The organism is Actinoplanes subglobosus (assembly GCF_042650585.1).
GTDB classification, from domain to species: domain Bacteria; phylum Actinomycetota; class Actinomycetes; order Mycobacteriales; family Micromonosporaceae; genus Actinoplanes; species Actinoplanes subglobosus.
The window spans coordinates 1-41,598 of sequence record NZ_JBHSBL010000021.1 but is presented as its reverse complement, the minus strand read 5'-3'; the positions used below and the strand labels follow the sequence as shown (position 1 = coordinate 41,598).

13 protein-coding genes and 1 pseudogene are annotated in these 41,598 nt (G+C 72.3%); 8 read left to right on the top strand and 6 right to left on the bottom strand.

The annotated features are described in order from the left end of the window. The 5 genes and pseudogenes from ACFO0C_RS32245 to ACFO0C_RS32225 form a co-directional block, all read left to right on the top strand. Window positions 1–11,406: SDR family NAD(P)-dependent oxidoreductase (locus ACFO0C_RS32245; protein ID WP_378070516.1), on the top strand; the 11,406-nt coding region annotated here is incomplete at its 5' end. Window positions 11,407–11,410: 4 nt separating this feature from the next. After that, a pseudogene (locus ACFO0C_RS32240) lies at window positions 11,411–12,757 on the top strand (type I polyketide synthase); the annotation flags it as partial. 130 nt (window positions 12,758–12,887) lie between these two features. Continuing rightward, window positions 12,888–13,736, top strand: coding sequence for a mycofactocin-coupled SDR family oxidoreductase (locus ACFO0C_RS32235; RefSeq protein ID WP_378070515.1), 849 nt, complete (start codon window positions 12,888–12,890; stop codon window positions 13,734–13,736). A gap of 48 nt (window positions 13,737–13,784) precedes the next feature. Beyond that, window positions 13,785–15,044: an LLM class flavin-dependent oxidoreductase gene (locus ACFO0C_RS32230; protein ID WP_378070514.1), complete on the top strand. Its 1,260-nt coding sequence runs from the start codon at window positions 13,785–13,787 to the stop codon at window positions 15,042–15,044. Window positions 15,045–15,066: 22 nt separating this feature from the next. Beyond that, window positions 15,067–15,576 (top strand): flavin reductase family protein, encoded by a 510-nt coding sequence (locus ACFO0C_RS32225; protein ID WP_378070513.1) that lies wholly within the window; start codon window positions 15,067–15,069, stop codon window positions 15,574–15,576. Here the strand turns inward: ACFO0C_RS32225 and ACFO0C_RS32220 are convergent. The 6 genes from ACFO0C_RS32220 to ACFO0C_RS32195 form a co-directional block, all read right to left on the bottom strand. Next, window positions 15,477–17,171 (bottom strand): glycosyltransferase, encoded by a 1,695-nt coding sequence (locus ACFO0C_RS32220; RefSeq protein WP_378070512.1) that lies wholly within the window; start codon window positions 17,169–17,171, stop codon window positions 15,477–15,479. The genes ACFO0C_RS32225 and ACFO0C_RS32220 overlap by 100 nt on opposite strands. Then, complete coding sequence (mftC, locus tag ACFO0C_RS32215) at window positions 17,168–18,496, bottom strand: mycofactocin radical SAM maturase (protein WP_378070511.1); 1,329 nt, start codon at window positions 18,494–18,496, stop codon at window positions 17,168–17,170. The genes ACFO0C_RS32220 and mftC overlap by 4 nt, the downstream gene beginning before the upstream one ends. Beyond that, window positions 18,493–18,798 (bottom strand): mycofactocin biosynthesis chaperone MftB, encoded by a 306-nt coding sequence (mftB, locus tag ACFO0C_RS32210; protein ID WP_378070510.1) that lies wholly within the window; start codon window positions 18,796–18,798, stop codon window positions 18,493–18,495. Before mftB ends, mftC begins: the two co-directional genes overlap by 4 nt. Beyond that, window positions 18,798–18,923 carry a mycofactocin precursor MftA gene (gene mftA, locus ACFO0C_RS32205; RefSeq protein ID WP_378070509.1) on the bottom strand — a complete coding sequence of 42 codons (126 nt, stop codon included), beginning with the start codon at window positions 18,921–18,923 and terminating at the stop codon, window positions 18,798–18,800. Before mftA ends, mftB begins: the two co-directional genes overlap by 1 nt. Window positions 18,924–19,010: 87 nt before the next feature. Next, the gene (locus ACFO0C_RS32200; protein WP_378070508.1) at window positions 19,011–21,818 is read right to left on the bottom strand and encodes a helix-turn-helix transcriptional regulator; all 2,808 of its coding nucleotides are present in this window, start codon (window positions 21,816–21,818) and stop codon (window positions 19,011–19,013) included. Between the two features lie 492 nt (window positions 21,819–22,310). Beyond that, window positions 22,311–23,072, bottom strand: coding sequence for a thioesterase II family protein (locus ACFO0C_RS32195; protein WP_378070507.1), 762 nt, complete (start codon window positions 23,070–23,072; stop codon window positions 22,311–22,313). A 216-nt stretch (window positions 23,073–23,288) separates the two neighbouring features. Here ACFO0C_RS32195 and ACFO0C_RS32190 point away from each other — a divergent pair, with 216 nt between their 5' ends. From ACFO0C_RS32190 to ACFO0C_RS32180, 3 genes are all read left to right on the top strand, one after another. After that, on the top strand, window positions 23,289–31,019 hold the full coding sequence (locus tag ACFO0C_RS32190) for an SDR family NAD(P)-dependent oxidoreductase (protein WP_378070506.1): 7,731 nt from the start codon (window positions 23,289–23,291) through the stop codon (window positions 31,017–31,019). A gap of 36 nt (window positions 31,020–31,055) precedes the next feature. Continuing rightward, window positions 31,056–35,810, top strand: coding sequence for a type I polyketide synthase (locus ACFO0C_RS32185; protein WP_449191434.1), 4,755 nt, complete (start codon window positions 31,056–31,058; stop codon window positions 35,808–35,810). A gap of 48 nt (window positions 35,811–35,858) precedes the next feature. Next, window positions 35,859–41,598: type I polyketide synthase (locus tag ACFO0C_RS32180; protein ID WP_378070505.1), on the top strand; the 5,740-nt coding region annotated here is incomplete at its 3' end.

Here is a 41,598-nt window from a genome sequence, read left to right as displayed (position 1 = left end):
CTGGTGGAGTCGCTGACCCCGGACCGTCTGCGCCGGGTGCTGGCGCCGAAGGTCGACGGGGCGTGGCACCTGCACGAGTTCACCCGCGACCTCGGGCTCTCCGCGTTCGTGCTGTTCTCGTCGACCGCCGCGTTCCTCGACAACGCGGGCCAGGCCAACTACGCGGCCGCCAACGCCTTCCTCGACGCGCTCGCCGTGCACCGCCACGAGCAGGGCCTGCCGGCCACATCCCTGGCCTGGGGTCTGTGGACCGGTGACCGTGGCATGGGCGCCGGGCTCGACCGTCTGGCGATCGAACGGATCGCCGGCCTCGGGCTGGTCCCGCTCACCGCCGGGGAGAGCCTGGCGCTGCTCGACGCCGCCGTCGCGGGCGGGCGGCCGGCCGTCGTCCCCGTTCGCGTGGACACCGTGGCCCTGGGCAGGCGCGCGGACGGCGTACCGCCGGTGCTGTCCGAGCTGGTCCCACCGGCCCGGCGCCGGGCCGCGACGGCCGCCGCGCCCGCGACCGTGGACGACTCGCTCGCCGCCCGGCTGGGACGGCTGTCGCCGGAGGAACGCGACGAGACACTGCTTGATCTGGTACGGGCCGAGGTGGCCGGCGTTCTCCGGCACGACAGTGGCGGGGCGATCGACCCGGACCGGGCGTTCAGTGAGATCGGCTTCGACTCGCTCTCCGCCGTCGAACTGCGCAACCGGCTGAACACCGTGGCCGGGCTGCGCCTGCCCGCGACCCTGGTCTTCGACTATCCGACGGCCCGGGCGCTGGCCGCGCACATCGGCGGCAGACTGGTGGTCGCCTCCGCACCGGCAGTCGCGGTTCCGGTGGTCCGTACCGTGTCCGACGACGGTGATCCGATCGCGATCGTCTCGATGGCCTGCCGCTATCCGGGCGGGGTGACCACCCCCGAGGAGTTGTGGCGGCTCGTCGCCGACGGCGTCGACGCGGTCAGTGCCTTCCCCGCCGACCGTGGCTGGGACGTCGCGGCCCTCTACGACCCCGAACCCGGCGTGCCCGGCAAGACCTCCACCCGGGAGGGCGGCTTCCTGCACGACGCCGCCGAGTTCGACGCCGACTTCTTCGGGATCAGCCCGCGCGAGGCCCAGGCCATGGACCCGCAGCAACGCCTGCTGCTGGAGACGTCGTGGGAGGCGATCGAACGGGCCGGCATCGACCCGCAGTCGCTGCGTGGCACCGCCACCGGCGTCTTCGCCGGCATCATGTACCACGACTGGGGCACCCGGCTCGGCGAGGTGTCCGACGACATCGCCGGCTACCTCGGCAACGGCAGCCTCGCCAGTGTCGCGTCCGGCCGGGTGGCGTACACGCTCGGCCTGGAGGGCCCGGCCGTCACCGTCGACACCGCCTGCTCCTCGTCGCTGGTGGCCCTGCACTGGGCGATCCAGGCGCTGCGCACCGGCGAATGCTCGATGGCGCTGGTCGGCGGCGCGACGGTGATGTCCACCCCGGACACCTTCGTCGACATGAACCGTCAGCGTGGGCTTGCCGGCGACGGCCGCTGCAAGTCCTTCGGGGCCGGAGCGGACGGCACCGGCTGGGGTGAGGGCGCCGGCATGCTGCTGCTCGAACGGCTCTCCGACGCCCGGCGGCACGGCCATCCGGTCCTCGGCGTGGTCCGCGGGTCGGCGGTCAACCAGGACGGCGCCAGCAACGGGCTGACCGCGCCGAACGGCCCGGCCCAGGAGAGGGTCATCCGGCAGGCGCTTGCGGGCGCCGGGCTCACGCCCGCCGAGATCGACGTGGTCGAGGGGCACGGCACCGGGACGACTCTCGGTGATCCGATCGAGGCGCAGGCCCTTCTTTCGGCGTACGGCCAAAGCCGTCCCGCCGATCGTCCGCTCTGGTTGGGGTCGATCAAGTCGAACATCGGTCACGCGCAGGCCGCCGCCGGTGTCGCCGGCGTCATCAAGATGGTGATGGCGATGCGTCACGGTGTGCTGCCGCCCACCCTGCACGCCGATGAGCCGTCGCCCGAGGTGGACTGGTCGGCGGGGGCCGTGCGCCTGCTGGCCGACGCGGTCGCCTGGCCGGAGGACGGCCGCCCGCGCCGTGCCGGTGTCTCCTCCTTCGGTATCAGCGGCACGAACGCGCACGTCATCCTCGAACAAGCGCCGCCGGTGGAGGCCGAGCCGGCCGTGACCGCGCCGACCGTAGCCGCGCCGGCAGTAGCCGCGCCGGCCGTGACCGGGCCGGCCGTGACCGGGCCGGCCGTGACCGGGTCGGGCCTGGTGCCGTGGGTGCTGCATGCGAAGTCGCCGGCGGCGCTGGCCGGGCAGGCACGGTCGCTGCTGGAGCGCCTCGGGTCGTGGTCGGATGACGAACTTCCCGCCGTCGGGCGCGCGCTGCTGACCTCGCGGTCGGTCTTCCCCGCACGTGCCGTGGTGGTGGCCGGGGATCGCGAGGCGCTCGCCGCGCGTCTTCGGGCGGTCATCGAGTCGGACGCCCCGGTCGCCACGGCCGGTCGTGTCGGCTGGTTGTTCTCCGGTCAGGGCGTGCAGCGTCTCGGTATGGGTCGTGGTCTCTACGAGGCCTTCCCGGTCTTCGCCGCCGCCTTCGACGAGGTCGCCTCTCTGGTCCCGGGTGACCCGAAGGGCATCTGGTGGGGCGAGGACCGGGCGACTTTGGATTCGACCGACAACGCGCAGATCGGGATCTTCGCTTTCCAGGTCGCTTTGGTCGCACTACTTAAGTCGTGGGGGATTAAGCCCGACGTTTTGGCTGGTCATTCGGTTGGCGAGTTCGCCGTCGCTCATGTGGCGGGGATGATCTCGCTGCCTGATGCGGTGCGTCTGGTGGTCGCGCGCGGCAAGTTGATGGCCGCACTGCCTGCTGGTGGGTCGATGGCTGCGGTGCAAGCGACGGCCGCGGAGGTTGAGCCGTTCGGTATCGCGGTCGCTGCGGTCAACGGTCCGGATTCGGTGGTGATCTCCGGCAGTGCTGAGGACGTCGACCGGGTCGTCGAGGCGCTGGGTCGCCGTAACACTCGGCTGCGGGTGTCGCATGCGTTCCATTCGTCGTTGATGGATCCGATGCTGGCTGCTTTCGAGCAGGAACTTTCGACGGTCACCTTTAGTCCGGCGCAGATTCCGGTCGTCTCGACGGTGACGGGTAAGGCGGCGACTCCGGACGACCTGGCGACTGTCGACTACTGGCTGAGGCACACCCGCGGGACAGTGCTTTTCGCTGACGCCGTGGCCGCGATGGACGCCGGTGTCTTGTTGGAGATCGGGTCGGATGCGGCGTTGACCCCGATGGCCGACGGAACGATCGCACTCCAGCGCCGTGACCGCGACGAGGTCACCGAACTGTTGACCGGTCTGGGACAGGCCTATGTGCAGGGCGTCTCGGTCGACTGGGCCGGGCTCCTCAGCGCGGCCGGGCCGACTCCCGCCGGTGCGCCCCGGGTCGACCTGCCGACCTACGCCTTCCAGCGGCAGCGGTACTGGCTGGACGCGGCGGTGGGTGCGGGCGATCTGCGATCGGTGGGTCTGCAGAAGGCGGAGCATCCGATGTTCGGGGCGATGGTGCGCCTGCCGGACGACGGTGGCGCGATCGCCACCGGGCTGCTGTCGGCGCAGGCCCAGCCGTGGCTCGCCGACCACCGGGTCAACGGCCGGATCCTGGTGCCCGGCACCGGCCTGCTGGAGATGGTGATCCGCGCCGGTGACGAGGTCGGCTGTGGAACCGTCGACGAACTGACGCTCCAGGCGCCGCTGATCCTGCCGGAACAGGGCGGCCTGCAGGTGCAGGTGGTCGTCGGCGCCGGGACCGACGGGCTACGGCCGGTCAGTGTGCACAGCCGCGCCGACGGTGTCGAGGGCTGGACCCGGCACGCGACCGGAACCGTGCGCGGCGCCACCACGACCGCCGACTTCGACTTCTCGGTGTGGCCGCCGGCCGGTGCCGAGCCGATCGACATCAGCGGGGCTTACGACCTTCTGCGCCTTCGGGGGTACGGCTACGGCCCGGCCTTCCAGGCGATGACCGCGGCCTGGCGCCGTGGCGACGAGGTGTTCGCCGAGGTCACCGCGCCGGAGGCACTGCAGGGCCGGGCGGTTGATTTCGGCCTGCACCCGGCGCTGCTGGACGCCGCCATGCACGCCGACCTGCTCGCCGGCGACGACGCGTCGACCCTGCTGCCGTTCGTCTGGGGTGACGTGACGCTGCACGCCGCCGGTGCCGGATCGCTGAGGGTCCGGCTCCTCCGGGTGCGCGGCGATGAACTCTCCGCCCTCTGGGTGGCCGACGCGGCGGGCCGCCCGGTCGCGACCGTCGGCAGCCTGGTGTCCCGCCCGGTCACCGAGCAGCAGCTCGCCCGGGCCGGCAACCACTCCCTGCTGCACCTCGGCTGGCGGTCGCGTCCGCTGGGCGAGCCCGCCGAGGCCGGTTCGTGGGCCGCGGTGACCACGCTCGACGAGCTGACCACGGTGCCCGACGTGGTCGCCGTCAGTCTGACCGCCGTGGGTGACGACGTCCCGGCCGCGGTCGCCGACGTCACCGCCTCGACCCTGAACCTGATTCAGCACTGGCTCGGCGACGACCGTTTCGCCGGCTCCCGCCTGGCGGTGATGACGCGCGGAGCCGTCACCACGACCAACGCCGATGCGACCAAGGGCGATGCGACCAACGCCGATGCGACCAAGGGCGATGCGACCAGCGCCGATGCGACCAAGGGTGATGCGGCCAAGGGTGATGCGGCCAAGGGTGATGCGGCCAAGGGTGATGCGGCATCCGGTGATGTGGTCGACGTGCGGGTGGCTCCGGTGTGGGGCCTGGTCCGTGCGGCGCAGGCCGAGCACCCGGGCCGGATCTTCCTGATCGACGTGGACGTGGACGTGGACGGTACCGACCCGCGGCCGGTGGTCGCCACCGGTGAGCCGGAGGCGGCCATCCGCGCCGGCCGGCTGCTCGTGCCGCGCCTGGAGCCGGTGACCGACACCGACCCGGAGACCACCGGCTTCAGCGCCGGTGCCGGATCGGAGCCGGCCGGCGGTGGCGCTGGATCGGGGACGTCTGGCTCCGGTGGTAGTGCCGGATCGGAGGCGTCTGGCTCCGGTGGTGGTGCTGGATCGGAGGCGTCTGGCTTCGGTGGTGGGACGGTCCTGGTAACGGGTGGTACCGGTGGGCTCGGCGCCCTGGTGGCCCGTCACCTGGTAACCGCCCACGGCGTCCGCGACCTGGTCCTGACCAGCCGCCGTGGCAACGCGGCGCCCGGCGCCGCGGAACTGTCGGCCGAGCTGACCGGGCTCGGCGCCCGGATCCGCGTGCTCGCCTGTGACATCGCGGACCGGGCCGCGGCCGAGCGCCTGATCGGCGAGATCGGCCCGGAGCTGTCGGCCGTCGTGCACGCCGCCGGTGTGATCGACGACGGGCTCATCGCGTCGCTGGACGCCGCCCGCCTGCGGCGGGTGCTGGCACCGAAGGTCGACGGGGCGTGGCACCTGCACGAACTAACCAGCGGCCTGGTGCTCAGCGCGTTCGTCCTCTTCTCGTCGGCCGGCGGCACCGTCCTCGCGGCGGGCCAGGCCAACTATGCGGCGGCCAACACGTTCCTCGACGCGCTCGCCGTGCACCGGCACGAGCAGGGTCTGCCGGCGACGGCACTGGCCTACGGCATGTGGGAGGTCGACACCGGGCTCGGCGGACCGCTGACCGAAAGTGATCTGGCGCGTATGCGACGGCTCGGTCTGCCGGCGCTCACCGTGGCCGAAGGACTGGCGCTCCTGGACGCCTCTTTCGCGCGGGCTGAGCCGGTGGTCGTACCCCTGCATATCGATCATGTCGCGCTGCGTAACCGGACCGGAGACGTCCCCGCTCACCTGCGTGGTTTTCTTCCCGCGCCGGCCCGGCGGGCCGCCGCCGCCCGGACCCTCGACGGCCCGGGCCCGTTCGACCGCCTCGCCGCGCTGCCCGCACCGGAACGTTCCCGCGCCCTGCTGGAGATCGTCCGCACGCAGGTGGCCGCCGTCCTCGGGCATGCCGGGCCGGAGGTGATCGAGCCGGACCGGGCGTTCAAGGAGATGGGCTTCGACTCGCTCGCCGCGGTGGAGCTGCGTAACGCCCTCACCGGCCAGGTCGGCCTGAAACTGACCCCGACCCTGGTGTTCGACTACCCGAGTCCGCGGACGATGGCCGACCACCTGATGACCAGGTTCGCCGACAGCGTCACCGCCGCGCCGCCCACCGATCAGACCTTGGTCGTACGGGCCGACGAGCCGATCGCCATCGTCGGTATCAGCTGCCGGTTCCCCGGTGGGGTCCGGTCGGCCGAGGACCTGTGGCGGCTCGTCATGTCGGAGACCGACGCGGTCACCGGGTTCCCCGTCGACCGGGGCTGGGACACCGACGGCATCTACCACGCCGAGCCGGGCCGACCGGGTAAGACCTACGTCCGTACCGGTGGTTTCCTGCACGACGCAGCCGACTTCGACCCGGACTTCTTCGGCATCATGCCGCGGGAGGCGCTCGCGATGGACCCGCAGCAGCGGCTCCTGCTGGAGGGCGCCTGGGAGGTGTTCGAGGACGCCGGCATCGCGCCGACCTCGATGCGCGGCAGCCGGACCGGCGTCTACGTCGGCGTGATGTACCACGAGTACGGTGCCCGGGCCGGGCAGGCTCCCGACGACCTGTCGGCCTACCTCGGCAACGGCAGCGCCGGGTCGATCGCCTCCGGCCGGGTCGCCTACGCCCTCGGTCTGGAGGGGCCGGCCGTCACCGTCGACACCGCCTGCTCGTCGTCGCTGGTCGCGCTGCACACCGCCTGTCAGGCGCTGCGCTCCGGCGAGATCACCATGGCCGTCGCCGGCGGTGTGACGGTGATGCCGAACCCGGACATCTTCGTCGACTTCAGTCAGCAGCGCGGACTCGCCGCGGACGGTCGTTGCAAGGCCTTCTCCGACGCGGCCGACGGCACCGGCTGGGCCGAGGGGATCGGCCTGCTGCTGATCGAGCGGCTGTCCGACGCCCGCCGCAACGGGCACGAGGTGCTGGCGGTGCTCCGCGGCAGCGCCATCAACCAGGACGGTGCCAGCAACGGCCTGACCGCGCCGAACGGACCCTCCCAGCAGCGGGTCATCCGGCAGGCGCTGGCGGCCTCCGGTTTGTCGGTCGCCGACGTCGACCTCGTCGAAGGACACGGCACGGGTACGACTCTCGGCGATCCGATCGAGGCACAGGCCCTCCTTGCGACGTACGGCCAGAGTCGTCCGGCCGACCGTCCGCTCTGGCTGGGGTCGATCAAATCGAACATCGGTCACGCCCAGGCCGCCTCGGGTGTCAGCGGCGTGATCAAGGCGGTGATGGCCGTCCGCCACGGGATCATGCCGAAGTCGCTGCACGCCGAGCAGGCGTCCAGCAACGTCGACTGGAGTGCCGGGGCGGTCCAGTTGCTGACCGGCGCCCGGCCGTGGCCGGAGACGGCGGGCCCGCGCCGGGCCGGTGTCTCCTCGTTCGGCCTGAGCGGCACGAACGCGCATGTGATCGTCGAGCAGGCGCCCGCGGTCACGGAGCCGGCTTCCGGGCCGGTGTGGCCTTCGGGTGTTCCGGTGCCGTTGGTGGTGTCGGGTCGTGGTGAGTCGGCGTTGCGTGCTCAGGCTGCGCGGTTGGCTGATCTGGATCATTCGCCGGATGTGGCGTATTCGCTGGCGAGTGGGCGGGCTGCTTTGGAGAACCGTGCTGTCGCTTTCGATCCTGCTGCGTTGGCTGCCCTCGTCAGGGGTGACGAGGCTCCGGGTCTGGTGACGGGTGTGGCTCGTTCGGCGGGCCAGGTGGGTTGGTTGTTCTCCGGTCAGGGCGTGCAGCGCCTGGGCATGGGTCGTCGTCTCTACGAGGCGTTCCCGGTGTTCGCCGCCGCGTTCGACGAGGTCGCCTCTCTGGTCCCGGGTGATCCCAAGAGCATCTGGTGGGGTGACGACCGTGCGACTTTGGATTCGACCGACAACGCGCAGATCGGGATCTTTGCTTTCCAGGTCGCTTTGGTCGCGCTACTGAAGTCGTGGGGTGTTAAGCCCGACGTTTTGGCTGGTCACTCCGTCGGAGAGTTCGCCGTCGCTCATGTGGCGGGGATGATCTCGCTGCCTGATGCGGTGCGCCTGGTGGTCGCGCGCGGCAAGTTGATGGCGGCGCTCCCGGCCGGCGGCGCGATGGCCGCGGTGCAGGCGACCCCGGAAGAGGTCGAGCCGCTGGGCGTGGCGATCGCCGCCGTGAACGGCCCGAACGCGGTGGTGATCTCCGGCAACGCTGAGGACGTCGATCAGGCGCTGGAGACGTTGGGCCGCCGCAATACCAGGCTGAAGGTGTCGCATGCGTTCCATTCGCCGCTGATGGAACCGATGCTGGCCGCTTTCCAGCAGGAACTCTCGACTGTCACCTTCAGTCCGGCGCAGATCCCGATCGTCTCCACGGTGACCGGCAAGGCTGCGACTCCGGACGACCTGGCCACGGTCGACTACTGGCTACGCCACACCCGCGGGACGGTGCTGTTCGCCGACGCGGTGGCGGCGATGGATGCCACCACGTTCCTGGAGATCGGTTCGGACGCGGCACTCACGCCGATGGCCGACGGAGCGATCGCACTCCAGCGCCGCGATCGGGATGAGGCCGTCGAACTGCTGACCGGCCTGGCGCGCGCTTTCGTGCAGGGTGTGCCGGTCGACTGGACCGCACTGTTCCCCGGCGCCCGCCGGGTCGACCTCCCGACCTACGCCTTCCAGCGCGAGCGGTACTGGCTGGACGCGGCCCCGGAAGCCGAGCAGGCCCTGCTCGGGGCGATCGTGGTGTTGCCGGACGGTGACGGGGTCGTCGCGACGGGCCGGTTGTCGGTGCAGGCTCAGCCGTGGCTGGCCGATCACCGGGTCAACGACACGGTCCTCGTGCCCGGTACCGGCCTGCTGGAGATGGTGATCCGGGCCGGTGACGAGGTCGGTTGCGCGACGGTCGAGGAGCTGATGCTCCAGGCGCCGCTGGTGCTGCCGGCTCAGGTGCAGGTCGTGGTGGGTGCGGCCGACGACGAAGGCCGCCGGCCGGTGACCGTGCATTCGCGGGACGGCGACGAGTGGACCCGGCACGCCGAGGGCACCCTGACCACCACCGGCACCACCGCGGACTTCGACCTGACGGCCTGGCCGCCGGCCGGTGCCGAACCGGTCGACGTCACCGGCCTCTACGAGTCCCTCGACCAGCGCGGCTACGGCTACGGCCCGGCGTTCCAGGGCCTGACCGCGGCCTGGCGCGACGGCGACGATGTGTACGCCGAGGTCTCCCCGCCCGGAGCACTGGGCCGGCCGGCCGGTTTCGGCCCGCACCCGGCGCTGCTGGACGCGGCCCTGCACGCCGATCTGCTGGTCGGCGGCGACGAGCGGACCCTGCTGCCGTTCCTGTGGCGCGGTGTCACCCTGCACGCGACCGGCGGCTCCGGCCTGCGGGTCCGGCTCTCCCGGGTCCGCGGTGACGAGGAGTCCGCACTCCGGGTCGCCGACGAGAACGGCCGTCCGCTCGCGACGATCGAAGGCCTGGTGTCCCGGGCGATCGACCCGGCCCGGCTCGGCACCGGTGGCCCGCTGCTGCGGGTGACCTGGGAGACGCGGCCGGCCACCGGGGTACCCGTGGCCACGGACGGCTGGGCGGTGCTCGGCCGGGACCTGTGCGGCCTGCCGGCCTTCGGCAGTGTCGCCGACGTGCCCGCCGGCACTACCGTGCTGGTGCACGCGGTGCCCGCCGACGGGACCACGGGGGTGCTGTCGGCCGTACAACAGTTGCTCGCCGACTCCCGGCTTGCCGGCGCCCGTCTGGTCCTGGTGACCCGCGGCGCCGTGGCGGTCCGGCCCGGCGACGACGCGGACGTGACCCAGGCGCCGGTGTGGGGTCTGATCCGGGCTGCCCAGTCCGAGCACCCCGGCCGGTTCCTGCTGGTCGACATCGACGCGGACGGCCCGGAGGCGATCCGGTTGGCGCTGGCCGCCGCGGTCGCCGCCGATGCTCCCGAGACCGCCGTCCGAGGCGGCGTCCTCGCGGTGCCGCGGCTCGCACCGGTGCCGGCCACCACCCCCGGCATCGCCTCGTGGGGCGACGGAACGGTCCTGATCACCGGCGGTACGGGCGGACTCGGCGCCGCCGTCGCGCGGCACCTGGTGGCCGGGCACGGGGTCCGGGACCTGGTCCTGACCAGCCGCCGGGGCCTGGACGCGCCCGGCGCGGCCGAGCTGCGGGACGAGCTGGCCGCCGCCGGTGCGCGGGTCGACGTCGCCGCCTGTGACGTCAGTGACCGGGAGGCCCTCGCCGCCCTGATCGAGCGGATCCGCGGGGCCGGGTCGCTGACCGGGATCGTCCACGCCGCCGGTGTGCTCGACGACGTCCCCGTGCACGTCCTGACCCCGGAACGGCTGGCGACGGTGCTGGCACCCAAGGCTGACGCGGCCCGGCACCTGCACGAGCTGACCCGGGACGCGGATCTGGCCGCCTTCGTGATGTTCTCGTCGACGGCGAGTTTCCTGGACAACGCGGGGCAGGCCAACTACGCCGCCGCCAACGCCTACCTCGACGCGCTCGCCGAGCACCGCCGCCACCTCGGGCTGCCGGCCGTCTCGCTGGCCTGGCACCTGTGGGAGGGCGCCGGCATGGGCGCCACCCTCGACCCCGAGGTGATCGAGGGGCAGCGCCGGGCCGGCACCCCGGCACTGAGCGTGGAGCGGGGGCTGAGCCTGTTCGACGAGGCGCTCACCCGCGACGAACCGGTGCTGGTCCCGCTGCACGTCGATCCGGCCGGGCTACGGTCCCGGCCCGGCCTGCCGGACCGCCTGCGGTCGCTGATCCCGGCCGCGCCGCAGCGCGTCACCCGGGCGGTGGTCACCGAACCGCCGCTCTCCAGCGAGGAGGAGCTCAACCGGCGGCTGGCCGGGCGCTCCGCCGAGGACCAGCTGCGGATCGTCCTGGACCTGGTCCGGGACCATGTGGCGGCGGTACGGCACAGCGACCCGTCGTCGGTCGACGTCGACAAGGGCTTCACCGAACTGGGCCTCGACTCGCTGGCCGCCATCGAGTTGCGCAACCGGCTCGCGACAGCGACCGGCCAGCGCCTGCCGGCCACCCTGATGTTCGACTACCCCAACCCCGAGACGCTGGCGAAATACCTGATCAGCGAGATCGCCCCGGCCTCCACCGGACCCGACGACGAGTCGGTACGGCGGATGCTCGGCACCATCCCGATCGACCGGATGCGCGACGCCGGGCTGCTCGACGCCCTGCTGAAGCTGGCCGCCGCCGAGGAGCCGGGAACCACCGCCGACTCCGTGGTCCCGCAGGCCGAACCCCGGGCCGACATCAAGAGCATGGCGGTCGACGACCTGATCCGCAGGGCGCTCAAGGCCTCGTCGAACCCGTCGGAAAGCTGAGGTGACAGTGGAACCGTCCGTCGACCGGCTCGTCGAGGCACTGCGCAGCGCACTGCTGGAGAACGAGCGGCTGCAGGAGACCAACGACGAGCTCGCCGCCCGGGCCGGCGAACCCGTGGCCATCATCGGCATGGCCTGCCGCTACCCCGGGGACATCGGCACACCGGAGCAGCTGTGGCGCTTCGTCGAGGAGGGCCGCGACGCGGTGACCCTCTTCCCCGCCGACCGTGGCTGGGACACCGACGGGATCTACGACCCGGAGCCGGGGGTGCCGGGCCGGAGCATCACCCGGGAGGGCGCCTTCCTGCACGACGTGGCCGACTTCGACGCCGAGCTGTTCGGCATCTCGCCCCGGGAGGCCGAGGAGATCGATCCGCAGCAGCGGGTGCTCCTGGAGACGGCCTGGGAGGCGATCGAACGGGCCCGCATCGACCCGCTGAGCCTCAAGGGGACCCGTACCGGTGTCTTCACCGGCGTGATGTACCACGATTACGACGGTGCCGACGGCGGTGGCAGCCTGGTCAGCGGCCGGGTGGCGTTCACCCTCGGGCTGGAGGGCCCGGCCGTCTCGATCGACACCGCCTGCTCGTCGTCGCTGGTGTCGCTGCACCTGGCGGCACAGGCACTGCGGGCGGGGGAGTGCTCACTGGCCCTGGCCGGCGGCGTCACCGTGATGTCGACGCCGGAGACGTTCCTCTACTTCAGCAAACAGCGCGGACTCGCCCCCGACGGCCGCTGCAAGTCGTTCGCGGCGGCGGCCGACGGCACCGGCTGGGGCGAGGGGTGCGGCATGCTGCTGCTGGAGCGGCTCTCCGACGCCCGCCGCAACGGGCACCGGGTGCTCGCCGTGATCCGCGGTTCGGCGATCAACCAGGACGGGGCGTCGAGCGGCATCACCGCGCCCAACGGTCCCGCGCAGCAGCGGGTGATCCGGCAGGCGCTGGCCGGTGCCGGTCTCGCCGCGTCCGACGTGGACGTGGTCGAGGCGCACGGTACGGGTACCCGGCTGGGCGACCCGATCGAGGCACAGGCGCTCCTGGTCACCTACGGCCGGGACCGCCCCGCCGACCGGCCGCTGTGGCTCGGCTCGATCAAGTCGAACCTGGGCCACACCCAGGCCGCGGCGGGTGTCGCCGGCGTCATCAAGCTGGTGATGGCGATGCGGCACGGGCAGTTGCCGCGCACCCTGCACGTCGACGAGCCCACCCCGCAGGTCGACTGGAACGCCGGCGCGGTGCGGCTGCTGACCGGCGCCCGGGAGTGGCCGGACACCGGCCGGGCCCGCCGTGCCGGGGTCTCCTCGTTCGGCATCAGCGGCACGAATGCGCACGTGATCATCGAGCAGGCGCCCACGGAAACGGTGCACCCCTAGATTGCCCGGGCACCCCTTGATAGGGGTCCGGAAAAGGGTCGCGCCGGTATCGGAAAGCGGTAGAAATTGCGGCAGGAATTGAGCCGCAGAAATCTGATGGGAGGCCGTGATGGGCCGGGTTGACGGTAGGGTCGCATTGATCACCGGTGCCGCGCGAGGCCAGGGGCGCAGCCATGCGGTCCGGCTGGCCGAAGAGGGCGCGGACATCATCGCCATCGACGTCTGCCGGGATCTGGAGGTGACCGAGTACCCGCTCGCCGACGCCGCCGACCTGGAGGAGACCGGCCGCCTGGTGGAGAAGACCGGGCGCCGGGTGGTGCTCCGGCAGGCCGACGTCCGTGACGCGGCGGCCCTGAAGGAGGCGGTCGCCTCCGGGGTGGCCGAGTTGGGCCGGCTCGACGCCGTGGTGGCCAACGCGGGCATCCTGCCGATCGGCGCCGGCCGCCCGGTGACGGCGTTCACCGACACCGTCGACGTGAACCTCCTCGGTGCGGTGAACACCGTGCACGCTGCACTTCCGCACCTCGGCGAGGGTGGGTCGGTCATCCTGATCGGCTCGGTCACCGGCCAGATCCCGGGGTTCGGCGACACCACCCCGGCCGGGCCCGGATTCGCCGGATACCGGTTCGCCAAGCAGGTCCTCGCCAGCTATGTCAGCACCCTGGCGGTGCAGCTCGCGCCGTCCGGCACCCGGGTCAACGCGATCCACCCGACCAACGTCGACACCGCGATGCTGCGCAACGACCCGATGTACCGCACCTTCCGCCCCGACCTCGAACAGCCCGGCTGGGACGACGCCGAGGCGGGCTTCACCGGGATCCAGGCCATGCCGATCGCCTATGTGGAAGCGATCGACGTCTCGCACGCCGTGGTCTATCTCGCCTCCCCGGAATCCCGTTACGTGACCGGCCTGCAAATGCGCATCGACGGCGGCGCGCTCGTCAAGCAGAGCCTGTAGAGAAAAGCCCTCTCCCCTTTCCGTGTCAGTGCGAAAGGAATACCGCACATGCGTTTCGGACTCATCTACCACCACCAGCTCCCGCGGCCGTGGCAGGCCGACAGCGAGGAGCGGATGTTCCGCGAGTCGCTGGAGCAGATCGAGATCGCGGACAAGCTCGGGTTCGACTACGCCTGGGCGACCGAGCACCACTTCCTGGAGGAGTACTCGCACTCCGCCGCCCCCGAGGTGTTCCTGGCCGCGGCCGCCGCCCGGACGAAGAACATCCGCCTCGCCCACGGCATCGTCACGCTCGCGCCGTCGGTCAACCACCCGACCCGGGTCGCCGAGCGCCTGGCCACCCTCGATCTGATCTCCGGCGGCCGCGTCGACTTCGGCACCGGCCAGGGCAGCTCCCAGCTGGAGCTCGACGGGTTCGGCGTGTCCCGGGAGACCAAGCGCGACCAGTGGGCCGAGGCCCTCGGCGTGATCACCCGGATGCTCTCCGAGACGCCGTTCACCGGTCACGACGGCGAGTACGTCAAGGTCCCGCCGCGCAACGTGGTGCCGAAGCCGAAGCAGGGCCCGCACCCGCCGCTGTGGGTGGCGTGCAGCGCCCGGCAGACGATCGAGTCGGCGGCGAAGGCGGGCCTCGGCGCGCTGTCGTTCTCCTTCGTGTCACCGGAGGAGGCCAAGGAATGGGTGGACCTCTACTACCGCACGCTCGCCTCCGAGGAGTGCGTGCCGCTGGGCAAGACCGTCAACCCCAACTTCGCCGTCGTGCTCCCCTTCATGTGCCACCCCGACGAGGAGACCGCCCTGGACCGGGGTCTGTCCGGCGCCCACTTCTTCTCCTACTCGCTGATGCACTACTACATCACCGGGCAGCACCGGCCGGGCACCACCGACGTGTGGAACGAGTTCGAGAAGAACCGCGAGCAGTACGGCCTGGTCCGTGACCCGGCACCGGCCGGCGACACCGAGCAGAGCCCCGAGGCCCAGGCGATGCTGGCGCAGATCACCTCGCTGCGCCGCGGCATCGGCACCCCGGACCAGATCCGGGACCTGATCCGCCGGTACGAGGCGGTCGGTGTCGACCAGGTCATCTTCTCGGTGCAGATCGGCAAGAACCAGCACGAGCACATCGTCGAGTCGCTGGAGACGTTCGCGGCCGAGGTGCTGCCGGAGTTCGCCGAGGGCCGGGAGGCCGCCGACGCCGCCAAGAACGCGCGCCTCGAAGTCGCGATCAAGGAGGCGCTCAGCCGGATCGTCCCGAACACCACCGACATCGGTGACTACACCGTCGCCCCGGAACTCGGCGGCAAGTGATGCCGGGCCGCGGGACGCGACGATGACGGCCACGGCGGCCGGTCTGGGTACGGGGCGGCAGTTCCGCCTCGCCGCGGGCCGGTTCCCCAGCGGCGTGACCGTGGTGACCACCGTGGCGGACGGCGAACCCCACGGGACCACGGTGAACGCGTTCACGACGGTCTCCCTGTCACCGCTGATGATCCTGGTGGTGCTGGGCGCGACCTCGCGGCTCCACGACAAGATCCACCGGAGCGGCACGTTCACCGCGACCGTCCTCGGCGGTCACCAGGAGGACGACGCACGATGGTTCGCCGACTCCGCGCGCCCGTCCGGGCTCACCGGTTTCGCCGGTCGGGCCTGGCGCCCGGCCACCTTCTCCGGCGCTCCGGTGCTGACCGAGGGCATCGCGTACTTCGACTGTGCCGTGGCGGCCGCCTACCCGGCCGGCGATCACACGGTCTTCATCGGCGCGGTCGAGGACTTCGAACGGATCTCGGACCGGCCGGCCCTGCTCTTCGCGGACAGCCGGCTCACCGCGGCGACACCCTGACGCCACCCCAGACGCCGCCCTGCCTCCGGCCGGCCGTCGAGCACGACCGGAGGCACCGGCCCGGACACCGAATCCCCCTCGGTGTCCGGGCCGGCGTTTCCCGCCGGACGGGTCAGGACCGGCAGCAGCGCTCCGGCGTCACCGTCACGGAGGGCGGCGAACCAGACGCCGGCGCCGTAAGCCAGGTCGTCGGCGAGTCGCAGGGCCATCCAGCGGACCGGGTCGATGCCGGGTCTCTCGCGGTGCCACTGGTGGGCGTACCGGGCGAGGCAGGCGGCCAGCAGGATCCGGCCGGACCGGCGGGTGAGCAGTATCGGGACCGCCACCGGCCACCAGGAGCGGGTCACCGCGTCGCCCAGCAGCCGGGCGCTGTCGGCCCAGGCCCGGGCGGCCAGCGCGGTGGAGGCGGAGACCGGCACACCCCGGGCGTGCAACCGGCGGACCATCCCGGCCGCCCCGGCGGCGGCGGTCACCGCACCGGGCACCGGAAGACCGGCGGCCATCAGGGTCCAGGACGCTGCGAGCGTGACAGGCATCCGGACCGGAGTGACGGTACGGCCGTGGCGCCGGGCCAGAGCACTGGTGGACGTGCCGTAGCCGAACCGTTGCCGGGCCCAGTCCCGCCACCGTTCGCGGGGCAGGTGGCGCACCACCGCGGACGGCTCGTAGCGGATCTCCGCCCCCGAGGCGGCCAGTCGCCAGATCAGATCGACGTCCTCACCGAACCGCAGGTCCTCGTCGAAGCCCCCATGCGCACGCAGTGCCGACACCCGGACCACGAGCGCGGCCGTCGGGACGTAGGAGACTCGCCCACCCGGGGTGACCCGTGCCGGCGCAGCCCCGAGATCGAGCGGAGACCGCACCTCTTCATAGCGGCCCAGCAGCGAGGAGCGGCCCAGCAGCGAGGAGCGGCCCGGCAGCGAGGAGCGGCCCGGCAGCGGGGAGCGGCCCAGCAACGAGGAGCGGCCCAGCAACGAGGAGCGGCCCAGCAGCGAGGAGCGGTGCGGCGTCGGCGAGGGGTGCGGCGGCGAGTAGTCGGCCGCGCCTCGGATCCGGGGCGCCACCGCGGCCACCGCCGGATCGTCGAAGTGCGGTAGCAGCGAATCCAGCCAGCCTTCTTCCGGGACCGTATCCGCGTCGAGAAAGGCCACGAATGGTGTGGTCACGGTCCGCCAGCCGGTGTTGCGGGCCGCGGCCGGGCCTCGGGACCGCTCGTGCCGGAGTGTCGCCGCGGACAACGGCATGGCGGAGCCGTCGTCGACGATGACCACCGCCGCCAGCCCGCCGAGGTGGGGGAGTAGCTGCGCGAGCGGCCGGGCATGATCGCGGACCGGGACCACCGCGGTCACGTCGAGGGCATCCGACTGCCCGCCCACGTACCGCGGATGCACGAGACCGGCGTGCACGAGCCGCCGGGTGAGCCGCTGGTGCGCCGCTGAACCCGTCACCGGCCGCCCGGCGAGCCATCCGGCGACCAGCGCGGCTGCCCTTTCGGGCAGCCGCACCACACGGGTGGGCGTGCCACCGGTGAGGACCCGGCCGCCGGCGTGGGACCGAAGCCCTGTGTCGGCGGTCAGCCACCGCAGTCCGGTCACATCCCCGCGGACGGGCCGCCAGGAAGGCCGCCGGGCAGGTCGCCCGGAAGGCCGGCGGGATGGCCGGCGGGCGGTGAGGCGGGGTGGCGGGCGAATGGGGAGGCGGAATGGCCTTCGGGCGGGGATGTGGGCAGGCCGGCCAGGGGACTGGCGTCACAGGCGCGGCCGGAGGTCGCCGGAACACTGCCGGCCACGCCGATCCGCACCGGCACCGGGCCGGTGGAGCGCCGCGGCGCCCGACGGTGCGAGTGGTCGCCGAGCGGCCGCGGCGCCGTGCCGGACCCGACGGTGGCCAGCAGTTTCTCCCCATGGCCCTGCACGCATTCCGGGTCGGGCCCGTCCAGCGGCAGCCCGGTGAAGAACTTCGCGGCCATACAGCCACCACGGCACGAGTCGTACGCCGAGCACCCGGAACAGGCGCCGCCACCGGACGGTTCGCGTAGTTCCGCGAAGAGCGGCGCGTCCCGCCACACCGCGGCGAAGCCACCGGGGGTACGCACGTTGCCGGCCCGGAAGCGGTCGTGGATCGCGAAGGGGCAGGCGTACACGTCGCCGATCGGGTCGATGAGGCAGACGACCCGGCCCGCGCCGCAGAGGTTGAGCCCCGGCAGCGGTTGCGAGCCGAGGGCGTTGAGGTGGAAGAACGAGTCGCCGGTCAGCACCTGTTCCCCGTGGTCGAGCAGCCAGTGGTACAGGTCGCGCTGCTGCTCGGCGGTGGGGTGCAGGCTGTCCCACACGTCCGCGCCACGGCCGGCCGGGCGCAGCCGGGTGAGCCGGAGCTGGGCGCCGTACCGTGCCGCGATGGCGGCGAAGTCGTCGAGTTGACCGGCGTTGTGCCGGGTGACCACGACGCTCAGTTTGAACCCGCGCATCCCGGCGTCGGCCAGGTTCTCCATCGCCCGCATCGCCGTCGTCCAGGAGCCGGGGCCGCGTACCGCGTCGTTGATCGCCGCTGTGGCCCCGTCGAGGGAGATCTGGACGTCCAGGTAGTCGGTGGCGGCCAGCCGGCGGGCCCGGTCCGGGGTGATCCGGACCCCGTTGGTGGAGAATTTCACGCCCACCCGGGAGTCGGTGGCGTATTCGACCAGCTCCCAGAAGTCCGGCCGCACTGTCGGCTCGCCGCCACCGATGTTCACGTAGAACACCTGCATGCGGCGGAGTTCGTCGATCACGCCGCGGGCCTCGGCGGTGGTCAGTTCGTCCGGGTCACGCCGGCCGGACGACGACAGGCAGTGCACGCAGGCGAGGTTGCAGGCGTAGGTGAGTTCCCAGGTCAGGCAGATGGGCGCGGCCAGACCGGTCTGGAAGTGGTCGACGAGTCTCACGCCGCCACCCCGTCCGGCCCAGTGGGCACCGGCTCGATGGTCCCGGCGCCGGCCAGTTCGGTCAGGGCCGCCAGGTAGGCGGCCCGTTGTCCGGCCGGCACCCGGGCCCGGTCGAGCGCGGCGTGCACGTCCACACTGTCCTCGAGCGCCTCCACCGTGGCGACGAGCATCGGCGTCTTCAGGAACGAGAGCCTGCGCGTGCCGAAGTGGTAGGCGAGCGCGCCGAACGGTTCCGGCCGCAGCGCGACCTGCGGCGACCGGCGGAACCGCCGCCCGGGCGGGAACGGGGTGCCGGCGCTCATCAGTAGACGCCGCACATGCCGTCGATGGAGATCTCCTCGATCAGCATGTCCTCCTCGATGTCGAACAGGTCCTCGTCGAGGTCGGTGATCTCCTCGACCTCCGGCTCGGTCACGGTGACGGTCATGATGTGCTCCTTCGGATCGTGACGTGCCAGTCCATTGGAATGGCTCGATCGCTGTCGCGGCCATGACCCGAACCCCCTAAGCGACCCCTAACAGGCCTGGAAGCTCTCGTTGCGGTCGACGGCCGGACGGAGGTACGGATCGGGCTGCCGGGTCAGTTCCGGAGGCAGTGCCGAGCGGCCGCGCACGTTGAGCTTCCGGTACACCCGGGTGAGGTGCTGCTCGACGGTGCTGACGGTGATGTAGAGCTGCCGGCTGATCTCCCGGTTGGTGTGCCCGAGGGCGGCGAGCGTGGCGACCCGGCGTTCCGCGTCACTGATCGAGGGGGTGGTGTCGAGTTCGGCGTCGGTCTCCTGGATGCCCTCCGCTGCACCCGGCGACAACCGCCCGAGGAATCGCTCGGCGCCGCTGACGCCGGCTTCCCGGATCGAGCGCCGCAGTACGAGACTCGCGGTGTCGCTGTCACCGAGTTCCTGGTAGGTGTGGCTGAGGTCGGCCAGGGAACGGGCCAGTTCGAACTGGTCGCCGGTGTTCTCCAGGGTGTCGACCGAGCCGTGCAGCAGCTCGGACCGCTGTGCCAGGTCGCTCGCCGCGGCCAGCACGCGCAGGCACACGCCGCGGACCCGGTCGTCGTCCGGCCGGAGGCGTTCCAGCTGGGCGGCCACGAGCTCGCGGGCCACGCCGGGCCGGCCGAGCCGCAGCTGCGCCTGGGCGAGGTCACTGCGCCACGGGACGATGCTGGGCAGGTCGAGGTTGCGCTTCTTCATCAGCTCGCTGCAGTGTTCGAAGTCGTGCGCGGCGACCAGCGGATGGTCGGCCGCCAGATAGTAGTGACCGCGCGCCTGCAGGTAGCGGAGCCCGAAGACGGTCTGGAACATGGCCTCCGGTACGACGTGCTTCTCCGGGGCGTTGACCCAGGAGGTGTGTCCCATCGCGGCCTGGGCCTGCAGCAGCGTCGCCAGGGGCATGCCGATGAGGACGCCCCAGCCGTTGGCGGGCAGCATGTCGAGGGCTTTCTGGGCCCCGGCGGCCGCGGTGGCGAGCTCACCCTGGCGCAGCGCGATCTCGGCCCGGATGCCGCAGAACAGCGCCTCCCAGGTGTTGGAGCGGCGCAGGGACGCCTCGTCGGCGAGGGTGTCGCACCAGGTCGCGGCCCGTGCCGTCCGGCCCGCGTAGAGCAGGGCCAGCAGTCCGGACGCGGCGACCTCCAGGGTGTCGTCGCGCAGCCGGCAGCTCTGCAGCATGTGCTCGGCGCTGCTCGCGACCCGCTCCGCCTCGCCTGAGCTGAGGGCGGCGGCCAGGGTGGCGGCGGCCTCGGCCCAGAGGTTGTCGGTGACCAGCCGCAGCCGGGTGCCGCCGCTGGGCTCACCCTCGGAGGGGCGGCGGAAGCTGCCGTAGATGAAGTTGTAGGCCAGCTGGAGCTCGGCGGTGACCCGGGAGGCCGCGGAGCCGGAGGCCTGCTCGATGACCTGGTCCATCAGGTCCACGGCGTCGGGGCTGCCCTGCCACAGCAGCTGGCGGACAACCGTCACGGCGTCGTCGTCGGTGAGTGTCCCGTCCCGGACGGCGGCCTGGAGCTGCGGCAGGTGGTGGGCGGCGACCGAGGGGCTGTCGCGCCACTCGGCGCGGGCCAGCATCATCCGGATCGCCGTCTGGACCTGGTCGTCGGCGCCGGCGCTCAGGGCGAGCTGGAGCAGGGTGACGGCCCGGTCGGACTGGTCCTCGGCGATCGCGTGGCGGGCCGCGTCGCGCAGCACCTCGGCCGCCCACGTGCCGCTCACCTGACCGGCGGCGACCAGGTGCCCGGCGACCTCGGTGCTGGGCACCCCGCAGGTGTCGAGCAGTGCCGCCACCTGCAGATTCAGCTCGCACCGGTGCTCGGGGGTCATCGAGTCCAGGACGGCGGTGCGTGCGGTGGCGGAGCGGAACCGGTGCCCGTCGAGCAGCCCGGCCGCGTCCAGCACCTGCATCGCCTTGATCGCCTCCTCGGTGTTGACGCCGAGGAGCCGGTTGAGCATGACGGGCGAGGACCGGTCATGGAGTACGGCCACCCCTTCCGCGATCGTCTGCAGCCCCGGCTCCCAGCGGTGCAGGCATCCGAGGACCGCCTGTCCGAACGCCGTACCGGGCAGTCCCCGCGGAGCGATGGTGGCGATGTCCTCGGACTCCGCGGCGGCGTCGTCGAGCAGGGCGCGGACCAGCAGCGGGTTGCCGCCGGTCTCCTGGTGGATGTGTGGCGCGAGCCGGGCGGCGGTGGTGTCGCCGACGACCTGGGCGGCCATCTGCGCGACGCCGTCCTGGGAGAGGGTGGAGAGCTTGATCCGGTGGTGGGAGTGCCGCACCATCGCCGCGTGCAGGCCCTGACGGGGTGTCTGGATCTGCACCCACTCGTTGAGGACGACCAGGATCGGCGCCTTCCGGATGCGGCGCAGCAGCGACTGCAGGACCTGGAAGGACGCGGCGTCCATGAACGGGACGTCGTCGATGCCGATGACGACCGGCTGGGTGCGGGCGAGTTCGAGCAGGATGGCGCAGATGCCGTGGACCCCGGTGGCGTCGGAGAGCTCGGGGATGGTGTGCTCGTCGGCCTGGGCCGGGGAAACCGAGACCCGGACGAGGTCGCTCACCCGCTCGGCGGTGCAGTCCGGGAGTTCGGTGCTGTGGAACAGCTGCTCGATCACGCCGAGCTGGAGGTCCGTCTCCGCGCGGGAGCCGGCGGCGGTGAGCACCAGGGCTCCCCGCGAGTTCGCGTGCTCGGCGAAACCTTCGAGCAGCGCGGTCTTGCCCAGGGCCAGGCCGCCGGAGACGACGACCACCTCGCCCTGTCTCTTTCTCGTGCACTTCTCCAAGAGTCTGCCAAGCATCAGAGACGCCTGTTCGCGTTCGACCAGTCCCATCTGTGCACCTACCCCGTTAGTTCATGCTGCCTGGTTTGATGTGATGTCAAAGGGGGGAATCAAGTCATATAAGACTTCTTTTCGCTCGTGGGGTCAGCATGAGTCTCACCCAGCGTGAGAAAGTTGTCACGGCGGGTGGTGTAGTTGTGGGGGTATCTGTATTCCGCGCCGAACGCCGTCAATGTCCCGGCCCGACCCGGATGCTCCGGATGATTTCCGGAGGGGTCTGTCAGCCCGCGGCTGGCCCGCATGTTTCGGCCGGGTGTGCGGTCTTGCTGAAGGAGAGCCTGTCGATGGTCCGTCGGGCCAGCGCTGAGGTCATGACCGAACTATACAAAATAGATAGACGCTTGTCAGTAACGCTTGTCTAAGACGCTTGTATAGCTCTTGTAAACAGCGTAGAAATCGCGTATGCCCGAAATTTCGGGCATCCCGGAGGCGCAAAAAAGGTGCCGGTTGCCCGGCACCTGAAAAACAGTCAGAAAAGGTACGTCACGATCGCGCCCATTGCGCCATGTGAGCCGCCACCTCGTCCAGAACCGCCGGCGCGTGGGCGTTCAGGAAGAAGTGACCGCCCGGATAGACCCGGCAGTCGAAGGCGGCAGAGGTGTGCTCCCCCCAGCTGCGCACCTCGTCCACGGTGGCCTTCGGGTCGTCGTCACCGGTGAAGGCCACGATCGGGCACTCCAGCCGCGGCCCCGGCTCGTACCGGTACGTCTCGGCCGCCCGGTAGTCGGCCCGCAACGACGGCAGGGCCGCACGCATCATCTCCTCGTCGTCGAGCACGCTCGCCGCGCCCCCGTCGAGTTCCCGCAGCTCCGACCGGAACTCCTGCTCGCTGCCGAGGTGGACGTACTCGTCGCGGTGACGTGACGGCGCGCGCCGCCCGGAGGCGAACAGCCCCAGCGGGTGCACCCCCCGCGCCTCCAGCCGGCGGGCCACCTCGAACGCCAGCGTCGCGCCGAGGCTGTGACCGAACAGCGCGAACGGCACGCCGGTCCAGCCGCCGAGCGCGTCGAGCAGCCGGTCCACGTACTCCGGCACCGCGTCGATCGGGGCCTCCGCCCGGCGGTCCTGCCGGCCCGGGTACTGGATCGCGAGCACCTCGACCGTCGGCGCCAGCCGGCGTGACACCGGGAAGAAGTAGGACGCCGACCCGCCCGCGAACGGAAGACAGATCAGGCGCGGAGCGTCCGCCGGCGCCTGGTGGAATCGGCGCACCCAGGCGTTGTCCGTACCGATCGATGCCGTCATGGTCCGCACTCTCCTCACTGGTTCCCTCGCCAGCAACGTGCCAGCGGGCCCCGGCCGCGGCAACCCCTAAGGCCGCTGGTCATAGGGGCCCGGCCCGCTGGTTGAGGGGTTAGCCGCCGGGTCCGTCCTCAGTAGCGTCCTTGACGGCGCACACCTGTGTGGAGCTCGCCTTTTCCAGCACCTTCGATGCAACGGACCAGAGGGGTGTCCCCGGTAATGATCGAGGAGAAGCCTTCGGCACCGGCCGGTGCCGGCCTGATCTCCAGGGCCGTCCCCTGGGTCGTCTCGGGCCGCAGCGCCCCCGCGCTCCGGGCGCAGGCCGCGAAACTCCGGGACTTCCTGACGGAGAACCCGGGCGCCCGCCCACCGGACGTCGGACTGTCGCTCGCGACGACACGCTCCCTGCTGGGACACCGCGCCGTCGTCGTCGGCGCCGATGACGCGGAACTGACCGAGGGCCTGAGCGCGCTCGCCGACGGTACCGCCGCCCCCGCGGTCGTCACCGGTCAGGGCGGCGCCGGCCGGGTCGTCTTCGTCTTCCCCGGCCAGGGTGGACAGTGGCCCCGCATGGCGATCGAGCTCCTCGACTCGTCCGAGGTCTTCGCCGCGATGATCCGCCGCTGCGCGCGGGCCCTGGCCGCGCACGTCGACTGGGACCTCGAAGACGTCCTGCGACAGGCGTCCGGCTCTCCCGGCCTCGATCGCGTCGACGTGGTGCAGCCGGCCCTGTGGGCGGTCATGGTGTCGCTGGCCGAGCTGTGGAAGTCCTTCGGCGTCATCCCCGCCGCGGTCGTCGGCCATTCCCAGGGCGAGATCGCCGCGGCGTACGTCGCCGGCGCCCTCACCCTGGAGGACGCCGCGCTGATCGTGGCCCGCCGCAGCCGGCTGATCGCCGAGGACCTCGCCGGCAAGGGCGGCATGATGTCCGTGGCGCTGCCCGCCGCGGTCGTGCGGGACCGGCTCACCCGCTGGTCCGGGCGTCTGCAGATCGCCGTCGTCAACGGTCCCACGGCCACCGTGGTCTGCGGCGACCTGGCCGCCCTCGACGAGATCCACGACGAACTGGTCGCCGAGGAGGTCCGGGTCCGCCGGATCCCGGTCGACTACGCCTCGCACTCGCACTACGTGGAGGGCATCCGCGACTCCCTCCACGAGATCCTCGCCCCGGTCGCACCCCGTTCCTCGGCGGTGGCGTTCTACTCCACGGTCACCGGCGGGCTGCTCGACACGACAGCGCTCGACGCCACCTACTGGTACACCAACCTGCGGCAGACGGTGCTCTTCGCCGACGCCACCGAGGCGCTGCTGGCCGACGGCTTCTCCGCGTTCGTCGAGGCGAGTCCGCACCCGATGCTGCGGGTCGGCATCCAGGAGACACTCGACGCCGGTGACCGGGACGCCGCGATCATCGGCACCCTCCGCCGCGACGAGGGCGGCCCGCGACGCTTCGTCACAGCGCTCGCCGAGGCACACGTACGGGGCGTCGCCGTCGACTGGGCGACCGCCCTGCGGGAGTCCGGGGCCCGGGAGACCGACCTTCCGACCTACGCCTTCCAGCGCCGCCGCTACTGGATCAACCCGTCCCGCCTGACCGGTGACCCGTCCCGGGCCGGACAGCTCGCGGTGGACCATCCGCTGCTGGACGCCGTGGTGCAGCGCGCCGATGACGGCGGCCTGCTCTTCACCGGCCGGCTCGCACTCCAGTCGCACCCGTGGCTGGCCGACCACGAGGCGCTCGACCGGGTGCTGCTGCCCGGTACCGCCTTCGTCGAGCTGGCCGTCCGCGCCGGTGACGAGGCCGGCTGCGACGTGCTCGACGAACTGACCCTGCACGCCCCGCTGGTCCTCCCACGTCAGGGCGCCGTCGCGATCCAGGTGCTGGTCACCGCGGACCGGGCGGTGAGCGTGCACTCCCGGCCGCACGGCGACCACGGGCCGTGGACCCTGCACGCGGCCGGCACGCTGCGCGCCGCGGGACCGGCGGACCGCCCGGCCCCCGCCGCCGAGTGGCCCCCGCGCGACGCCACGGTGCTCGACCTCGGCGACGGCTACCAGCGGCTGTTCGAGCGCGGCTACCGGTACGGCCCGGTCTTCCAGGGGCTGACCGCGGCGTGGCGGCGTGGCGGCGAACTGTTCGCCGAGGTGTCACTGCCCGAGACCGCGCACCGCGACGCCGCCCGGTTCCGGCTGCACCCGGCGCTGTTCGACGCGGCGCTGCACACCGACCTGCTGGCCGGCCCGGACGACGGCGGCACCGTGCTGCCGTTCGCCTGGTCCGGGGTGCGGATCCACGCGGTCGGTGCGACCCGGCTGCGGGTCACGCTCACCCCGGACGGCTCCGGCGGCACCACTCTGGACGCCACCGACGGCACCGGCGCACCCGTCTTCTCGGTCGCCTCCCTGGTGGCCCGGCCGGTCTCGGCGGACCAGCTGGCCGACCGTGACACCCCGCGGCCGCTGGCCCTGACCTGGAACCCGGCCCCGGTGGGGGAGGCGGCGCCACCCACGGACTGGGCGGTCCTCGGGTCGCTGCCGATCCCGGGGACCACCTCCTGTGCCGGACTCGCCGAGCTGCCCGCGGCGCCGGTGGTCCTGGCCCCGATCGGCGGCGGGACCGGAGACGTCCCGGCCGACCTGCGCCGCAACGCCGGCGCCGCTCTCGCACTGGTCCAGGGCTGGCTGGCCGACGACCGGTTCACCACCTCGACGCTGGTCGTGGTCACCCGTGACGCCGTGCACTCCGGCGCCGACCTCGCCACCGGACCGGTCTGGGGCCTGGTCCGGGCCGCGCAGGCCGAGCACCCGGGGCGGATCGTCCTGGCCGACCTCGACGACTCGCCCGAGTCCCGTGCCGCGCTGCCCGCCGCCCTGGCCGCCGGCGAACCCGAGTTCGCCCTGCGTGACGGCGAGATGCTGGTCCCGCGCCTGACCCCCGACGACACGACCACCGAGCCCGCGGAGGGTGCCCTCGACGGCACGGTCCTGATCACCGGCGGCACCGGCGGGCTCGGCGCCGTGATCGCCCGGCACCTGGTCACCGGCCACGGCGCGCGCACCCTGCTGCTGACCAGCCGCCGCGGCGAGGACGCCCCCGGAGCCACCGGACTCCGCGCCGAACTCACCGCCCTGGGCGCCGACGTCCGCATCGCCGCCTGCGACATCGGTGACCGCGACGCGGTGGCCGCGCTGCTCGGCGACATACCGGCGGACCGCCCGCTCACCGCGGTGATCCACGCCGCCGGGGTACTCGACGACGGGGTGATCGAGGCGCTCGACCCGGCCCGCCTGGACCGGGTGCTCGCCCCCAAGGTCGACGGCGCCTGGCACCTGCACGAGCTGACCCGTGACCTCGGCCCGCGGATGTTCGTCCTGTTCTCGTCGGCGGCCGGCACGCTCGGCGCGGCCGGGCAGGGCAACTACGCCACCGCCAACGTCTTCCTCGACCTGCTGGCCCGGCACCGCCGCACCGCGGGCCTCCCGGCGCAGTCGATGGCCTGGGGGCTGTGGGCCGACGGCACCGGCATGACCGGCGAACTCACCGAGGCCGACCGGGAACGCCTGCGCCGGCAGGGCTTCCCGCCGATGCCGACGTCCGAGGGGCTGGCGCTCTTCGACGCGGCGATCACTTCCGGACGGGATCTGCTGCTTCCGCTCGCCCTCGATCACGGCGCGCTGCGGAGTCAGGCGGCGGCCGGTCGGTTGCCCGTACCCCTCAAGGGTCTGATCAGGGTGCCGGCCCGCCGGACCGCCCGCGCGGCAGACGCGGACGGCACCGCGGACCTCGCGGCCACCCTGCTGCGGACGGCGGTTCCGGAACGGCGGCGGCTGCTGCTCGACCTGGTCCGCGGGCAGGTCGCGGACGTGCTCGGCTACGCCTCGGCGGCCGAGGTGGCCTCGCAGCGGGCGTTCCGGGAGCTCGGGTTCGACTCGCTGACGGCGGTGGAGCTGCGCAACCGGCTGGCCGCCGCGACCGGGGCGCGCCTTCCGGCGACGCTGGTCTTCGACCATCCCACGGCGCAGGCGGTGGCCGAGCATCTGCTGACCGTCCTGGTCTCCGGCGGCGGCGCACGGTCCGGCGATGGTACGGCCGGCGCCCGACCCCGCCACGACGACACCGAGCCCGTCGCGATCGTGGCGATGGCCTGCCGTTTCCCGGGCGGTGTCGGCTCACCGGAGGACCTGTGGCGCCTGGTCGCCGACGGCGGCGAGGCGATCGGCCCGTTCCCCGCCGACCGTGGCTGGGACCTCGGCGCCGTCTACGACCCGGAGCCGGGCACCGCGGGCCGGACCTACGCGCGGGCCGGCGGATTCCTGGACGGTGCCGCCGACTTCGACGCCGCCTTCTTCGGGATCGGCCCGAACGACGCGCTGGGCATGGACCCGCAGCAGCGCCTGCTCCTGGAGACGTCGTGGGAGCTGCTGGAACGCGCCGGCATCGACCCGGCCACGCTGCGCGGCAGCGCCACCGGAGTGTTCGCCGGCGCGATGTACCACGACTACCCGGCCAGCACCGCTACCGGATCGATCGCCTCGGGGCGGCTCGCCTACCAGTACGGGCTGGAGGGTCCCGCCGTCACCGTCGACACCGCCTGCTCGTCGTCGCTGGTGGCCCTGCACCTGGCGGTCCGCTCGCTGCGTTCGGGTGAGTGCTCGCTCGCGCTGGCCGGCGGCGTGACCGTCATGTCGACACCCGAGGTTCTGATCGAATTCGGACGTCAGCGGGGCCTCTCGCCGGACGGCAGGTGCCGGTCCTTCGGCGCCGGGGCGGACGGCACCGGTTTCTCCGAAGGTGTCGGCCTGCTCCTGGTCGAGCGGCTCTCCGACGCCCGCCGCAACGGCCACCCGGTCCTCGCCGTGATCCGCGGCTCGGCGGTCAACCAGGACGGCGCCAGCAACGGCTTCACCGCCCCGAACGGCCCCGCCCAGCAGCGCGTCATCACGACCGCGCTGGCCGACGCCGGACTGACCACCGCCGACGTGCAGGCCGTCGAGGCGCACGGCACCGGCACCGTCCTCGGCGACCCGATCGAGGTGCAGGCGCTGCTCGCCACCTACGGGCAGGGCCGGCCCGGCGGCGAGCCGCTGCGACTCGGCTCCATCAAGTCGAACATCGGGCACACCCAGGCGGCCGCCGGTGTCGCCGGCATCATCAAGATGGTCGGCGCGCTCCGGGCCGGCACCCTGCCGCGCACCCTGCACGCCGACGAGCCGTCACCCCGGATCGACTGGACCGCCGGCGCGGTGGAACTGCTGACCGAGGCCCGTCCCTGGCCCGCCGGCGAGACGGTGCGACGGGCCGGGGTGTCGTCGTTCGGGATCAGCGGCACCAACGCCCACGTGATCCTGGAGGAGGCGCCCGCACCGGAACCGGAGCCGTCGACCGGTGAGCGTCCGGTCGTGCCGTGGCCACTGTCCGCACACTCGCCCGAGGCGCTGCGCTCCCAGGCGGCCCGCCTGCTCGCCCACCTCGACGCGCACACCGGGATCCGGCCGCTGGACCTCGGCTTCTCCCTCGCCACCGGGCGGGCGCGGCTGCCGTACGCGGTCGCCCCGGCCGGCGCCGACCTCGCCGACCTGCGCAGCCGCCTGGCCGCGATAGCCGACGGCGAACCGGCCCCGGACCCCGCCCGGCCGGACGCGCAACTGGCCTACCTGTTCGCCGGGCAGGGTTCGCAACGCCCCGGGATGGGCCGTGAGCTGCACGCCGCGTACCCGGTCTTCGCCCGCGCCTTCGACGCCGCCCTGGCCGCCGTCGACGTGCACCTGGACCGGCCGTTGCGCGACATCGTGTGGGCGGCCGAGGACACCCCCGAGGCGGCCCTGCTGGACCAGACCCGATACGCCCAGCCGGCCGTGTTCGCCCTGGAGATCGCCCTGTTCCGGCTGCTGGAGTCGTGGGGCGTACACCCGGATCGGCTCGTCGGTCACTCCATCGGTGAGCTGGTCGCGGCCCGGGCCGCCGGAGTGCTCGGCCTCGCCGACGCCGCCGCGCTGATCACCGCCCGGGGACGCCTGATGCAGGCCCTCCCGGACGGCGGCGCGATGATCGCCGTGCAGGCCACCGAGGCCGAGATCGCCGACGGGCTGCCGGCGACGGTCGGCATCGCCGCGGTCAACGGCCCCCGATCGGTGGTGATCTCCGGCGAGACGGCCGACGCCGAGGAGGTGGCCGCCCGGTTCGCCGCGCTGGGCCGCCGCACCCGGCGCCTGCGGGTGTCGCACGCCTTCCACTCGCCGCTGATGGCGCCGATGCTCGCCGAGTTCGAGCAGGTCGCGCGGAGCATCACCTACGCCGAACCGCGGATCCCGATCGTGTCGACCGTGACCGGGCGGCCGGCCACCGCCGAGGAGCTGAGCGACCCCGCCTACTGGACCCGGCACGTGTCGGCGACCGTCCGCTTCCACGAGGCCATCCGCACCCTGGCCGAACTCGGGGTCGGCACCTGTCTCGAACTCGGCCCCGACGCGGTCCTCGCCCCGATGGCCGACGAGAGCGGCCTCACCGTCCTGCCGCTGCAGCGCCGGGACCGCGACCCCGAGCAGGAACTGGTCGCCGCGGTGTCCGCCGCCTACGCCCGCGGTGCCACCGTCGACTGGCCGGCGTTCTTCGCCCCGCACCGGCCGGTCGGCACCGGCCTGCCCACCTACCCCTTCCAGCACCGGGCCTACTGGCTCACCGGCGAATCATCCGGCGACGTCACCGCGGTCGGCCAGCGCCCGGCACAGCACCCCCTGCTCGGTGCCGTGGTGTCGCTGCCCGGACCGGACGGGCTGGTGATCACCGGCCGTCTCTCCGAGGCCACCCACCCGTGGCTCGCCGACCACCGCCGCCACGGCGCGACGGTCGTGCCCGCCGCGGCTCTCGCCGAGATGGCCCGGTACGCGGGGGAGCAACTCGACCGCACCGAGGTCCTCGACCTGACCTGTGGCGAGCCACTGGTGCTGCCACCCGGGCAGGCCGCCGACATCCGGGTGCTGGCCGGGCCGGCGGACGCGGCCGGTGACCGTGTCGTGGGCATCCACTCCCGGGCCGACGGCCGGGACGAGTGGACCGCGCACGCGACCGGCGTCCTGACCGGCGGCACCGACCGGCCGCCCGCTCCGGTGGACGGTGACTTCATCGAGGTCGGCGTGGAGGACGGCGCCGGGTACGGCGTACACCCGGCACTGCTGGAGGCCGCCCTGCGGATCGCCGCCGGCGACGAGCGGATCGTGACCCGCTGGTCCGGTCTGCGGCTCTTCTCCTCCGGCCACACCACGCTGCGGGTGCACACCGCCGACACCCCGGACGGAACGACGGTGCGCTGCTCCGACCGGCACGGGCTGCCGGTGCTGGAGACGACCGTCGTGTTCGGCACCCTCACCGAGGAGCGGGTCGCGCCCTACCGCAACGCCGCGCCCGCCGGCCGTACCCGCCCGCAGCCGCCCGCCGACGCCGGCGCCCGGTTCCGGCAGCGGATCACCGAACTCGACTCCGGCGAATGCGACGAGGCCCTGCTCGACCTGGTCCGCACCCACGCCGCCGCGGTCCTCGGGCACCCGTCGGCCGACGCGGTCGACCCCGACCGGGCCTTCCAGGAGATCGGGTTCGACTCGGTGGCCGCCGTCGAGCTGCGGCAACGGCTCACCGCCGCGACCGGGCTCCGGCTGCCGGCCACCCTCGTCTTCGACCACCCGACCGCCCGGGCCGCCGCCGCACACCTGCGGACCCTGGTCCGCCCGGCCGGGCCGACCGCCGGTGCGGCCCTCCTCGACGACCTGGACCGCATCGACACCGCGCTGACCGGCGCCGACCTCAGCGACGAGGAGAACCGGGCACTCACCGCCCGCCTCGAATCGGTGCTCCGCCGGTGGCGCGACCGCGGCGACCCGGCGGCCACGGTGGCGGTCGAGGACGCCACCGACGACGAGCTCTTCCATCTGCTCGACAGCGAACTGGGCGGTTGATACGACATGGCCAACGACGACAAGCTCCGCGACTACCTGAAACGCGCCACCGTCGACCTCCAGCAGACCCGGCAGCAGCTACGCGCCGTCGAGGACCGCGCGCACGAGCCGATCGCCGTGGTCGCGGCCGGCTGCCGCTTCCCCGGCGGGGTCACCACACCGGAGGACCTCTGGCGTCTCGTCGCCACCGGCACCGACGCGATCACCGGCTTCCCGGAGAACCGCGGCTGGGACACCGCCGGCCTCTACGACCCGGAACCCGGCACACCCGGCAAGTCGTACGCCCGGGAGGGTGGCTTCCTGCACGACGCGGACCGGTTCGACGCCGACTTCTTCAAGATGAGCCCCCGCGAGGCCCGCGACACCGACCCGCAGCAGCGGATCCTTCTCGAAGTCGCGTGGGAGGCGTTCGAACGGGCCGGCATCGACCCGACCGGTCTGCGGGGCAGCCCGACCGGGGTGTTCGCCGGAGTCGCCTACCACGACTACGCGGCCGGCGGCGTCGGCAGCCTCGCCAGCGTCGTGTCCGGCCGCATCTCCTACCTGCTCGGGCTGGAGGGTCCCGCGGTCACCGTCGACACCGCCTGTTCGTCGTCGCTGGTGGCCCTGCACCTGGCGGTCCAGTCGCTGCGTTCCGGCGAGTGCACGCTCGCCCTGGCCGGCGGCGTCACCGTGATGAGCACCCCCGACTCGTTCGTCGGTTTCAGCCAGGACCGTGGCCTCGCGCCCGACGGCCGGTGCAAGTCGTTCGCCGCGGCCGCCGACGGCACCGGCTGGGGCGAGGGCGCCGGCCTGCTCGTCCTGGAACGCCTCTCCGACGCTGAGCGGCACGGGCACCGGGTGCTCGCCCTGGTCCGCGGGTCGGCGGTCAACCAGGACGGCGCCAGCAACGGTCTGTCCGCACCGAACGGTCCCGCTCAGCAGCGGGTCATCCGGCAGGCGCTGGCGGCGGCGCGGCTCGCGCCGGCCGACATCGACGTGGTCGAGGGGCACGGCACCGGGACGACTCTCGGTGATCCGATCGAGGCGCAGGCCCTTCTTTCGGCGTACGGCCAAAGCCGTCCCGCCGATCGTCCGCTCTGGTTGGGGTCGATCAAGTCGAACATCGGTCACGCGCAGGCGGCGGCCGGGGTCAGCGGGATCATCAAGATGATCGGTGCCCTCGGTAACGACCTGTTGCCCCGGACGCTGCACGTCGACGCTCCCAGCGACCAGGTGGACTGGACGGCCGGCGCGATCCGGCTCCTGACCGAGGAGGTGCCCTGGCCACGAACGGACCGCCCGCGCCGCTTCGGTGTCTCCTCCTTCGGCCTGAGCGGCACCAACGCCCACGTGATCCTCGAAGAGCCACCCGCTCCCGCCCGCGTCCCCGAGTCCTCTTCGTCCGTGCCCGCCGCCGCGCCCTCTTCGTCCGTGCCCGCCGCCGCGCTCTCCTCGTCCGCGCTCTCCGCCGCGCTCTCCTCGTCCGCGCTCTCCGCCGACGTACCGTCCCCATTGGGCGCGCCGCCCGGTTCGGCCGCGCCGGTCGTGGTTCCGGCGGCGCCCGTCCCTGTGGTGCTTTCCGGTCGTGGCGGGCCCGCCCTCCGTGCCCAGGCGGCGAAGCTGCGGGAGCACCTTGTCGCCAATCCCGGCACCAGCCTGTACGACCTCGGATACTCCCTGGCGACCACCCGTGCGACCTTGGAGAACCGTGCGGTCCTGGTGGCCCGCACCCTCGACGACCTCACCGAGAAACTTCCCGCCCTCGACCTCGGCCAGGAGGCCGCCCCCGGTCGTGTCGGCTGGTTGTTCTCCGGTCAGGGCGTCCAGCGTCTCGGTATGGGTCGTGGTCTCTACGAGGCCTTCCCGGTGTTCGCTGCCGCGTTCGACGAGGTGGCCTCTCTGGTCCCGGGTGATCCGAAGGGCATCTGGTGGGGTGAGGACCGTGCGACTTTGGATTCGACGGACAACGCGCAGATCGGGATCTTCGCTTTCCAGGTCGCTTTGGTCGCACTACTGAAGTCGTGGGGGATTAAGCCCGACGTTTTGGCTGGTCATTCAGTTGGCGAGTTCGCCGTCGCCTACGTCGCGGGGATGATCTCGCTGCCTGATGCGGTGCGTCTGGTGGTCGCGCGCGGGAGGTTGATGGCCGCGCTGCCTGCTGGTGGGTCGATGGCTGCGGTGCAGGCGACCCTGGCTGAGGTCGAGCCGTTCGGTATTGCGATCGCTGCGGTCAACGGTCCGGATTCGGTGGTGATCTCCGGCAGTGCTGAGGACGTCGACCGGGTCGTCGAAGCATTGGGTCGCCGTAACACTCGGCTGCGGGTGTCGCATGCGTTCCATTCGTCGTTGATGGATCCGATGCTGGCCGCTTTTGAACAGGAACTTTCGACGGTGGTCTTCAGTCCGGCGCAGATTCCGGTCGTGTCGACGGTGACGGGTAAGGCTGCGACTCCCGACGACCTGGCCACGGTCGACTACTGGCTGAGGCACACCCGCGGGACAGTGCTTTTCGCTGACGCCGTGGCCGCGATGAACGCCGGCATCCTGCTGGAGATCGGCTCGGACGCGGCGCTCACGCCGATGGCCGACGGAGCGATCGCGTTGCAGCGACGGGACCGCGACGAGGCAATGGAACTGCTCACGGGACTGGGCCAGGCCTACGAGCGGGGAATGGCGGTCGACTGGTCCGCCTACTTCACCGCCGAGGCGCAGCGCGTCGACCTGCCCACCTACGCGTTCCAGCGAAGCACCTACTGGTACGGCCCTCCGAAGGTGAAGGGCCGGGACGACGACTGGCGCTACCGCGTCACCTGGGAGCCGGTGCCCGCACCCGCGACCGCCCGTCTCACCGGCACCTGGCTGGTCGCCGTCCCCACGGGTCTCGCCGACGACCGGATCACCGCGATCACCGCGGGTCTCACCGCCGCCGGGGCCACGATCAGACTGATCGAGGTAGGCGACCAGGACCGCACGGCCCTGGCCGCCGAGTTGCACGGCCCGGCCGGCGGTGTGCTCTCCCTGCTGGCCCTCGACGAGCGCGCACATCCCCGCCACCCGTCGGCGCTGACGCTCGGCACCGCCGCGACCATCACACTCGTCCAGGCGGCCGCCGACGCCGGCATCACCACCCGTCTGTGGTGCGTCACCACCGGGGCGGTCGCCGTCGACGGTGCCGGTGACGTGGCCAGCCCTCTCCAGGCCGCGATCACCGGGCTCGGCATCGCCCAGTCCCTCGACCAGCCCGGAATCTGGGGCGGCACCATCGACCTGCCGTCCACCCCCGACTCCGAGACGGTGCGTCTGCTATGCGCAGCGCTCGCCGCCTCACCGCCGCCCGCTCCGTCGTCCGGGACCGCGTCGCCGGCCGTCTCTCCCTCGTCCGGCGTTGCCCCGCTGGCTGCCTCTTCTTCGTCCGGAACCGCGTCGCCGGCCGTTTCGCCCGAGGACCAGCTGGCCGTCCGGGCCGACGGGTTGTACGCCCGCCGGATGGTCCGCCACCCGCATTCCGGCGGCCCCGCACCGCGGCCGTGGAAACCCCGCGGCACCATTCTCGTCACCGGCGGAACCGGCGGCCTCGGTGCCCACGTGGCCCGCACCCTGGCCGCGAGCGGCGCCCCGCACCTCCTGCTGACCAGCCGCCGCGGCGCCGCCGCCGACGGCACCGCGGAACTCGCCGCCGAACTGGCCGCGTCGGGAACCGATGTCACGTTCGCGGCCTGCGACGTCGCCGACCGCGACGAGGTCCGCCGCCTGCTCGACGGGATCCCGGCGGACCGCCCGCTCACCGCCGTGATCCACGCGGCCGGTGTGATGCAGCGGATCGCCCCGCTCACCGACCTCACCGTCGACGAGTTCGCCGAGGTCGGCCGGGCCAAGGTCGGCGGCGCGGTGCACCTCGACGAGCTGCTCGCCGACCGGCCGCTGGACGCCTTCGTCACCTTCTCCTCCGGTGCCGCCGTCTGGGGCAGCACCGGGCAGGCGGCTTATGCGAGCGCCAACGCGGTGCTCGACGCCTTGATCAACCGCCGCCGTGCGCAAGGTCGGGCGGGAACGTCGATCGCCTGGGGTTCCTGGGACGGCGGCATGGTCGACCGGGAACTGGCGGCCCAGCTCCGCCGGATCGGCGCGCCCCCGATGGCACCGGCCGTGGCGATCGGGGCCCTCCGTCAGGCGGTCGAACACGACGAGGGCCACCTGGTGGTCGCCGACCTGGACTGGTCCCGGTTCGGCCCGACCTACACCCTGGCCCGCGCGCGGCCCCTGATCAGCCACCTCCACCAGGCGGAGACACCCGCCACCGCAGACTCGGGCCTGGCCACCGAACTGGCCGGTCTGACCCCGGCCGCCCAGAGCCGGCTCCTGCTGGACCTGGTCCGGGACGAGGTGGCGGCACTCCTCGGATACGACACACCGTCCACGCTGAACGTCGGCCGCACCTTCGACGACCTCGGCTTCGACTCGGTCGGCGCCGTCGACCTCCGGACCCGGCTCAGCCGTGCGACCGGCCTCAGCCTGCCCAGCACCATGGTCTTCGACCATGCGACACCGGTAGCGCTCGCCGAGTTCCTCCGCGGCGAGTTCGGCGGCGGGGACCGTACCGTGCTGGCCGATTTTGATCGTCTTGAAGCGGCCCTCGGCTCGCTGACGCCGGAAACCCTCGAACAGCATCGCCTGCCGGCCCGGCTGCGGGCGCTCGCCGCCCGGGCCGACGAGATCGCCGGCAACGGCACCGACGTCGACGAGGCGCTCGACAGCGCCAGTGCCGAGGACGTCTTCGACTTCATCGACAAGCAGCTCGGCCTGGCGTGACCAGGTTCCGCCGCACCCACCGACCCGGAAGAACCTCGGAAGGCTGAGATGGCTGAGAACGACGCAAAGCTCCTCGAATACCTGAAGCGGGTGACGGCGGACCTCGCCCAGACTCGGCGCCGCCTGCAGGAGGTGGAGTCCGAGGACCAGGAGCCGATCGCGATCGTGGCGATCGGCTGCCGCTACCCGGGCGGGGTGCGCGGTCCCGAGGACCTGTGGCGGCTCGTGGCCGACGGCGTCGACGCGGTCACCGATTTCCCCGCCGACCGCGGCTGGGACCTCGACACCCTCTTCGACCGGGACCCGGAGCAGGGCGGCACCAGCTACGTCCGCAGGGGCGGCTTCCTGCACGACGCCGGCGACTTCGACCCGGCCTTCTTCGGCATCTCGCCGCGCGAGGCGACCGCGATGGACCCCCAGCAGCGGCTTCTGCTGGAGATCTCGTGGGAGACCTTGGAAAGAGCGGGGATCAACCCCGATGCGGTACGGGGTGAGCAGATCGGTGTCTTCGCGGGATCCGGATACCAGGACTACGGCGATCTGCTCGCCGGTGCACCGGAGGCCGAGGCCTACATGAGCACCGCCGCGGCCGCCGCCGTGATCTCCGGCCGGGTGTCGTACTCCCTCGGTCTGGAAGGCGCCTCGGTCACCGTGGACACCGCCTGCTCGTCGTCACTGGTCGCCGTGCACCTCGCCGGTCAGGCGCTGCGCCAGCGGGAATGTGTCCTCGCGCTGGCCGGCGGTGTCATGGTGATGTCGACGCCCAGCCCGTTCGTCGCCTTCAGCCGGCAGCGTGGCCTGGCTCCCGACGGCCGCTGCAAGGCCTACTCCGACGACGCGGACGGCACCGGCTGGGCCGAGGGCGCCGGCATGCTTCTGCTCGAACGGCTCTCCGACGCCCAGCGCAACGGCCACCCGGTGCTGGGCCTGATCCGAGGATCGGCGGTCAACCAGGACGGCGCCAGCAACGGCTTGACCGCGCCGAACGGACCCTCCCAGCAGCGCGTCATCCGCCAGGCGCTGCGTAACGCACGGATCCCGGCCGCCGAGGTCGATGCGGTCGAAGGACACGGCACGGGTACGACTCTCGGCGATCCGATCGAGGCACAGGCCCTCCTTGCGACGTACGGCCAGGATCGCCCGGCCGGGAACCCGTTGTGGCTCGGCTCGCTGAAGTCGAACATCGGTCACGCCCAGGCAGCCGCCGGCGTCGGTGGCATCATCAAAATGATCATGGCGATGCGGTACGGCGTACTGCCGCCCACGCTCCATGTCACCAGCCCGTCGACCCACGTCGACTGGAATGCCGGCGCCGTCCGGCTGCTCACCGGGTCACGTCCGTGGCCGGAGAACGGGCACCCGCGCCGGGCCGGTGTCTCCGCCTTCGGCGTCAGCGGCACGAACGCGCATGTGATCGTCGAGCAGGCGCCCGCGGTCACGGAGCCGGCTTCCGGGCCGGTGTGGCCTTCGGGTGTTCCGGTGCCGTTGGTGGTGTCGGGTCGTGGTGAGTCGGCGTTGCGTGCTCAGGCCGCGCGGTTGGCTGATCTGGATCATTCGCCGGATGTGGCGTATTCGCTGGCGAGTGGGCGGGCTGCTTTGGAGAACCGTGCTGTCGCTTTCGATCCCGCAGCGTTGGCTGCCCTGATCGGTGGCTCGGAGGCGCCGGGTCTGGTGACGGGTGTGGCTCGTTCGACCGGCCAGGTGGGTTGGTTGTTCTCCGGTCAGGGCGTCCAGCGCCTCGGCATGGGTCGTGATCTCTACAAGGCCTTCCCGGTGTTCGCTGCCGCGTTCGACGAGGTGGCCTCTCTGGTCCCGGGTGACCCGAAGGGCATCTGGTGGGGCGAGGACCGTGCGACTTTGGATTCGACCGACAACGCGCAGATCGGCATTTTCGCTTTCCAGGTCGCTTTGGTCGCACTACTTAAGTCGTGGGGTGTTAGGCCCGACGTTTTGGCTGGTCATTCGGTTGGCGAGTTCGCCGTCGCCTATGTGGCGGGGATGATCTCGCTGCCGGATGCGGTGCGTCTGGTGGTGGCGCGCGGGAAGTTGATGGCGGCGCTGCCTGCTGGTGGTGCGATGGCGGCGGTGCAGGCGACCCCGGAAGAGGTCGAGCCGTTCGGTATCGCGGTCGCTGCGGTCAACGGTCCGGATGCGGTGGTGATCTCCGGCAGTGCTGAGGACGTCGACCGGGTCGTTGAGGCGCTGGGTCGCCGTAATACTCGGCTGCGGGTGTCGCATGCGTTCCATTCGTCGTTGATGGATCCGATGCTGGCCGCTTTCGAGCAGGAACTTTCGACGGTGGTCTTCAGTCCGGCGCAGATTCCGATCATCTCGACGGTGACGGGTAAGGCGGCGACTCCCGACGACCTGGCCACGGTCGACTACTGGCTTAGGCATACGCGCGGGACAGTGCTTTTCGCTGACGCCGTGGCCGCGATGGATGCCGGTGTCTTGTTGGAGATCGGGTCGGATGCGGCGTTGACGCCGATGGCCGACGGGGCGATCGCACTCCAGCGCCGCGACCGGGATGAGGCCGTCGAACTGCTGACCGGCCTGGCGCGCGCTTTCGTGCAGGGTGTGCCGGTCGACTGGACCGCACTGTTCCCCGGCGCCCGCCGGGTCGACCTCCCGACCTACGCCTTCCAGCACCAGCGTTACTGGCTGGACTCCGTACCGGGTGTCCGTGATCTGCGGTCCGCGGGTCTGCAAGCCGCCGACCACCCGATGTTCGGCGCGATCGTCCCCCTGCCGGACGGCTCCGGGGTCATTGCGACGGCCTGGCTCTCGGTGCAGGCCCAGCCGTGGCTGGCCGACCACCGGATCGGCGAGGCTGTCCTGGTGCCGGGCACCGGACTGGTGGAGATGGTGATCCGGGCCGGCGACGAGGTCGGTTGCGGCATCGTCGACGAACTGATGCTCCAGGCGCCGCTGGTACTGCCCGCACAGGGCGGCGTCCAGGTCCAGGTGGTCGTGGGAGCGGCCGGCACCGACGGCTTGCGTCCCGTCAGCGTGCACTCGCGGACCGGCGACGAATGGATCCGGCACGCCGAAGGCACCCTGGCCGCGTCCGAGGTCGCCGAGGACTTCGACTTGAGTGAGTGGCCGCCGCCCGGTGCCGAACCGGTCGACGTGACCGGCGTCTACCAGGACCTGGCGTCGGTCGGTCTCGGCTACGGCCCGGTCTTCCAGGGCCTGACCGCCGTGTGGCGCCGCGACGGCGAGGTCTTCGCCGAGGTGACACTGCCGGACCAGGCGGACGGCACCGGGTTCGGCCTGCACCCGGCGGCGTTCGACGCGGCATTGCACGCCCTGTCGTTCAGCGCGGAGGCCGGAGACCGCGCGCGGATTCCCTTCGCCTGGTCACGGGTGGCGCTGTTCCGCACTGGCGCCGAACGTCTACGGGCCCGGCTGACGCCACAGGTCTCCGGTGTGTCGATCCGGCTGGCCGACGGTAGCGGTTCCCCGGTCGCCGCGATCGGCACGTTGTCGCTGCGGGAGCCGGTCGCCGTGACCGCGGAGTCCCGGTCGCTGTTCCGCCTGGACCGGGTCCCGGTGGTCCTGCCCGCGATCGTCACGGACGGCCGGGAGGTCGACGTCTGGCACAGCCCGTCCGGCCTGGACCCGGCGCACACGCGTGCCGCGGTGCATGCGGCGCTCGGTGAGCTCCAGGAATTCCTGGCCCGGCCCGGCGACCGGATCCTCGCCGTGGTGCCCTCCGCGGACCCGGCCGGAGCCGCCGTGGCCGGTCTGGTCCGGGCCGCCCAATCGGAGAACCCCGGCCGGATCGTGCTGATCGACGCCGACCCGGACACCGACGTCCCGGCTGTCGCGGCCGCCGCGGTGGCCGCGGGCGAGCTGGATGTACGCCTACGGGACGGCACTGTCTCCGTACCCCGCCTGATCCGCGCCGGAGGAATGGCGCAGCCCGAGTCGGTCGCTCGGGGTGAGGTTTCGGTTCCGGCCGCCGGAGGGACCGTGGGCGCTGAGGCGGTCGGTTGGGGTGAGGGTCCGGTTCTGATCACCGGAGGTACCGGTGTGCTCGGCCGGGCGCTGGCCCGCCGTCTGATCGTCGCCGACGGCGTCCGGGACGTGGTCCTGGTGTCGCGCCGTGGCCCCGACTCGGACGGCGCCGCCGAACTGGTGGCCGAATCGTCCGAGCGGGGCGCACAGGTCCGTGTGCTGGCCTGCGATCTCGCCGACTGGAGCGCGACGGTCGCCCTGGTCGATGCGGTGCGGCCCTCCGCCGTCGTGCATCTCGCGGGGGTGCTGGACGACGCGGTCCTGTCGTCGCTGACGCCGGAGCGGGTGGACACGGTGCTGCGGGCCAAGGTCGACGCGGTCTGGAACCTGCACGAGGCCCTGGGTGACGTGGCGGCGTTCGTGGTCTTCTCCTCGGCGGCCGGCGTGTTCGGCTCGCCGGGCCAGGGCTCGTACGCGGCTGCCAACTCCTACCTGGACGCCTTCGTCCAGTGGCGCCGGGATCAGGGCCTCCCGGCCCAGTCGCTCGCGTGGGGTCTGTGGGCCGATGGCATGGCCGGCACCCTGACCGAGAACGACATCCAGCGGATGAGTCGTAGCGGTGTCGTTCCGCTGCCCGTCGACGAGGGCATGGACCTGTTCGCCGAGGCCCGCGATCTCGCCGACCCGGTGGTGGTTCCGGCCCGCTTCGACCTCGCCGCCCTCCGCGAGCAGGGCGACGAACTGCACCCGCTGTTCCGCGCGCTGGTCCCGGCCATCCGCCGCCGGAACACCGTGTCGTCGTCCTCGGACGCCCTCAGCCTGCAGATCGCCGGCCGGCCGCGGGAGGAGTGGCCGGAGATCGTGCTCGACGTCGTCCGGGAACGTGTCGCCGCGGTCCTCGGCTTCGACGGCGGACGGGCGGTCGACCCGGAACGCTCCTTCAACGAGCTCGGTTTCGACTCGCTGAGTGCGGTGGAGTTCCGTAACGGCCTGGGCGCCGCGACGGGTCTGCGGCTGCCCGCGACTCTGGTCTTCGACTATCCGTCTCCGGTCGTACTCGCCGAATTCCTGCTCGGCGAAGTGACCGGGGCAGGTGACGACAGTGTGGTGGTGGCGCAGCCCGTACCGCTCGATTCCGATCCGATCGTGATCGTCGGAATGGGCTGCCGCTATCCGGGTGGTGTCGCGTCGCCGGAGGATCTGTGGCGTCTGGTCGCCGACGGTGTGGACGCGGTCTCGGAGTTTCCGGCCGATCGTGGCTGGAATGTCGAGGAGCTGTTCGATCCGACGCGTACCCGTCCCGACACCAGTTACGTCCGTGAGGGCGGTTTCCTGCACAACGCAGCCGACTTCGACGCGGCCTTCTTCGGCATCTCACCGAACGAGGCACTCTCGATGGATCCGCAGCAGCGTCTGTTGTTGGAGGCGTCGTGGGAGGCGATCGAGCGGGCCGGCATCGATCCGACGTCGTTGAAGGGTTCGTCGACCGGTGTCTTCGCCGGAATGATGTACCACGACTACGCCGGAAACAGCGGAACAGGCGCGATCGCTTCAGGTCGCCTGTCGTACGTCATGGGTCTCGAAGGTCCGTCGGTGACGATCGATACCGCGTGTTCGTCGTCGCTGGTGGCGTTGCATCTGGCGGCGCAGGCGTTGCGGTCGGGGGAGTGCTCGCTGGCGCTTGCTGGTGGTGTGGCGGTGATGGCGACGCCTGAGGCGTTCGTCGAGTTCTCCCGTCAGGGTGGTCTGGCCGGTGACGGTAGGTGTAAGTCCTTCGCCGCGGCGTCCGACGGGACGGGTTGGTCCGAGGGTGTTGGTGTGTTGGTGG

Excerpts from the sequence above, each read along its gene's own strand:
- ACFO0C_RS32235 (WP_378070515.1), top strand. The coding sequence starts at position 12,888 with ATGGGCCGGGTTGACGGTAGGGTCGCATTGATCACCGGTGCCGCGCGA.
- ACFO0C_RS32230 (WP_378070514.1), top strand. The coding sequence starts at position 13,785 with ATGCGTTTCGGACTCATCTACCACCACCAGCTCCCGCGGCCGTGGCAG.
- ACFO0C_RS32190 (WP_378070506.1), top strand. The coding sequence starts at position 23,289 with ATGATCGAGGAGAAGCCTTCGGCACCGGCCGGTGCCGGCCTGATCTCC.
- mftB (WP_378070510.1), bottom strand. The coding sequence starts at position 18,798 with ATGAGCGCCGGCACCCCGTTCCCGCCCGGGCGGCGGTTCCGCCGGTCG.
- mftA (WP_378070509.1), bottom strand. The coding sequence starts at position 18,923 with ATGACCGTCACCGTGACCGAGCCGGAGGTCGAGGAGATCACCGACCTC.
- ACFO0C_RS32200 (WP_378070508.1), bottom strand. The coding sequence starts at position 21,818 with ATGGGACTGGTCGAACGCGAACAGGCGTCTCTGATGCTTGGCAGACTC.
- ACFO0C_RS32225 (WP_378070513.1), top strand. The coding sequence starts at position 15,067 with ATGACGGCCACGGCGGCCGGTCTGGGTACGGGGCGGCAGTTCCGCCTC.
- ACFO0C_RS32195 (WP_378070507.1), bottom strand. The coding sequence starts at position 23,072 with ATGACGGCATCGATCGGTACGGACAACGCCTGGGTGCGCCGATTCCAC.